The sequence below is a fragment of the uncultured Muriicola sp. genome, from assembly GCF_947258935.1.
In the GTDB taxonomy this organism is placed as follows: Bacteria; Bacteroidota; Bacteroidia; order Flavobacteriales; family Flavobacteriaceae; genus Muriicola.
In genome coordinates this window covers 1-43436 of record NZ_CAMYKH010000024.1, presented here as the reverse complement: position 1 = coordinate 43436, position 43436 = coordinate 1, and the positions used below count along the sequence as shown (strand labels likewise).

37 protein-coding genes and 1 pseudogene are annotated in these 43436 nt (G+C 41.2%); 14 read left to right on the top strand and 24 right to left on the bottom strand.

The genetic code is table 11. From position 1 onward, the window contains the following. The first annotated feature begins 378 nt into the window (after nt 1–378). Nucleotides 379–1413 carry an alkaline phosphatase D family protein gene (locus Q0X72_RS06255; protein WP_297762981.1) on the top strand — a complete coding sequence of 345 codons (1035 nt, stop codon included), beginning with the start codon at nt 379–381 and terminating at the stop codon, nt 1411–1413. A gap of 49 nt (nt 1414–1462) precedes the next feature. Beyond that, complete coding sequence (locus Q0X72_RS06250; protein WP_297762978.1) at nt 1463–1882, top strand: nucleoside-diphosphate kinase; 420 nt, start codon at nt 1463–1465, stop codon at nt 1880–1882. A 77-nt stretch (nt 1883–1959) separates the two neighbouring features. On the opposite strand, the gene Q0X72_RS06245 is transcribed toward Q0X72_RS06250, so the two are convergent. Genes Q0X72_RS06245 through Q0X72_RS06235 form a run of 3 tightly spaced genes read right to left on the bottom strand, consistent with a single transcriptional unit; the run spans nt 1960 to nt 3752 of the window. Beyond that, nucleotides 1960–2253, bottom strand: coding sequence for a DUF721 domain-containing protein (locus Q0X72_RS06245; protein ID WP_297762975.1), 294 nt, complete (start codon nt 2251–2253; stop codon nt 1960–1962). A gap of 1 nt (nt 2254) precedes the next feature. Continuing rightward, nucleotides 2255–2671, bottom strand: a complete 417-nt coding sequence (locus tag Q0X72_RS06240; protein WP_297762972.1) for a hypothetical protein — start codon at nt 2669–2671, stop codon at nt 2255–2257. Between the two features lies 1 nt (nt 2672). Then, the gene (locus Q0X72_RS06235) at nt 2673–3752 is read right to left on the bottom strand and encodes a DNA replication/repair protein RecF (protein WP_297762971.1); all 1080 of its coding nucleotides are present in this window, start codon (nt 3750–3752) and stop codon (nt 2673–2675) included. Between the two features lie 111 nt (nt 3753–3863). Between Q0X72_RS06235 and Q0X72_RS06230 the strand changes: the two genes are divergently transcribed. The 6 genes from Q0X72_RS06230 to Q0X72_RS06205 all read left to right on the top strand — a co-directional run bounded on the left by Q0X72_RS06230 (nt 3864) and on the right by Q0X72_RS06205 (nt 9031). Next, nucleotides 3864–4628 carry a tetratricopeptide repeat protein gene (locus tag Q0X72_RS06230; RefSeq protein WP_297762968.1) on the top strand — a complete coding sequence of 255 codons (765 nt, stop codon included), beginning with the start codon at nt 3864–3866 and terminating at the stop codon, nt 4626–4628. A gap of 2 nt (nt 4629–4630) precedes the next feature. Next, on the top strand, nt 4631–5116 hold the full coding sequence (gene ribH / locus Q0X72_RS06225; protein ID WP_297762966.1) for a 6,7-dimethyl-8-ribityllumazine synthase: 486 nt from the start codon (nt 4631–4633) through the stop codon (nt 5114–5116). 154 nt (nt 5117–5270) lie between these two features. Beyond that, a complete protein-coding gene (locus tag Q0X72_RS06220; protein WP_297762962.1) occupies nt 5271–5561 on the top strand; it encodes a riboflavin synthase subunit beta in 291 nt (96 codons plus the stop codon). Next, the gene (gene mutL / locus Q0X72_RS06215) at nt 5561–7411 is read left to right on the top strand and encodes a DNA mismatch repair endonuclease MutL (RefSeq protein WP_297762959.1); all 1851 of its coding nucleotides are present in this window, start codon (nt 5561–5563) and stop codon (nt 7409–7411) included. The genes Q0X72_RS06220 and mutL overlap by 1 nt, the downstream gene beginning before the upstream one ends. Beyond that, nucleotides 7412–8155, top strand: a complete 744-nt coding sequence (locus Q0X72_RS06210; RefSeq protein WP_297762956.1) for a rhomboid family intramembrane serine protease — start codon at nt 7412–7414, stop codon at nt 8153–8155. It begins immediately after the preceding gene. Next, the gene (locus tag Q0X72_RS06205) at nt 8156–9031 is read left to right on the top strand and encodes a rhomboid family intramembrane serine protease (protein ID WP_297762953.1); all 876 of its coding nucleotides are present in this window, start codon (nt 8156–8158) and stop codon (nt 9029–9031) included. It abuts the gene before it with no gap. A 19-nt stretch (nt 9032–9050) separates the two neighbouring features. Here the strand turns inward: Q0X72_RS06205 and Q0X72_RS06200 are convergent, their stop codons facing one another. The 11 genes from Q0X72_RS06200 to udk all read right to left on the bottom strand — a co-directional run bounded on the left by Q0X72_RS06200 (nt 9051) and on the right by udk (nt 19390). After that, the gene (locus Q0X72_RS06200; RefSeq protein ID WP_297762951.1) at nt 9051–9362 is read right to left on the bottom strand and encodes a DUF6122 family protein; all 312 of its coding nucleotides are present in this window, start codon (nt 9360–9362) and stop codon (nt 9051–9053) included. After that, nucleotides 9355–9993: a WbqC family protein gene (locus Q0X72_RS06195; RefSeq protein WP_297762949.1), complete on the bottom strand. Its 639-nt coding sequence runs from the start codon at nt 9991–9993 to the stop codon at nt 9355–9357. The genes Q0X72_RS06200 and Q0X72_RS06195 overlap by 8 nt, the downstream gene beginning before the upstream one ends. Nucleotides 9994–10029: 36 nt before the next feature. After that, nucleotides 10030–11727: a signal peptidase I gene (gene lepB / locus Q0X72_RS06190; protein ID WP_297762947.1), complete on the bottom strand. Its 1698-nt coding sequence runs from the start codon at nt 11725–11727 to the stop codon at nt 10030–10032. 52 nt (nt 11728–11779) lie between these two features. After that, nucleotides 11780–12481 (bottom strand): 4-hydroxy-tetrahydrodipicolinate reductase, encoded by a 702-nt coding sequence (dapB, locus tag Q0X72_RS06185; RefSeq protein ID WP_297762945.1) that lies wholly within the window; start codon nt 12479–12481, stop codon nt 11780–11782. 3 nt (nt 12482–12484) lie between these two features. Continuing rightward, the gene (locus Q0X72_RS06180; protein WP_297762942.1) at nt 12485–13117 is read right to left on the bottom strand and encodes a DUF5683 domain-containing protein; all 633 of its coding nucleotides are present in this window, start codon (nt 13115–13117) and stop codon (nt 12485–12487) included. Beyond that, nucleotides 13110–14015, bottom strand: a complete 906-nt coding sequence (locus tag Q0X72_RS06175) for a ParB/RepB/Spo0J family partition protein (RefSeq protein WP_297762940.1) — start codon at nt 14013–14015, stop codon at nt 13110–13112. Before Q0X72_RS06175 ends, Q0X72_RS06180 begins: the two co-directional genes overlap by 8 nt. Continuing rightward, nucleotides 14015–14788: an AAA family ATPase gene (locus Q0X72_RS06170; protein ID WP_297762983.1), complete on the bottom strand. Its 774-nt coding sequence runs from the start codon at nt 14786–14788 to the stop codon at nt 14015–14017. Before Q0X72_RS06170 ends, Q0X72_RS06175 begins: the two co-directional genes overlap by 1 nt. 134 nt (nt 14789–14922) lie before the next feature. Further along, complete coding sequence (scpA, locus tag Q0X72_RS06165; RefSeq protein WP_297762938.1) at nt 14923–17082, bottom strand: methylmalonyl-CoA mutase; 2160 nt, start codon at nt 17080–17082, stop codon at nt 14923–14925. Then, nucleotides 17075–18451 carry a methylmalonyl-CoA mutase subunit beta gene (locus tag Q0X72_RS06160; protein WP_297762935.1) on the bottom strand — a complete coding sequence of 459 codons (1377 nt, stop codon included), beginning with the start codon at nt 18449–18451 and terminating at the stop codon, nt 17075–17077. The genes scpA and Q0X72_RS06160 overlap by 8 nt, the downstream gene beginning before the upstream one ends. After that, complete coding sequence (locus Q0X72_RS06155) at nt 18441–18776, bottom strand: septum formation initiator family protein (RefSeq protein ID WP_297762932.1); 336 nt, start codon at nt 18774–18776, stop codon at nt 18441–18443. Before Q0X72_RS06155 ends, Q0X72_RS06160 begins: the two co-directional genes overlap by 11 nt. 5 nt (nt 18777–18781) lie before the next feature. After that, nucleotides 18782–19390, bottom strand: coding sequence for a uridine kinase (udk, locus tag Q0X72_RS06150; RefSeq protein ID WP_297762930.1), 609 nt, complete (start codon nt 19388–19390; stop codon nt 18782–18784). A 270-nt stretch (nt 19391–19660) separates the two neighbouring features. Between udk and Q0X72_RS06145 the strand changes: the two genes are divergently transcribed. From Q0X72_RS06145 to Q0X72_RS06135, 3 genes are read left to right on the top strand one after another with little or no spacing between them, the layout of a single operon-like run. Beyond that, nucleotides 19661–20146, top strand: a complete 486-nt coding sequence (locus tag Q0X72_RS06145) for an acetyl-CoA carboxylase biotin carboxyl carrier protein subunit (RefSeq protein WP_297762928.1) — start codon at nt 19661–19663, stop codon at nt 20144–20146. A gap of 13 nt (nt 20147–20159) precedes the next feature. Continuing rightward, the gene (gene accC, locus Q0X72_RS06140) at nt 20160–21602 is read left to right on the top strand and encodes an acetyl-CoA carboxylase biotin carboxylase subunit (protein ID WP_297762927.1); all 1443 of its coding nucleotides are present in this window, start codon (nt 20160–20162) and stop codon (nt 21600–21602) included. Nucleotides 21603–21604: 2 nt separating this feature from the next. Continuing rightward, on the top strand, nt 21605–23146 hold the full coding sequence (locus Q0X72_RS06135) for an acyl-CoA carboxylase subunit beta (RefSeq protein ID WP_297762926.1): 1542 nt from the start codon (nt 21605–21607) through the stop codon (nt 23144–23146). A 24-nt stretch (nt 23147–23170) separates the two neighbouring features. Here the strand turns inward: Q0X72_RS06135 and Q0X72_RS06130 are convergent, their stop codons facing one another. The 4 genes from Q0X72_RS06130 to nagB all read right to left on the bottom strand — a co-directional run bounded on the left by Q0X72_RS06130 (nt 23171) and on the right by nagB (nt 29165). Continuing rightward, nucleotides 23171–24247 (bottom strand): anhydro-N-acetylmuramic acid kinase, encoded by a 1077-nt coding sequence (locus Q0X72_RS06130; protein ID WP_297762924.1) that lies wholly within the window; start codon nt 24245–24247, stop codon nt 23171–23173. A gap of 9 nt (nt 24248–24256) precedes the next feature. After that, on the bottom strand, nt 24257–25873 hold the full coding sequence (locus Q0X72_RS06125; RefSeq protein WP_297762922.1) for a glycoside hydrolase family 3 N-terminal domain-containing protein: 1617 nt from the start codon (nt 25871–25873) through the stop codon (nt 24257–24259). Continuing rightward, on the bottom strand, nt 25839–27116 hold the full coding sequence (locus tag Q0X72_RS06120) for an MFS transporter (RefSeq protein ID WP_297762919.1): 1278 nt from the start codon (nt 27114–27116) through the stop codon (nt 25839–25841). The genes Q0X72_RS06125 and Q0X72_RS06120 overlap by 35 nt, the downstream gene beginning before the upstream one ends. A gap of 105 nt (nt 27117–27221) precedes the next feature. Then, nucleotides 27222–29165: a glucosamine-6-phosphate deaminase gene (gene nagB / locus Q0X72_RS06115; RefSeq protein ID WP_297762916.1), complete on the bottom strand. Its 1944-nt coding sequence runs from the start codon at nt 29163–29165 to the stop codon at nt 27222–27224. A 174-nt stretch (nt 29166–29339) separates the two neighbouring features. On the opposite strand from nagB, the gene Q0X72_RS06110 reads away from it, so the two are divergent. Together Q0X72_RS06110 and Q0X72_RS06105 are read left to right on the top strand one after the other, a co-directional pair. Further along, a complete protein-coding gene (locus Q0X72_RS06110; RefSeq protein ID WP_297762914.1) occupies nt 29340–30089 on the top strand; it encodes a DeoR/GlpR family DNA-binding transcription regulator in 750 nt (249 codons plus the stop codon). 2 nt (nt 30090–30091) lie between these two features. Further along, nucleotides 30092–30907, top strand: coding sequence for an N-acetylmuramic acid 6-phosphate etherase (locus tag Q0X72_RS06105; RefSeq protein WP_297762911.1), 816 nt, complete (start codon nt 30092–30094; stop codon nt 30905–30907). 2 nt (nt 30908–30909) lie between these two features. Here Q0X72_RS06105 and Q0X72_RS06100 read toward each other — a convergent pair whose 3' ends face one another. Beyond that, entirely contained in the window at nt 30910–31320 is a 411-nt protein-coding gene (locus Q0X72_RS06100; protein WP_297762910.1) for a cytochrome c, read from the bottom strand. A gap of 18 nt (nt 31321–31338) precedes the next feature. Then, nucleotides 31339–32460: a PQQ-dependent sugar dehydrogenase gene (locus Q0X72_RS06095; protein WP_297762909.1), complete on the bottom strand. Its 1122-nt coding sequence runs from the start codon at nt 32458–32460 to the stop codon at nt 31339–31341. Nucleotides 32461–32595: 135 nt separating this feature from the next. Between Q0X72_RS06095 and Q0X72_RS06090 the strand changes: the two genes are divergently transcribed. Next, a complete protein-coding gene (locus tag Q0X72_RS06090) occupies nt 32596–40935 on the top strand; it encodes a T9SS type B sorting domain-containing protein (protein ID WP_297762906.1) in 8340 nt (2779 codons plus the stop codon). 37 nt (nt 40936–40972) lie between these two features. Here Q0X72_RS06090 and Q0X72_RS06085 read toward each other — a convergent pair whose 3' ends face one another. From Q0X72_RS06085 to Q0X72_RS06070, 4 genes and pseudogenes are all read right to left on the bottom strand, one after another. Further along, nucleotides 40973–41731, bottom strand: coding sequence for a hypothetical protein (locus Q0X72_RS06085; RefSeq protein WP_297762904.1), 759 nt, complete (start codon nt 41729–41731; stop codon nt 40973–40975). A gap of 152 nt (nt 41732–41883) precedes the next feature. Beyond that, nucleotides 41884–42294, bottom strand: a complete 411-nt coding sequence (locus Q0X72_RS06080; RefSeq protein ID WP_297762902.1) for a cytochrome c — start codon at nt 42292–42294, stop codon at nt 41884–41886. Between the two features lie 27 nt (nt 42295–42321). Next, a complete protein-coding gene (locus tag Q0X72_RS06075) occupies nt 42322–42906 on the bottom strand; it encodes a hypothetical protein (RefSeq protein WP_297762900.1) in 585 nt (194 codons plus the stop codon). 1 nt (nt 42907) lies between these two features. Next, nucleotides 42908–43436, bottom strand: a pseudogene (locus tag Q0X72_RS06070) (polysulfide reductase); the annotation flags it as partial.

Below are 43436 nucleotides of genomic sequence, written 5' to 3'. Positions count from 1 at the left end.
TTTGGGGTTATGACAGTTGCGCTATGCCCTGTTGATTTTAAGTAGAAATTCAAGGCCAAAGCAGCGCCTATGGCATCGCCGTCTGGATTCTTATGGGGAATGATCACTATTTTTTGGGGACTACTAAGCAGGGTTTTAAGGGCCCCAACATCGGCTGATTTCATGGGTGCAAAGATACAATTTAATACAAAATGCAAATACCAAAGTGGTTTAAAACGACCAAATTAACAAGGGAATTGAGTTATTTGAAGCGAAGTATTGATGAATTTGCTACGCGGCTAACTTCGATTAAAGTTAAATAAAAGATATCTTTAGCTACTACTTATTGGGTTAACAATCAAATATTTTACATTTAAAATATTAAAGTTTCTTTTTATAATGACGCTATCCAAATATTCTTTCTTTTCGGTAATAATAATTTTGTTCTTTGGTTGTAAAATTAGCCAGATTCAGGATCAACCGCTTCCCTCCCAGGATTCTTTCACAATTGCCTTTGGTTCTTGCAATAAGCATACGGTAAAAAACAATCTCTGGGATGATGTTTTGGCCGCCCAACCAGATGTTTGGATATGGGGAGGGGACATCATTTATGCCGATACCGGTGAGGCTTCAGAAATTGCCAGAATGTTCAATGTTCAGAAGGAGATCCAGGGATATAAAGCTTTATGTGATCAAGTTCAGGTAATTGGGACCTGGGATGACCATGATTACGGTTTGAATGATGGGGGTGTGGAGTTTACTTCAAAAGCAGCTAGTCAGCAGGTATTTTTAGATTTTATGGACGTTCCTTCAGATAGCCCACGTAGGCAGAAGGAAGGGGTTTATGCTAGTTATACATATGATCTTCCCGCGGGTTCGGTAAAGATCCTGGTTCTGGATACACGCTATTTTAGATCGGCATTGACCCCGGCAGCAGACAAGAAAAAACGCTACCAGCCTGGAATCTACGGACAGGGTACTGTATTGGGCGAGACCCAATGGGCTTGGTTGGAGGCGGAATTGCGGAATTCAAACGCTGATTTCAACCTTTTAGTAAGCAGTATACAATTCTTGTCTGCCGAACATGGATTTGAGACCTGGGGGAATTTTCCGCATGAGGTGGATAAACTTAATGGACTAATCAAAGAATCGGGTGCCAGTGGGGTCATCATACTTTCAGGAGATCGTCATATCTCAGAATTCTCTGAAATTATAGTTCCGGGCCTATCGTATCCACTGATCGATTTTACTAGTAGCGGCCTAACTCATGTTTATTCTAGTTATTCGGGAGAACCCAATCCGTATAGAATAGGTGAAGTGATTTCTAAGAAAAGTTTTGGGTTACTAACGCTCAATCTTGCATCAAAGGAAGTACAAATGAAGATGGTAGGCGATCAAGGCAAGATCCTGAATGCCTTAACACAACAGTATTAATGTTGTAGGTTGCATCTAGAAAGTGTATTTTTGCCGAAAATTTTTTAGAATGACAGGAAAAAGAACATTTACCATGATCAAGCCCGATGCGGTTGAGAATGGCCATATAGGGGCTATTTTAGGAAAGATCACCTCCGCAGGCTTTAAGATCATAGCTATGAAATACACTCAATTAAGCAAACGCGATGCCCAGGAATTTTATGCGGTTCACAAGGAACGTCCTTTCTTTGGGGAATTAGTATCGTTTATGACAAGAGGGCCCATTGTATCTGCGATCCTGGAGAAGGAGAACGCTGTAGAAGATTTTAGGGCACTTATAGGGGCCACCAACCCTGCTGAGGCAGCGGAAGGAACTATCCGAAAGTTGTTTGCCAAAGATATAGGAGAGAATGCCGTCCATGGATCAGATAGTGATGAAAATGCCGCTATAGAAGGTGGTTTTCATTTTTCAGGAAGAGAGATCTATTAAAAATTATTGATCATAGAATAAAAAGGACCTTCTAACGGAGGTCCTTTTGTTATTTTTGGAAGCGGATTTATTTCTACTTATCGCAAGACGATCTTAGTGACCACTTCCCGCCCTAGTTCTTCATTTAAAAGGGCTATTATTTTAGATTTTCCGTGACTTAATTCTTCCCTGAGTACTGAGGAGGAGAGGGAAACAAAAAGGGTGCTGTTTCGCAGATCAATGGCTGTGGTATAATTATTAACCCCATTTCCCATTAGGGAAACCCAGGCTTCCTTTACGAGCACCTTGTCTATACCCTTTTGCAATTTATTGGTGGAAATAAATTCTTTCAAGGCTTCTCCAAGCGATATATTGTTCTTTTTACGAACCAAGTTACTCTAATGTTATGGGTTGAAAACGTTCATAAATATAGGTAATTTGCTCTTCATTCACGAGCCTGAGCTCAGTTTCCGCAATGCTTTTGATCTCCTCTTCCCAGTCAGCCATGGCGCTCTTATAAACCATAAAAAAAGATCCGTCTCGTTCTGATATGGAGAAGTACTCCGCATCATCAGAAGTTTCAAAACTTCCGTCAATAAGCGGTTGAACCTTTTTGCGATACCCTTTGGTGCCTGTTACCTCAATGTAATCGACGGTTGCATTTATTTCATAGGTCTTGGTATCACCATTTGGGAATTTAACCTGTTTGATCTCCCAATACCCATCTAGAAAGGTGAGGTCCTCTTTGGTGACCGGATCGCCACAGGAATACAGGAGTATACAGGCTAAAATAATGGATAGATGTCTCATTTTACAGGGGAAATATCTTATAGGATTGATGAATTTCTTTGATGATCTTTTCGGTTCGTTCCGCATGGGTGTCGCTTATAAAGATCTGACCAAAATTCTTGTCCTCTACTAAGGTAACAATATGTGCAACTCTATTTTCATCGAGCTTGTCGAAAATATCATCCAATAATAAAATGGGAGTGGTTTTTACCAGGACCTTCAGGAAATGAAATTGTGCAAATTTTAAAGCGATCAAAAATGATTTTTGTTGGCCCTGACTTCCGAATTTCTTAATAGGATACCCACCGATCTCAAAATCGAGGTCATCCTTATGAATTCCTACACTGGTATACTGCAGTGCCCTATCCCTATCAATATTTGAAGTTAAAAGGGAACTTAGATCCGCATCGTGTAAGCGTGAGTTGTAGACCAGATTCACATCTTCACTATCACCCGATATTAGGCTATATTGTTCCCGGAAAATAGGAACAAATTTTTCAATGAACGAAGCTCTTTTTTCATAGATCACCTGACCGTAAGAATGTAATTGTTCATTGTAAATGTCTAAAGTTTCCTGATCGAAAGTGTGATTGGCAGCAAAATACTTTAACAATGCGTTTCGTTGAGCCAATACCTTTTGATAGCTCATCAAGGTTTGCAGATATTCAGTATCTGATTGTGAGATAACCCCATCCATAAACTTCCTGCGGGTATCGCTCCCTTCAATGATAAGATCTCTATCTGCAGGTGAGATGATTACCAGCGGAAGAAGACCAATATGATCTGATAGCCTGTCATAGGTTTTCCCATTTCTTCGAATTACTTTTTTAACATTGCGTTTTAAAGAACAAACGATCTTCTCTTCGCGCTCGTTCAGCATAAAAATCCCCTCGATCACAAAAAAATCGGTACCGTGTTTAATGTTCTGTGAGGCTATGGGATTAAAGTAGCTCTTCCCAAATGCCAGATGATAAATAGCATCGAGCAAATTGGTTTTGCCAATTCCGTTATTTCCTACAAAGCAATTTATTTTAGCATCGAACTCAAAGTTTACATCGCTAAAATTCTTGTAATTAAGAAGAGAAATATTTTGAAGAAACATTCAAAGGGTTGTTGAAATTGATTTTGGGGCCGTAAATATCCAAAAATAACAAATAAATACCCTTCGGTTTTGGAATAAAACTTTATTTTTGCGCGATCAATTGATGGAACTATGGCAACATATAAAAAGAGGGGTTACAAGCCGAAAAATAAGGAAGAGGAAAGAGCACGCACAGAACAAGGCAGCACAACTGCTGAAGTTTTCAGCACATTAGATGAAAGTGCTTCGCGCTCAGAGCAATGGGTAGCCCGTAACCAGAATTACATTCTTGGGGTCATTGGGGTCATTGCCGTGGCCGTTTTAGGATATTTGGGGTACTATCAGTTTGTACAAGAACCAAAGAACGCAAGTGCTGCTAATGAGATGTTATATCCCAACCAATATTTTAACGAAGCCCTACAAAGCACTGCGGAAAAAGATTCACTGTTTTTATTAGCCCTTAATGGTGCCGAAGGGAAATATGGGTATTTGGATATCATAGAAGAGTATTCTGGCACTCCGTCCGCCAATATTGCAACCTACGCTGCCGGAATGGCCTATAAGGAGTTAAAACAATATGACAAGGCAATTGAGTATTTGGAAAAGGTATCTGCAGATGAAGAAATTACAGCTTCTCTGGCCCTTGGAGGCATTGGGGATTCTTTTCTTCAACTTGGACAAACAGAAGATGCACTTGCCTATTATGTAAAAGCATTTTCACATGATGAAAATGAACTTACAACACCCAGGTATTTATACAAAGCCGGGATCGCTGCTTTAGAGCTTGGAACAAAAGAGAAAGCACTCGGTTATTTTCAACGGATCAAGGATGAATTTCCAAATTCGGATGAGGCAAGAACGATCGATGTTTTCATAGGAATGGCTCAAACCCAATAAAGATGGCTACTGCAAACCGAAATTTATCAGAGTATGATAAGGACGGTATACCAAAAGCAGATCATTTCAAGATTGGTCTGGTGGTATCTGAGTGGAATACCGAAATAACAGAAGGACTTTATAAAGGGGCTCACAGTGCTTTGGTTGATTGTGGGGTTAAGGAGACAAATATTCTCCGCTGGGATGTTCCTGGAAGTTTTGAACTTACATTTGGTTGCAAAAAGATGATACAGGTAGAAAAGCCCGATGCGATCATTGCAATTGGAAGTGTGATACGAGGAGAAACTATGCACTTCGATTTTGTGTGCAGTGCCACTGCACAAGGGATCAAAGATCTCAACCTTCAATTTACGACGCCAGTGATCTTTTGTGTTCTAACCGATGATACCTTGCAACAAGCCCAGGACAGAAGCGGTGGCAAACACGGAAATAAAGGAACAGAAGCTGCTATTGCGGCCATTAAAATGGCTGCGCTGGGATCTATCTAACTAGTTGACCCCAGTCCATTAAAATTACTACCTTTCCAGATCAATCTTTTTATGTAATTACTGTTGCAGAATTTTTCCTCCTGGTGTTAACAAATTTTGGGAGCCATGGTTCTACACTTTTTTTATATTTAAGTACCTTTGACGGAGGAGCATTATGGGACGATTTACGAAACTGCGCAAGAACAAAAAATACAATTATACACCACGATATTTCGATGATAAAGGGGAAGGAAATCCCTATAAAATAGAACGAAAATTAGACAAGTTTCGTTCAACGGTTGAAACTCCCAGAGGTATCAAGTCTAAATTGAACCACGCTATGTCTGATCTCCGCAGAGGAGGCGATCAATATTATAAATTGAGAATGCTCATCATCATAGCTGTACTTATCTTTATTTTTCTTTACATTATTGATTTTGATCTATCCATATTCCTAAACAACTAATGGCAGATATCATACAACTCTTGCCAGATCATGTGGCCAATCAAATAGCAGCGGGAGAGGTAGTGCAACGACCTGCTTCTGTGGTTAAGGAGTTGTTGGAAAACGCTGTGGATGCCGGTGCAAGTACCATTCAACTTATTGTGAAGGAGGGTGGAAAAACGCTGATCCAGGTTGTGGATGATGGTATTGGGATGAGTCCAACAGATGCCCGACTTAGCTTTGAACGTCATGCAACCTCAAAGATCCGAAGTGCAGAAGACCTTTTTAAATTACATACCAAAGGATTCAGGGGAGAGGCTCTTGCCTCCATTGCAGCAATTGCCCATGTAGAGATGCATACAAAGCCCGAGGATGAAGAAGTAGGAACGCATCTAAAAATTGAAGGCAGCACCGTAGTCTCTCAGGAGTTTATTGTAACACCAAAGGGCACTTCTATATCAGTAAAAAATCTTTTTTATAATATTCCCGCTCGCCGTAACTTTTTAAAATCGAATCAGGTAGAATTCAGGCATATCACAGATGAGTTTCACCGAGTGGCACTGGCTCATCCGGGGATCAACTTCTATTTCTTTCATAACGGAAGTGAGTTATTTCACCTAACATCTCATTCTCAAAAGAAACGTATAGTTCAGATCTTTGGCCACAAGACCGATGAAAAATTGGTACCTGTTCAGGAAGAAACACAAGTAGTAAGCATTGAAGGGTTTATCTGCAAGCCATCATTTGCCAAAAAGAGCAGGGGAGAACAATTTTTCTTTGTCAATGATCGGTTTATCAAAAGTCCGTACCTCCACCATGCCATACTTTCGGCTTTTGAAGGTCTCATTAAACCTGAGTCGCATCCCGGGTATTTTTTATATCTGAAGGTAGACCCTACCTCTATAGATATTAATATCCACCCAACGAAAACTGAAATAAAGTTCGATGATGAGCAAACGCTTTATGCGATTTTAAGGGCAACTGTGAAACACAGCCTTGGGCAATTTCACTTAGCCCCTATGATAGATTTTGACAAGGATCAAAATTTAGAGACGCCTTATGCCTATCAAAACAAGGAAGCCAATCTACCCGGTGTTACCGTGAATCCCGGATTTAATCCCTTTCAGGAATCTACTGGCAGATCTGCACCTGGCGGATTTCACAAGAAAGCCTCCGCTGAAGGATGGGAGAATCTTTATGTGGGTATGGAATCTAAGGCAAGTAGAAAAGATTCTTTTAGTAGTGTCCACTATGAATCAGAGACCATTTCAGGTTCTATATTCCCCCAGTCTGAACAACCCGAAGGAAATGATTCCACCACTTTTCAACTTCGAAGAAAATATATTGTTACCACCATTAGATCCGGCATGCTTATCATAGATCAAAGCAGGGCACATCAACGCGTGTTATACGAAAAGTTCTTGCGAAGCATGACTTTAAAAGAGACATTAAGTCAACAACTTTTGTTCCCTATCTCTTTATCTTTCTCCAAAGGTGAGATGGCCATACTGCATCAAATGAAAGATCATTTACATGCTTTGGGATTTGTCTTTGGTAATGAACAGGAAGAACAACTCGTTATAAAAGGTTTACCTCCTATGGTGGCAGAAAAGGAAGCCGAACTAGTATTGGATCAGCTTATTTCAGAATGTTCAATGGAAAGCAAGTCGACCGATTTTTCACAATCAGACATGCTGGCCAAGGCACTGAGTAAGTCACTTTCGGTTAAAACAGGCGATTTATTAGACAGTATATCGCAATTAGCCCTTGTAAATGACCTTTTTGCATGTAAGGAAACACTGCTGAGTCCGTTTAATAAACCAATCTTTATTACGTTATCTGAAAACGAAATTGATAAAAAATTCAACTAAATGGGAAGACTCACCGGGGCCATTAAGCACCTTCTGATAATCAACATCCTCTTTTTTGTGGCTACCAGCCTTTACGGAGAGCAAATGTTTCAATGGTTCTCCCTTTGGTTCCCGGAGAATGAAAATTTTGCCTTATGGCAGGTTATTTCCCATATGTTTATGCACGGTGGATTTATGCATATCCTCTTTAATATGTACGCTCTATGGGCCTTTGGATCACCTTTGGAACAAATGTGGGGCAAAAATAAATTCATATTCTTTTATTTTTCTGCCGGGATCGGGGCAGCCATTATTCACACGGCAGTGAACTATTACTACTTTACTGAAGGCATGGATGTCCTTTTAAATTCGGGAATGGCCAAAGCGGAGGTCATAGACATTATTTCACAGGGGAAATTTAGTCCCAGTTGGTATAACCTGGCATCTAAGAGCACTATAGATAATTTCCTAATGGCATACTCTACGCCTGCAGTAGGGGCATCAGGGGCAATCTATGGTATTCTGGTGGCGTTTGGGATGTCTTTTCCTAACAGTGAACTTTTTCTTATTTTTCTACCTGTACCTATCAAAGCAAAGTATTTTATTCCAGTGCTAATTGGACTCGACTTATTTTCTGGTGTTACGGGATACTCTATCTTTGGACAGGGGATAGCCCATTTTGCGCATGTAGGAGGTGCCCTATTTGGATTTATAATGATGTGGTATTGGAAAAAGAAGCAGTTCAATAAAAATAGGTGGAATTAGATGAGCACAGGAGGACTTAGATATCAATATGCCCGACTAAGCATAGCAGAAAAGCTTATTGCTGTTAATGTGGCTGTTTTTATTTTAAACGCACTACTGCCTTTTCTTCTTGGCTTTGGCAAAAATGCCATTTCACAATGGTTTGAACTTCCGGTAAACCTAATGACCTACATTACGCAACCGTGGTCTATTATTACCTACTCCTTTTTCCATGCAGATTTTTTCCATTTGTTCTGGAACATGCTGTTGTTATATTTTTCCGGTAGGATCTTTATGAATTTATTTTCTGCCAGGAAACTGATCAATGTTTACTTCTTAGGCGTCATCCTTGGCGGCTTACTCTTTGTAGTAAGCTACAATATCTTCCCCGTCTTTATGGGATCTAATACCTCCATTATAGGTGCTTCGGCAGGTGTCACAGCCGTTTTGATATTTATTTGTGCCTATATACCGAACCAGGTAGTAAGGGTGTTTTTCTTTAATGTAAAGTTGTGGTATATAGGAGCATTTTTTGTGTTTGTAGATCTTATCCAAATCCCGGCCAGTAATTCAGGAGGGCATCTGGCTCACTTGGGAGGGGCCTTATTGGGATATGTATACGCCAGGCAATTAACGAAAGGGAAGGATATAGGTGAAGGCTTTTCCAAGATGCTAGATGCTCTGGGGGCATTCTTTAAACCCAGCGAGAAAAAAGCACCTATGAAAACTGTCTACCGGAAAGCAAAGAGTGCGGCCAAATCTAAAGTAGATTACGACAAAGAAAGCAGACAACGTAAGATAGACGCTATTCTGGATAAGATCAGCAAATCTGGTTATGAAAGCCTTTCCAAAGCAGAGAAGGATTTCCTCTTCAAAGCAGGCAAGGAGGATTCATAACACCCGCTGCTCCGTCTATTTAAATCATAAGAAGACAATCTATTCCATCTGCCAGCATATGGATCAATAAGCCAATCCCGATGATTCTTAGGGGTTTTACAAAAAGGAAAATAACATACAACACCATAGCCCAATATTGGTGCAGAAAATGGAAGTTGATGCTACATCGATTGGGGTCAAAAATAGGCGTAGCCAGCAGATGATCTACATCTATCAATATGGCAGCCAGCATAATTAAAATGATCCTTGCTCGGTTTTCTTTAAAGAAAAGGAAACCCACCGCAATGGGAAGCATAAAATGAATTCCATAATGGAGCACGAATCTAAGCATTGAGAAAAGATAAGGAAACCTCTTCTAAATAGGTCGGTGCTGCCGTTCCTTCGTTAAAGAGTAGGTCTAGAATACTTAGGTTACCTATAAACCCATGACGTTCAACAAACACCTGTGTATACGGAGGCGGATAAAATGAGACTGATTTTTTAGCATTGACCATACATCGCATATCTATGAAATTGTTAGGATTAGGATCATAGACCGTTGTTTTAGATGAAGGTATATCCAGTTGAAGAAGTTCACATGCCAGCTCAATAGATCTAAGGTTAAAATCGAGTAAGAACTCAAAGCTGTCTTTAAATAACGGAGCAAGTTCATCCTCGTAATATTCAAAAAATGGCGAAGATCTGTATGCAGTTTGTAGCGTGCGCCAGTGTTGTCGTTGCCAGGGATATTGGTTATCTACTTTTACATCTCTGTAAAACTGCTTGCCCTGTTCTCCACCTACATGTTTTATGGGGATTGTCATCATATGTTTCCCCTGGTCCGTGCAGATATACGTTCTATTCCTGTAGGTTTGTTTTTGAAAGTAATCACAAACCTCCCATAGGCATTTCCTTTGTGCAAGTAGTGCCATACTGGCTATGTTGGGAAAATAAGTAGGATGAAGTAAAATCAGAGGATCCATATGCATCATTTACCTAACCCTTATTTTCATTAGGGGTTACTTTATCTTTTTTCTACGTTTCCTGAAGAAATCGAATACAAACCAGGCAACCAAAGCCATTAGGAAATATTTAAAATAGGAAACGGGTTCACCTTTGCCATTAACGGTGGTAAAGATACGATCCCATCTGGGTTTCCAATGGGCAATACCTTCGTTGAAATTATCAAAGCTCAACCAAATAAAAATAGGTGTGCCAACAATATGATTCTCCGGAACGTAACCCCAGGTTCTGCTGTCTTCTGAATGGTCGCGGTTATCACCCATCATCCAGTAATAATCTTGTTTAAAGGTATAATTGTCTGCTACCTTGCCATTGATGAGAACCTGGTTTCCGGATACTGTTACCGTGTTGCTTTCATAGTCCCGAATAATCTTTTTGTAAAGGGGCAACACCTTAAGACTAAGTGCAACTGTGCTTCCTTTTTTTGGCAAATAAATTGGTCCAAAGTTGTCATTGTTCCACTGATATACCTCATTTTGTGGAAAGATGTTATAACCAGGAACTCCTTTTGGTTCAAGTATTTTGACGATTGAATCGATCTGAGGATCGGAGCGTAATTTATCCACCATCTCGTCCGTTAAAGTAGCTTGCCGCTCTCTATCCGTTATCTCTCTTAGGGAAAGGCGCAAGGCACGTATAATGTCGGTTGTAATTCCTTTGCTATCCGTAAGTATCACCGGGGGATTATTTTGATCATAAACCCCGTAACCATATGTGCGCAGGGCATTGCTTTGTTGCGGACTCAACGACTGTGCAACATAAGTTCTATTGAATTCTGACACGCCAGCTTCTATCAACAAGCGGGAAGAGACCCCTTTCTGAGCGTACAGGGTATAATCGTATTGGGGTTTGGCCCTGTCTGAAAGAACAAGCTGATCCCCATTGATATAGACATAACCATTGCGTATCTCTAAAGAATCCCCTGGGAGACCAACACACCGTTTAACATAATTAGATTTCTTATCGATCGGTTTTATGACTCCTTTTTCCCTTTTAAAAAAGGCTCGTACAGTATCGGCGGGCCAACTGAAAACCACAATGTCGTTTCTATCAACTTTGGTGAATCCGGGAAGTCTTAAATAAGGGAGTTGAGGTTTATTCAAATAGGATCGGATACCAACAAAGGGAAGTGTATCATGCACCATAGGTGCCGCTATGGTGGTCATAGGGGTCCTGGCACCGTAATGAAATTTGCTTACAAAGAGCAGATCCCCTATACGCAAAGTGCGTTCTAAGGATCCTGTTGGAATAACATATGGCTGAATAAAATACGTATGTACAAGGGTGGCTGCCACTATGGCAAAAACAATGGAACTTACCCATTCACCTGTGCCACTTTTGGGGTGTAAACTACGGTCCTTTAAGTGTTCTACATCTAAACTGTAGTTTACATAATATATGTAGAATCCCAGGGTTAGGATCACCAGCCAGGTATCAATCAAGCTATTTCGCCCAAAACTACGGATGGTCTCCACCCATATTACAGGAAACATGAGTAAGTTAATGATAGGAATAAACAAGAGGATCACCCACCAGCCGGGCCTGTTGATGATCTTCATAAGAACGATGGCATTGTAAACGGGAATTGCTGCTTCCCATGCCTGCCTACCTGCTTTTATATAAAGTTTCCAGGTTCCTAAAAAATGGATCACCTGAATTAGTAGAATAAATAGAATCCACTGTGTAGCGTTCATTCTTGCTTATTTTTTCTGTTAGACGCGGCAAGGTATCATTTTGTTACCATTTTTAACCCAGGTTTAACACGTCTTTCATACTAAAAACACCTTTCTTTCCCTGAATCCATTCGGCAGCCACCACAGCCCCCAGGGCAAATCCTTCCCGGCCATGTGCAATGTGCTTAATACTTATCTGATCTTCAATACCCGAATAACTAACTTCGTGAGTTCCCGGTATTTCGCCTTCTCGATGAGAATGAATAGGAAGGATATTTTTCCCGCTATGCTCCAGCGCCCATTTGGTAAAGTCAGTTTTACTTATGATCCCTTCAGCAAGTGTAATAGCTGTACCACTGGGAGCATCTATTTTATGAATGTGATGGGTTTCATCGATAGATACTTCATAGGTTTTTAAGTTGGCCATCATCCCGGCCAATACCTTGTTGAGCTCAAAAAATATATTGACCCCCAGGCTAAAATTAGACGCGTACAAAAAAGCTCCTTGCTGTTTTTTGCACAGATCCACTACCTCCTCATACTGGGTTAACCATCCTGTGGTTCCAGAGATGACAGGGACCCCTGCCTTAATGCACCCTTTGATATTGTTAACTGCAGATTCAGGGACACTGAAGTCTATAGCCACATCCATATTGTTGTAATCAATTTCCGTGCTGCCCACATCTATACGAGCCACTATATTATGGCCTCTTTTTTGGCTGATCTGGTCGATCATTTTACCCATTTTACCATACCCGAACAGTGCTATTCTCAAAGACTAAAATTTTATAGTTAAGGCAATGCCGTAATTGGGATCGGAAGTTATTGGATGATATTCCAAGTAGGGTTTTATATCCAAGCTTAGGTCATCGTCTACATTGAATTGCTTTAAATGCGCGTCCACATTGGCATCAATGATATTAAAAGCGTATAAACCAATAGTGATAAGAAGTGCAAGATCCCTATCTCGCTGATACCGTTCCTGTGCATCTTGTAAAGCTTCATCCGAAAGATCCGGACTACCGGGTACAATGCCGCTGCCATTTACATCGTAGAACTCATCATCTATAAACCCCGCTCTACGCCTTTTAAAGGCAGTTCGAAATCTGTCGTACAGATCATCGTTGTACACGTAGGCATATACTCCGGTCCCAATAGCTCCATAGACAATGGGCAGTTTCCAATATCGCCTGTTATAGATTTGTCCCAAACCTGGAAGAATGGCAGAGTAAAAAGCAGCTTTGCTAGGGCCAAGCGGATCTACCTTTTTCTTTTCTATTTTGCCCTCAACGACAATCCCTTTTTCTTTAAAATTTGTGCGAAGTGAATCTGCTGATGTCTTTTTGTCCTGTGCATTTATGAAAGCAACACAACAGAGAAGGACAGCAAAAAAAAAAGATCGCTTATTCACCTGTGATCAATTTTTTGATTCGGTGTAATTCTTCCTTGGACTTGAACGAAATGGTCATTTTGCCTTTTTCATTGTCTGAAGTATTAAGAATTACCGGGGTTTCTAAAAATTGAGATAGGTCTATTTCACTTTGAACGATATACCTCGATTTAGGAATAGATTTGGAGCCAGACTTCTTAGTAATGCTTCCGGAATCATGGTATTTTCTAACTAATTCCTCCGTCTGCCTCACAGAAAGCGAATCGCCTATGATCTGTTCGTAAATCTCCAATTGATCCTCACGACGTTCAACATTCACCAAGGTACGGCCATGGCCCATACTTATGAATCCATCTCGAATGCCTGTCTGAATAATGGGATCTAATCGTAATAATCTTAAGTAATTAGTGATCGTAGATCTTTTTTTACCCACTCTGTCACTTAACTTCTCCTGGGTAAGCTCAATTTCTTCAATTAATCGCTGGTATGAAAGTGCAATTTCAATGGGATCGAGATCTTGTCGTTGAATATTTTCAACCAAGGCCATTTCTAAGGATTCCTGATCGTTGGCAATACGGATGTACGCAGGGATGGTTTCCAGACCAATCAATCTGGAAGCTCTGTACCGACGCTCTCCGGAGACCAGCTGGTATTTATTAAAATCGAGTTTTCGAACAGTTATAGGTTGTATGACCCCTAGTTCTCTAATGGAAGAGGCCAATTCCTGAAGTGCTTCATCGTTAAAGTTGGATCTGGGTTGAAAAGGATTTACATCGATCGCATCTAATTCCAGTTCAACAATATTCCCGACAACTTTGTCTGCATTCTTATCAGCAACGGAGTTAATATCATTCTCCGGATCTTTTAAGAGGGCAGAAAGTCCGCGTCCTAACGCTTGTTTTCGTGTTGCTTTCGCCATTATACTTTCTCCTTATTTTTCTTGAGAAGTTCGTTGGCCATGTTGAGATAATTGATAGCCCCTTTGCTGCTGGCATCATATTTTATAATACTCTCCCCATAGCTGGGCGCTTCTCCGAGGCGAACATTTCGTTGAATGATGGTGTCAAAGACCATGTCCGAAAAATGTTTCTTAACCTCTTCTACTACCTGATTAGACAAGCGTAAACGCGAATCATACATGGTGAGTAACAATCCTTCTATATCCAGATCCGGGTTATGGATCCTCTGAACACTTTTAATCGTATTTAATAATTTCCCAAGACCTTCCAGTGCGAAGTATTCACACTGTATTGGGATGATCACTGAATCTGCAGCTGTCAAAGCGTTAAGCGTTAATAACCCCAGGGATGGTGCACAATCTATCAGAATATAGTCATATTCTTCTTTGAGCTCCCTGATAGCCTGTTTCATCATGTATTCCCGGTCCTCCTTATCTACCAGTTCTATTTCTATAGCAACCAGATCAATATGTGAAGGAATAAGGTCAACATTAGGAGAGGAAGTCTTAATAATAGTTTCCCTGGCCAATTTTGTGTGTTCCAGTACTTGATAGGTTCCTAATTCGACCGTATCAACATCAATACCAAGGCCGGAAGTGGCATTAGCTTGGGGATCTGCATCAATCAAAAGTACTTTTTTCTCCAAAACACCCAGCGAGGCAGCGAGGTTTACGGTAGTGGTAGTTTTACCAACACCACCCTTTTGGTTTGCAATAGCAATTATTTTGCCCATCATCATAGTAAGTTAGGGGTTAAAAATACGATTATTTGGTTAGCCAAAAAATGTATTTTGTTAACACAAAGTGAATAACTTATGAATTGGGAACCTAATGTAAACACCCAACTTACTTTGTGGCAGGTAGCGAATTATTTATCCGTGTCTAAGAGTATTTCCAGGATCTGTATGGCTGCTTCACTGATTTTGGTTCCGGGACCGTAAACTGCTACGGCGCCAGCATCGAACAAGTATTGATAATCCTGTTTTGGAATCACGCCACCTACGATCACCATAATGTCTTCTCTGCCATACTTTTTTAATTCCTCCAGAACCTGTGGTACCAGGGTTTTATGACCTGCTGCCAGCGAGGAAACTCCCAGTATATGCACATCGTTCTCAACAGCTTGTTTAGCGGCTTCGGCCGGAGTTTGGAACAATGGACCAATATCTACATCAAACCCAAGGTCGGCATATCCGGTGGCTACCACCTTGGCCCCTCTGTCGTGCCCGTCCTGTCCCATTTTCGCGATCATGATCCTGGGACGTCTGCCATCCATTTCAGCAAAGGCATCGGCAAGATCACGTGCCTTTTTAAAGCTTTTATCGTCTTTTATTTCTTTGGAATACACTCCTGAAAATGTTTGAATTTTTGCGTTGTACCTCTTGAAGACAACTTCCAGAGCATCACTGATCTCACCCAGGGTAGCTCTTTTCCTTGCAGCATCTATGGCTAAAGCTAACAAATTATTTTCAGCTTTATCCTTCAGGTCTTTTCCTTTGTTCTCAGCAGCAGTAGTAAGAGCATTCAGGGCTTTGGTCACTGCTTTACTATCTCGTTCTTTTTTTACTTTTTCGAGTCGCTCAACTTGCTGCCTGCGAACTTCGGCATTGTCTACTTCCAGGATCTGCATAAGTTCTTCCTCTTCCAGGCGGTATTGGTTTACACCAACAATTATATCCTTTCCGCTGTCTATTCGGGCTTGTTTTTTGGCCGCCGCTTCCTCTATCCGCATTTTTGGGATGCCCTCTTCAATAGCTTTTGTCATACCACCCAATGCCTCTACTTCTTCAATAAGAGTCCAGGCTTTTTTGGCTAAGGCATCCGTTAAGTATTCCACATAATAACTTCCTGCCCAGGGATCTACCGTTTTTGTTATGTTGGTCTCGCTTTGCAGATATATCTGCGTATTCCTGGCGATCCTCGCGGAAAAGTCGGTCGGAAGGGCAATAGCCTCATCCAAAGCATTTGTATGAAGGCTTTGAGTACCCCCAAAAGCTGCCGCCGCCGCTTCAATGGTGGTCCGCGCCACGTTGTTAAAGGGATCTTGTTCTGTGAGACTCCACCCACTGGTTTGGCAATGGGTTCTGAGGGCGAGCGACTTTGGGTTTTTAGGTTCGAATTGTTGGATAATTTTAGCCCAGAGAATACGACCTGCTCTCATTTTGGCGATCTCCATAAAATGATTCATTCCAATGGCCCAAAAAAAGGAAAGTCTGGGGGCAAAGGTATCTATATCCAATCCTGCTTTTAATCCGGTCCTGATGTATTCCAATCCGTCTGCCAGCGTATACGCCAATTCAATATCTGCAGTGGCTCCGGCTTCCTGCATATGGTAGCCTGAGATGCTTATACTATTAAATTTAGGCATGTATTTGCTGGTGTACTCAAAAATATCTGCAATGATCTCCATAGAGGGCCCCGGAGGATAGATGTACGTATTCCTCACCATGAATTCCTTAAGAATATCATTTTGAATGGTCCCCGCTAACAATTGAGGTGAAACTCCTTGTTCTTCTGCAGCGACGATATAGAAAGCCATTATGGGTAAAACGGCGCCGTTCATGGTCATTGAAACCGACATCTTATCTAGGGGGATGCCCTCAAAAAGTATCTTCATGTCCTCTACAGAATCTATAGCTACACCGGCTTTCCCAACATCGCCAACTACACGTTCGTGATCGCTATCATATCCTCTATGGGTGGGAAGATCGAAGGCCACAGATAAGCCTTTTTGCCCAGCTTCAAGATTTCTTCTGTAAAAGGCATTACTTTCTTTAGCAGTAGAAAAACCGGCATATTGCCGTATGGTCCAGGGTCTTTGCACATACATGGTGGCATAAGGACCTCGCAGAAAAGGTGGCGCACCTGCAGCAAAATCGAGATGCTCCATAGCGTCTATTTCTTCCTTGGTATACTGTTTGTGTACATCGATACCTTCAGCAAAATGAAAAGAATCACTTTTAGACGATCGCCCTTTTGGCGATCCATTTGAGTGTAATTGGAGGTCTTGTACGTCTTTCCTATTCATTGTCAAGTCTTTTCTGTTCCATGGTTTCTGCCAACCTTTTTTCCAAAATAGGTTCTAGAAGGGTCTTTCCCGGTTTGGTTTTTAAAAATGGATAGATTTCAATATTCTCTTTCATGGTATCTTTAGGATTCACATATACATTGCTCCCCACTAAGACTCGTTCACCACTATCAAATTGTTGTTGATCTTTTTCCGCTTGTTCTCTGATCTTCTTTTGAATTGTATGTTGCTTGAGGGCTTTTAGAAAGCCACCTGAAGCTTCAAGGTTTTTAAAGAGATGCAGGGCTTTTTCAGCCAACTGATCTGTCAGGGATTCTATATAATATGCCCCATCTGCGGGATTTGAAACTTCTCCAAAATAGCTTTCATTTCGAAGGATCAACAACTGATTGCGGGCAATTCTATCTCCAAATTCGTTATCCTTATGATAGATCGCATCGTACGGAAGATTACAAATAGTATCTGCCCCGCCATTGATGGCCGCCATACATTCTGTGGTGGTTCGTAATAAGTTCACATTGTAATCGTACAGGGTCTTGTTTCGTTTACTCGGCTGTGCAACAATATGACAACCTGCGGGAGCATTGTAAGAGGAGGCCAGGGTTTGCCACAGGAGCCGGAGGGCCCTTAATTTAGCGATCTCGAAAAAATAATCTGAATCTACCGCAACCTTAAAGATGGGCTCAGGAAAGTTTACTGGGTTCTGTTGGTTTCCAAAGAGATGCAAATATTCATTTGCCTGAGATAACATATAGGCCAATTGCTGAACCCGATTGGCTCCCGCATTTTGATATAGTGCGCCATCTATTGTGACAGTATGGAAAACTGGCAAGTCCTTTGCTATTTGTACCATGGAACCCATATCTTTTTCCATGGAATGTTGCCAGTTCCCTGTTCTCGCAAGGCTACCTAAAACATCCATATGGATAAAGAAAGTGGCACTATCAGGTGTTTTGAACTTTGATAATTTTTCGGTGAATTCAGTAGAGATAAATCGCAGTTCAAGATGGATGGGTACCACCGAAAGATCGATTCCCAGTAATAGTTCCTCTAAATTAACTTCTGGAGAAGGAAGTATAAAATACAGACTCTCAGCACCCCTCAATAGAGCATCGGCAGCTTTTTTATTAGCGGGTTTCTCATTTTGAACATAGCATACCTGACCAATCTTCCAGCTAGTAGGAGTAGGTACGGGATGAGGGGGATGCTCTTTAAGATCCTCGGAATTATAAAAAGGTTTTACTTTAATATGATCCGGACCTTCCCACACCAAGCGGTCGTTGTAGTCTTCCCCTTTGAGCCCTGCCTGTATTTGCTGTTTCCAGGCTTTAGAGGAAACACCTGGAAAATTGTAAAACTTACTGCTCATCGTCATCCTGTTTGTTTTTTAGACTATCCTCATATTCTATCAGGTAGATCTCCTCATTTTTCTTTTTTAAATAATAATGTTCCCTGGCAAACTTTTCCAATTCTTTGGGATCTGAAAGTTTTTCCAGTGTTTTTTTATCTTGTTCTATTTCACTTCTGAGGAATTCCTGTTGCTTTTCAAGGGTTTTGATCTGTTTTTTTAAATGTATAATCAGTGAAATCGAATCAAAAAATACCATCCAGATAACAAATGCCGTTAAGACCACAACATAAATATTGGTTACAACACCAAACCATTTTTTTGCTCTCAGATCTTTCATTCCCATAGCGATCAGGTAAGTTTATCAGTTATAATAGTGCGAACAATGTCTACTGCCACTGTGTTGTATTTATTATTGGGAATAATGATATCTGCATATTCCTTGGTAGGTTCTATAAACTGATCGTGCATAGGTTTTAAGGTTGTTTGGTAACGGGAGATTACTTCCTCAATATCCCTTCCGCGTTCATTTATATCGCGTTTAAGTCTACGGATGAGTCGCTCGTCAGAATCTGCATGAACATAAATTTTAATGTCGAACATTTGCCTGATTGTCGGATTGGTGAGGATCAAAATTCCTTCCACGATCATTACCTTTTTTGGATGTGTCCTGATGATGTCTTTGGTGCGATTGTGTTTAGGAAAGGAATATACAGGCTGGTCTATAGGTTCGCCTTTTCGTAGAATGCTGAGGTGTTCACCCAATAATTCAAAATCGATGGCACGTGGATGATCAAAATTGATCTTGCTGCGTTCCTCATATGATAAATGAGATAGGTCATTGTAGTATGAATCCTGAGAAATTACGCCTACTTCCTCTTCTGGAATTTCATTGATGATCTGGTTCACTACCGTAGTTTTCCCGCAGCCAGTTCCGCCAGCAATTCCGATGATCAACATACTTGCTTTGTTTTATTCAAAAATAAGGATTTGGATGCATATCTGTTGGTATAGACCAGTATCATTTTAGTGTACTTAGGTATAATTCACTGCTCTGTTAAAATATGATACAAATCATAGATTTGAGATTTTTATAAAGTTATTTTTGGCATAGTTGCCAGGATTTAATCAAATTAGTAAACTTTCACAGACTGAAGAAAATAAAATTTTACGACCATTCTTTTTTTCTATATATTACCTTCATCTCAACCTTGAAATTTTAAATAGCATATGTCTCAACGCTTTAAAGTCTCTGTTAATGAGACCTATGAGTTTTCCTTTTCTGAGGAAGACCTTGTATCACTCGATGCCCTTCAAACCTCTTCAACCAAATACCATGTGTTAAAGGAAGGCAGGTCCTTCGCTGTGGAGGTGATATCTAATACCTTTCACGACCGCACATATCTGATCAAAGTTAAAAATGAGACCTATGAGGTTACATTAAAGAATGAATTGGATCAACAGATCGCCGAGATGGGATTTTCTCTCGGATCTACTAAAAACATAAGTAATATAATGGCTCCAATGCCTGGCCTTATACTCGATATTAATGTCAAGGAAGGGGAATTGGTTGCCGAGGATTCTCCCCTCCTTATTCTGGAGGCTATGAAAATGGAGAATATTATTACCTCCCCCCGGGAAGGTGTCATCAAAAGTATCGCTGTTAAAAAAGGAGATACGGTAGATAAAAAACAATTACTGATCTCTTATGAGTAAATCTCTTTAAAGAATGAAAAAAATACTTGTTGCCAATCGCGGAGAAATTGCAATCCGGGTAATGAAAACAGCCCGGAAAATGGGTATAAAAACAGTGGCCGTGTACTCTTCTGCAGACCGGAATGCTCCTCATGTGCAATTTGCTGATGAAGCCGTGTGGATTGGGGAAGCCCCATCTAACCAGTCGTATTTGAATAGTGCAAAGATCATTGAAGAGGCAAAACGCCTTAAGGTAGATGCGATTCACCCAGGCTATGGCTTTTTAAGTGAAAATGCAAATTTTGCTGAAGCTGTCACAAAAAGCGGAATTATCTTTATTGGGCCTAAACCCAAGGCTATAAGGATGATGGGTAGTAAATTAGCTGCAAAAGAGGCGGTAAAACACTATGATATTCCAATGGTTCCGGGGATCGATGAGGCAATATCTGAGGTAGAAAAGGCCAAATCTATTGCCAAAGAGATCGGTTTCCCGATCTTAATTAAGGCTTCAGCCGGTGGAGGTGGTAAAGGAATGCGCATCGTAGAAAAGGAAAAAGATCTGGCTTCCCAAATGGAACGGGCTATTTCTGAAGCTACTTCTGCCTTTGGAGATGGTTCGGTCTTTATTGAGAAATACGTAAGCTCACCCAGGCATATAGAAATACAGATCATGGCCGACAGTCATGGCAATATTCTTTATTTTTTCGAACGGGAATGCAGTATTCAGCGAAGGCACCAGAAAGTGGTGGAAGAAGCTCCATCGGCTATTCTTAGTCCTGAACAAAGACAAGAGATGGGGATAGCGGCAACCAAGGTTGCCAGAGCCTGTGATTATCTTGGAGCTGGCACGGTAGAATTCCTAATGGATGCGGAACTTAATTTTTATTTTCTGGAGATGAATACCCGCCTGCAAGTAGAACATCCCGTCACAGAGCTTATTACCGGCGTAGATCTGGTAGAGTTACAGATCCGGGTGGCCAGGGGGGAAGCACTTTCCATGAAACAAGAAGATTTAAAAATAAATGGACATGCCTTAGAGCTCAGAGTCTATGCGGAAGATCCTCTTTCTAATTTTTTACCCAGCGTAGGATCCCTACATACTTATCGGCTGCCAGAAGGGGAAGGTATCCGAGTAGACAATGGATTTGAAGAAGGTATGGAGATCCCCATTTATTATGATCCTATGCTAGCCAAATTGATCACCTATGGAAAGAGTAGGGAAGAGGCCATACAGATCATGATAAAGGCCATTGATGCCTATATTGTAGACGGGGTGCAAACCACACTTCCGTTTGGCCGATTTGTCTTTGAACACGAAGCTTTTAGATCTGGAAATTTTGACACTCATTTTGTAAAGAATTATTACTCCCCTGAAATCCTAAAACAAAAGGCAGATGAGGAAGCTGAAATTGCCGCACTTATTGCCCTGAAACAATACCTGACGGATCAAAAAATACTGAGAATCCCAACTCCATAAAAATGAATACAACGAAAAAAAAATTAGATGACCGTATTGCCCAGGCCTTACAGGGTGGGGGTCAGAAACGTATCGACAAACAGCATAAGAAAAAAAAGCTGACCGCCAGAGAACGTGTAGAATACCTTTTGGATGAAGGATCGTTTGAGGAAATGGGTATATTGGTTACCCATCGCACCACCGATTTTGGGATGGACAAAGAAATTTATTACGGCGATGGAGTTGTAACCGGTTACGGAACCATAGATGGAAGATTGATCTATATCTATGCGCAGGATTTCACGGTATTTGGAGGAGCACTTTCTGAAACACATGCGGAAAAGATCTGCAAGATCATGGATCTGGCGATGAATGTTGGGGCACCGGTAATCGGACTTAATGATTCTGGAGGAGCGCGTATACAGGAAGGTGTTCGATCGCTTGGCGGGTATGCCGATATATTTTATCGAAATGTAAAGGCATCTGGGGTTATTCCGCAGATCTCAGCCATCATGGGACCTTGTGCGGGAGGAGCAGTATATTCACCTGCCATCACAGATTTTACCCTTATGGTAGAAGATACGAGCTATATGTTTGTGACAGGTCCCAACGTTGTAAAAACAGTGACCAATGAAGAAGTGACTTCAGAGGAATTAGGTGGGGCAAGTACACATGCTATTAAATCTGGTGTGGCTCATAAAACATCAATAAATGATATTGTATGTCTCGAAGATGTTAAGAAATTACTGAGCTATATGCCGCAAAGCAATCGCGAAAAGGCTAAAGACCTTCCTTATGAACTAGGGGAAGAAGTACGGGAAGTTTTAGATGGTTTGGTTCCTGAAAACCCGAACAAACCCTACGATATGCACGAGGTAATCCAGGGCCTCATTGATGATGATAGTTTTTACGAGATCCATAAAGACTTTGCTGAGAACATAATTGTAGGTTTTGCAAGGCTTGCTGGCAGAAGTATTGGTATTATAGCTAACCAACCGATGTTCCTTGCAGGAGTTTTGGATGTAAACAGTTCAAGGAAAGCGGCAAGATTTACTAGGTTTTGTGATAGTTTCAATATACCCCTTCTAGTTTTAGTTGATGTGCCAGGGTTTTTGCCCGGGACGGACCAGGAATGGAATGGGATCATCGTAAATGGGGCCAAGTTGCTCTATGCCTTAAGCGAAGCAACAGTTCCAAGGATAACCGTAATTACACGGAAAGCCTATGGAGGGGCTTATGACGTTATGAATTCTAAGCATATTGGAGCCGATTTCAACTACGCCTGGCCCACTGCAGAGATCGCTGTAATGGGTGCAAAGGGCGCCAGTGAGATCATTTTCCGCAAAGAAATAATGGAAGCTAAAGATCCGGTACAAAAACTAGCTGAAAAGGAGGCAGCGTATGCAGAAAAATTTGCGAATCCTTTTAGGGCGGCAAAAAGAGGATTTATCGATGAGGTCATTGAACCAAAAGATACACGGCGAAAACTTATTAAAACCTTTCGCATGCTCGAAAAAAAGGAGGTAACATTACCGATAAGAAAGCATGGAAATATTCCCTTATAATTTAAATTTTATCGTTGGGCCGGCTTAACATGGCAGGTATACCACTCCGGAAGATGAGTCTTTGCTGGCGCCTGTTACCGAATGCAATACGTTGATCTCTTGTTCCAAACGCAAGACACCCATAAGACAAAAAATCAGCGCTTCTTTGAATTCAATTAGCTGGTTTGAAGGAATCTCAAGTTTGATCTTTTTTCCTAGCTTGTCTTGCAAAACTTCGGTCAGGTAGGTATTAAAAGCACCTCCCCCTGTGATCAATAAGGTTTTTTCATTTTTAATCGTAAGCAATTTTAACTGCCGGGCGATCTGTTCGCATATGTGGTGAACCGATGTGTGCAATAAGGATTCAATGGAAGCGTCTTGCTCTTTAATCAATGGGACAATTTCTTTTGAGAACCATTCATATCCCGTAGACTTTGGGTAGGGCAGCGCGTAATAAGCAAGAGAATTTAACTTCTCAAACAACTGCGGAAGCAATGTTCCCTTGCGTGCCAAGGTTCCTCCTTTATCATATTTTAATCCTTCACCTGCCGCAATATAATTGAGTAACATATTGGCTATCCCAATATCATAAGCTATTCTCTTATCATCCAGAACAAAAGATATATTGCTAATTCCTCCAAGATTAAGGCAAAAATCATAGGTTCCAAAGAGCATATGATCGCCTATTGGAACAAGCGGAGCTCCTTGCCCACCCAGGGCTACATCGTTTGTTCTATAATCGCAGATGGTCTTGATGCCACAGGCGTTGGCCAGATGCTGACCCGATCCTATTTGAAATGTAAGGCCTTTCGCAGGTTGATGGTGCACCGTATGCCCATGACTCGAAACAAAATTAACTTCTAACTTTTCTTTCTCAATAAATTGCCCAACTTGTTCTCCCAGCCATGTACCGTATTCATTGTGCAAACAAAGTAACTGATCTGCAGGCAATCTAATAGCCTCCTGTAAGCGAGTCACTCGTTTTTTGCTGTAAGGGATACTTTTCGTCTTTTCAATCTTGAACTCCCACCTGGTCAAAGGTTTCCATATATGGCAATACACAAGATCGAGTCCATCCAGCGAAGTACCAGACATCATTCCAATACCTTTATATATCTTCATACTGTTCTCTTATAATGACACAGGCAATGAACCAACGGCCTTCGTATTGCCCAAAAAATGTGCTGCTGCATTTTCTTCGAAACCCTTTAGATCCTGGTATGCGATTATTATTGCAGAGACCTTTTTCAGGGGTAACAACCTAAGGAAATACGGATTTCCAAACAAATATAAAACTACGTCATATTTGCGAATAAGTTCAATAAGAATCTCAAGTTGAAGAGGGTCCATGCCAAAACTAAGCTGCGGTTTGATGCTGGGTGGATATACCGCGATCAGTAGTTTGGAGTTTGCGCCTAGGGCCGATTTTATGTTCTTAAAAGATCGATCGCGTCCCAACAAACTTTGGCTTCCGGTACGTTCATTAACAATATCGAAAAAGGCGGTTAGTTTGCTTTTGCCAAATTGGATTCCGTAAAAACCAGATCCTAAAAATTCTGAAAGTATTTCCTGAGAGCCTTTGTAAAATGTAAGACATTTTCCAGCTATGAGTGCGTTCAAAGGATCAGGATCGCTCACTGCGGGAAGATTGGTTGAAGCCTGGCTTATCGCTTTTATTTTTAATGCCCAGACCCTATTAAAGCTCTCTTCAATTTGAGAATTAGTCGCTTTTTTTAAGATAGCGTCGATCCCTTCTTTGACGTTTTCTGCAAAACAAAGGATATCATTCCCGGCGTTAAAGGCAGCCCATTCCAGGCCACCCTTTTTTGGGAAGGTCTTGGAAACACTGTGCATGTTCAAAGCGTCTGAAACTACCACTCCATCATATCCCAACTCCCCTCTAAGCAATCCTTTGATGATCTCGTCCGAAACAGAAGCTGAGACCTGTTTTCCTTTGGTAAAGGCGGGTACAGATAGGTGCCCTACCATCACAGCGTCTACATTATTTTTTATCAGTTCCATAAATGGATAGAGTTCTTGCTCAAAAAGGTCTTCTCTATATTTATCGATCACAGGTAGGCCCAAATGCGAATCTGTGGCTGTATCACCATGCCCCGGGAAATGTTTCGAACAACCGAGGATCCCTGCATCCTGTAATCCTTTGGAAAAGGCAATTGCGTTAGTGCTAACGTCTTTTTTGTTACTTCCAAAAGATCTGTATCCTATAACAGGATTATTCGGATTATTATTGACATCTGCTACCGGAGCAAAATTCCAGTGAATGCCGGCAGCTTTGCAATCGCTACCTACTTTTTTTCCCACCTCATAGACCAATTGCGGGTCATGTGCGGCTCCCAAGGTAATGGCATAAGGGTATTGAGGAGTTTCTTCAACTCGCATAGCAAGACCCCATTCTGCATCAATACTGATTAGGAGCGGGTATTTGGCCGCTGCGCTATATCGGACAATCAAATCTTTTAGGACCTGAAAGCTATTCTTATTGTAGGTTATTTTCTTTTTCCCTTCGTAATTGGTAGCTGCACTGGCCCTGCTGTGAAAGAAGCAAATACCTCCAATAGATTCTTTGCGAATCAGAGATTCCAAAGATTTTATGGAAGCCTCGGAATCGTTAATAAAGGCTGCAGGCATAAAAAATTGACCAATTTTCTCCCGATCAGTAAGTATGCATGTTGCCTCTTTAAAAGGCATTATGTTAGTAGGTACTGTTGTCTGCTCCTTTTTTTCCATAATCGGGAGGATATTTGATATATTTTAAGAGAATGAACGAAGGTAGCGCCGCTAAAACAACCCAAATGAAGAAACCATCATAGCCCAACCATTCTTGCATATACCCACTGATAAGACCGGGAAGCATCATTCCCAGTGCCATAAATCCGGTTGCGAGAGCATAGTGAGAAGTTTTAGATACACCTTCGGCAATATAGATGAGATATACCATAAATCCTGCAATTGCAAAGCCATAGCCAAATTGTTCCAATATTACTGTGGTTACAACAGCAGCAATACTATTGGTATTGGTAATAGCCAGGAAGGCATAGAATGCATTTGGAATATTGAGTGAGAGTACCATAAGAAAGAACCATTTCTTTAAACCGTGTCTCGAAATTAATACTCCACCTAATATTCCTCCAATAGTAAGCATAATTACTCCTATGGTGCCGTAAATTGTTCCTACTTCTGCCGTGCTATATCCAAGTCCACCTGCCTCCTTAGGATCGAGTAAAAAAGGAGAGGCCATTTTCACTAATTGGGATTCCCCTAACCTGAAGAACAAAATAAAGGCCAGAGCCATTCCTATTCCGGGTTTCTTAAAAAAGGTAGAGAATACTTCTAAAAAGCTATTTGGTTTTTCGAGGGTGATTGCACTAGAAGATTCAAATTTAGGGGTAGTAAAATAATTGGCGACCGTTAGGGCGAACATTATGATTGCCGCACAGATCATGGTGACGGACCAGGCCTTTGTATTGTCCCCGTAATAATTTTCTAAAAAACCCGCCAGGATCACCAGCAAACCCTGTCCGGTAACATTCGCTAATTTATAGAAGGTACTGCGTACTCCTACAAAAAACGACTGTTTTTCCTGAGTTAGGCCAATCATATAATAGCCATCTGAGGCAATATCGTTTGTGGCAGAGGCAAAGGCCGCCATCCAGAAACAGGCCAGGGTAGTTATAAAAAATATGTTTGTAGGAAGCGCAAAACCGATGGCCAGGAAGGACAAGGAAACGATTAACTGCATCAGCAAGAACCAATTTCGTTTTGTGCTTTTCAGATCAAGGAATGGACTCCACAGCGGTTTTATTACCCAGGGCAGATAGAGCCAACTAGTGTACAAGCCAATATCTGCATTACTAATCCCCAGCTTTTTGTACATGATTACTGAAACGGTGACTACCATAACATAAGGTAGTCCCTGCGTAAAATAAAGAATAGGAACCCAGGCCCAGGCCCATTTATCTTTTTGTATCATGTATTAGTATCAAGGCTAAATTTAAAACTTTCACCGGGCTTAGCGCCCTTCATTTTAAAAAAAGACCATACATTCAATTTCCTTTTTAGCTGGAGATATTATTTATCACATAAAATGATACCTGACAAATCCTTCCATGGCCTCATACTCAGCTAGTCCCAGGGCATTGTATTTGTTGGCTGTTTTCTTATTTCGTTGTTCTGCACGTTGCCAGAATTCTCTGTTATCATTACCGGGAAACATGGCACTGTCCTTTTGAGACTGATGTTTAAATATGGCATTTTTCTTTCGTTGCATATCTTTTGGACCAACAGGTACTGCCATTTCCATATCGGCAATATCCCATTCTTGCCAGGCACCTCTATAAAGCCAAACATAACAATCCTTTATCCAGGCAGCTTTTTCTTTGACTAGTCTATCCAGTGCTCTGTAAATGATATTCAGACACACCCTGTGCGTACCATGCGGGTCGGAAAGATCCCCCGCAGCAAATATTTGATGAGGCTTTATCTTTTGCAGGAGTTGGTACGTTTGTTCTATGTCTGCCTCGGAATAGGGTTTTTTCTTCACCGTTCCGGTTTCGTAAAAAGGCAGGTTTTGAAAGTGAGCATTCTCTTCTTTTACCCCGCAATAACGGCAGGCAGACAGCGCTTCACCCTTGCGTATCAACCCTTTGAATTGTTGTATTTGAGGACTATCTACCTGTCCCGGATGTTTCTGATCTAAAAATGCTCTAACTTCTTTAAATTGTTTTTGTAGTGCCTCATTGTCATTTTGGATATCCTTGGCAAAATCAAGGAAGCGGATCACTTCATCATCGAAGACCGCGATATTTCCTGAGGTCTGGTAGGCTATATGAACATCATGCCCCTGATCTACCAGTCTTAGTAGCGTACCACCCATGGAGATTACATCATCATCTGGGTGCGGACTAAACACAAGCGATGTTTTTGGGTACGGATCTTTGCGCTCCGGCCTATTACTGTCATCTGCATTGGGCTTACCACCCGGCCAACCGGTAATAGTACGCTGCAACTCGTTAAAAACAATAAGGTTTATATGTTCTGCAGATCCTATTTCGGCAACCAGGCTCCCCATTCCGTATTCATTGTAATCCTCGTTGGTCAATTTTAAGATCGCTTTATTGAGTTTCCCCGAAAGCCAGATAGCGGCTTTTTTTGTCAAGGTATCATCCCACTGACATTCGCTTACCAGCCAGGGGGTATTTACCCTTGTTAAATCAGAGGCTGCTGCCTCATCGAGGATAAAGTCACAATTTGGATGATTTTGAAGGAAGGTAGCAGGCACGGATTCCCGAATTGGGCCTTCCACAGCCTGATTAATAATATCGGCTTTGCCTTCACCCCAGGCCATCAGAATAATTCGTTTTGCAGAGAGAATGGTACCAACTCCCATGGTGATAGCACGGGAAGGAACATTTTCCAAACCAAAGAAGTCGCTTGCAGCATCTAGTCTTGTAACCCTGTCTAGTCTTACCATCCTGGTTTTACTGATGATGGAGGATCCTGGTTCGTTGAATCCGATATGCCCTGTTCTGCCGATACCCAGCACCTGTATATCTATTCCTCCTGCCTTTTTAATTTTTTCTTCGAAGGCGGCACAGTAGTCGCGTACATCTTCCTTTTCAAGGCTACCGTCAGGAATGTTTACATTTTCTTTCTTTATATCTATGTGATCAAAAAGATGTTCGCGCATAAAACGAACATAACTGTGAATTGAATCTGCTTTCATGGGGAAGTACTCATCCAGATTAAAAGTGACCACATTCTTAAAGCTCAAACCTTCTTCCTTGTGAAATTTGACCAGGATGTCATAAACCTTGGTAGGTGTAGAACCAGTAGCAAGTCCTAAGACTACCTTTTTTCCACTCTTTTGCCGCTGTCTTATAAGTTCGGCAATTTCGTTGGCAACGTAATAAGAAGCTTCCTCAGAATTAGTGTGAATGTGTGTTTTGATCTTTTCAAACTTTTGTGATTCCTCGTCTGTTGGAAAGGAAATACCTTCAGGTAAAAGAGCAGGTGATATCATAATTAGATTACATATTGTTTTATACGAGGCAAAAATAGAAAATAAAATCTACATCTGCAGTATTTTGCAATAAAAAATGCAATAAAATGCAATAAATAGTTTAAATTTGTATGAAACAAGAACAAAACGGCATAATATTGAATTGAGTATCTTTGCCTAGAAAGCGTTTCCTACATGTTAAAAGAAGAAAGACAACAGCTAATATTAAATGAAGTTGAATTACACAATAGGGTGTTGTTAACAGACATTGCAGAACATCTTGAAGTTTCTGTAGATACAGTTCGCAGGGATGTGAAGGAGCTAGATTCAGAAAGTAAATTGAGGAAAGTACATGGGGGTGCCATATCACTGGGATATACCCATACTGCCTCGCGCAGCACCAATGTGTATGCCCTTAATGAAAAAATGGTGATTGCCACAAAAGCAGTGACGCTACTTAAAAATGGTGCAGTTATTTTTATTGATGGCGGAACAACCTGTCTTGAGATGGCCAGAACAATTCCACCAAAACTAAATCTGACTTGCTTTACTTATAGTCTGCCGGTGGCTCTGCAACTTGCCGGGATGCCCAATGTGGACCTTATTTTTATTGGAGGGCGAATCTCTAAGGATGCAATGATCTCTAACGGATCCTATACAATTCAACGCTTATCTGAAGTTAAATTCGACTATTGCTTTATTGGGACAGGATATGTGGATTCATTGCATGGGCTTACAGAGTTCGACTGGGATGTGGTTCAGCTTAAGAAAGCTGTTATCCAGGCTTCTAAAAAAACAATACTTTTGTGTATATCTGAAAAACTGAATTCCCAACATCGTTTTAAGACCTGCGATATCAATGCCATAAATACGATGATCACAGAACTTCAACCAGAGAATACCCTTTTAAATCTATTTAGAAACCAGGACATCCGTTTATTGTAATTATGACCAACTTTAAGAAAATCACCGAAAATTCCTCGGAACATGAGAGTCTCGAACTGATGTCCACAGCAGATCTTCTGTCTAATATAAATATGGAAGATCAGAAAGTGGCAAGAGCAGTAGCCGCTGTTATACCTCCTATTGAGACCCTGGTAAACGCCCTCACCGAGCGATTTTTACAAGGGGGTAGACTGTTCTACATAGGCGCAGGAACCAGCGGAAGGCTGGGCATTCTTGATGCCTCCGAAATTCCACCAACCTTTGGGCTTCCGCATGATCGCGTAATTGGCCTCATTGCAGGTGGCGATTCTGCTATCAGAAAAGCAGTAGAATTTGCGGAAGATGATACCCAACAAGCCTGGAAAGACCTTCAGGAGTTTGATATAAATGCATTAGATACGGTGGTTGGTATAGCTGCCTCCGGAACTACCCCCTATGTACTGGGAGGAGTAACTGAAGCCAGGAAACAAGGACTTTTAACGGCTGGTATCACCAATAACCCGGGTTCTCCATTGGCACAGGCCGTGGAGATTCCATTAGAGATCAACGTGGGTCCCGAATTTGTTACCGGCAGTACCCGAATGAAAAGTGGTACTTCTCAAAAACTAGTACTCAACATGATCTCGACTGCCCTTATGATCCGCATAGGTAGGATTAAAGGGAATAAAATGGTGAATATGCAGTTGAGTAATAACAAATTAGTAGACAGGGGTACCAGGTATTTAATGGAAGGCCTGCAATTAAATTACAAAGAGGCTGCACAAGTCCTAAAAAAATTCGGGTCGGTAAAAAAGGCCATGGACAACTATAAAAAGTAATTTTATCTGGGGCCTACCTCAGCAACTTCTTCCGGCGTCACCATTTTTTCAGTAGTGTTCCCCCAAGAGGTAAGAATGTAATTCATCACATCGGCAATTTCTTCATCTTCCAGACCCAAAGGCATCATAGTGTTGTCATAGGAAATTCCATTCACTACCATTGGACCTCGTTGTCCAAATTTTATTCCTCGAATACTGGCGGTTTTGTTATTAAGTAAATAATCTGACCTGGCTAATGGAGGATACACATAGGGCACGCCTTCCCCGGCAGGAAGATGACAAGTTACACAGAAGTCCTGATAAATAACAGCTCCTCTTGCCTTACTTTCCTGAAATGAACTATCCTGCTGAAGCCCAAGAAAAATCCCGGTTAAACCTATTGAAAAGACAACCAATACAATTTTTATGAACATAAAAAAAGAACTGATTTTTTACGATTTAGGAACCAATTTGTAAATACCTTTTCCTTCTACTGCCACATAGATATAACCGTCCGGACCTTGTCTTACATTTCTAACCCTTCCGATATCTTCGAGTAATTTTTCACGATAGGTAACTTTCTCGCCTTCTAGTTGCATTCGTTCCAGATATTGAAATGAGAGAGACCCTACCAAAAGATCACCCTTCCAATCAGGATACACATCTGAGGTAATAAAGGTCATGCCACTTGGTGCAATAGAGGGCACCCAGTAATAAATGGGTTGTTCCATTCCTTCCATTTCAGTTTTATCCGTGATAGGTGTCCCGCTATAATTGATGCCGTAAGTGATCACCGGCCAGCCATAATTGGCGCCCTTTTTTACAATGTTGATCTCATCACCGCCTCTGGGACCGTGTTCATGGATCCAGATAGCACCCGTCCCAGGATGCTTAAGCATCCCTTGTGGATTTCGGTTGCCGTATGTATAAATAGCACCTTTTGCACCAGTTTCATTGACAAACGGGTTATCCTGTGGAATGGACCCATCATCATTGATCCTATAGACCTTACCACCATCACGAGTAATATCTTGCGGATTTACATCCCTTTCGCCTCTTTCTCCAATAGTAAAATATAAATAGCCATTATCATCAAATTCCAATCGGGATCCAAAATGCTGACCTCTTGTAGTATTGGGGCCTGCCTTGTAAAGAACTTCAATGTTGGTAAGTGAATTGCCTTCCAATTTGGCCCTGGAAATAGCCGTATGCCCACCTTTATCAGTTCCTTCTTCCGAAGAGTAGGACAAATAGATCCACCCGTTTTCTTCGTAATTGGGGTGTAGTTCAATATCCATTAAGCCTCCCTGACCTCTGTAATATACCGCCGGGACATTAGAAATATTGGTCTTTTCACCATCCTTATAATGGATCAATTCCCCCGATTTCTCAGTGATCAACATACTGCCATCTGGCAAGAAAACCATACCCCATGGGATTTGCAGGTCATTTACGATTAATTCGGCCGAAATGATTGTTTGCTCGGGTGTTTTTATCGAATTATCAGATTTTTGGGCACAGGAGGTGAAGGTCATTACAACGAAAAAACAGCTAATTAGGATACTTTTTTTCATATTCAAACGTTAAATTATTTAATAATAGAAGGTCTTTAAAGACCAAAGATAAATAGAAAACTATAAGTTCAATAACTACGCTCTGAATATACTGACCCCAAATCAACATATTCTTGCCATAATATGGATTAACCTATGCTCCCTAAAAAATCTAGGCATTTTGTGTATGCCGTGCTTTGGTTGGCTTTTTGTATCGTAGGTACTTCAGCCGTCGCAAACCCGAACATATACAGGTTTATTTCAAAGCTCGATAATACAGCTAAGTCGGAGATAGTATCCAATGATGCTATTACAGAGGCTGATCTTTTAGTGACTAATACCCCGTTCAGTTCCGAAATAATGATCTCGGAGGCATCTCCCATGTTTGTTACTATAATACTTGGAGCCAACGAGGAGGTTACCTGTCCCAACGACGGTAGCACATTGGCTAAATTCTTTCTTTGTGGTACAAGTGATGTTAGGACCATAGGTTTAAGTCAATCCGGTTCTTCCTACGAATGGCAAAAATTAGATCCCAACCGTTGTGCTGCCTCCGTTATTGAGGATTGCGCAAATACAACAAATACATGTTATGACACTGTAGGTACCGGAGCAACCTATGATTTGTCTAGCAGTGGGGAGTTCAGAGTACGCGTAGACGGTGGACAGTACTATTATTTTAAATCTACTCTCAATCCACTGAATCCGCAACTTATTAAGGAAGATATTATCTGTGGTAACCCGGGAAGAGTAGAGATCACTAATGTACCTGCTGGTTATGAATATAGTCTTAACAGTCCTGCAGGTCCTTACCAGGACACTCCATATTTTGATATTACAGCACCAGGAAACTATATGGTGTGGGTTCGACTTAAGAATGTATCTGCAAGTTCTTGTTTATTTCCTTCTAATACGGTTACAGTTGCAGACCTTAATATCAATGTAGATGTCACGGCTAATGATATATTATGTAGCGGTCAACTAGGTAGTATTGATGTACAAGTTACGGGGGTTCCCGGCTTTTTTACATATAGACTTATCAAGAATGCAGTAACTGTAGATACTTTTGGACCCGATGCTGCAAACAATTATACCTTTGCCAATGTAAGTCCTGGCACCTATAGTGTGCGAGTGGAAACAAATAAGTGTAATGAGCTTATTACCCTGGATGTAAATTCAAACCCTATCGTAATAGGTAATGGTATAAGTCCGATCGCCGTTTCTGCTACCGCAAATGATAGCTTTGGTTGCGGGGCCGCCACAGTAGACGTAACCCTTGATACTTCAGGAGGTACTTCACCCTACAGATATAGTCTGGACGGTGGTGTTAGTTTTAGCGCACCGTATGCACCTTCAACCGTTTTTACTGTAAGTGCTGCCGGCACCTATAATATTTTAATTGAAGATGCCAATGGCTGTACAAAAACGGCAAGTGTGGATGTACAGGATCTTCCACCGCCGGTATTTACAGTCACTACCCTCGATGCAAATTGCGGAGGGATCAATGATGGGAGTATAACGGTTAATATTACCAATGGATTTGGGTATAATTTAGAGTACAGTAATAATAATGGAGTAAGCTACCAGAGTAGTAATGTATTTACCGGCCTAGCTCCTGGCAGCTATGACGTAATGATCCGCTACCAACAAGGTAGTTTTATCTGTACAACTCCGGCAACAATTGAAACTGTTGGAACACCTTCAAATATCACCGCTACTGCTACGGCCGATTCTGTGCCCAGTTGTTTGAATGAGAATGGCGGACAAATTACTATTTCCGGAGTATCCGGAGGTACAGGGCCATATGACTATAGCCTTGGAGCCGGATTTAGCGGAACAACAGTATTTACTAACCTTGGTGTGGGAACTTATACCCCGCAGATCAGAGATGCAAATGGTTGTGTACAAAGCTTGGCGCCCATAATTTTCAATGCTTTGAATAAGCCTACGGATATGGATTTTACCATTTCCAGTATCGATTGTCTTACCAGTACAGCCTCGGTTACCGTAGCTGTTACAAATGGTACAGCACCTTTTACTTATGAAATTATTGCCCCGGCAGCTAGCGCCATCAATAACGGGAATAATCCTGTTTTTACAGGTTTGGGATTAGGTACATATACATTTAGAGTAACCGATAATGAAGGTTGTTCATACGATGAAGTATTTGCAATAACGGATATCAGTTCAATTTCAGTGCAAGCTCAGGCAACCAAAGTGGTCACCTGCGTTGGAGATAGCGATGGTGAAGGACGATTCCTGGTCGATGGTTTTGCAACTACCTATAGTTACAGCATTGATGCCGGACCTTTAAATACGGGTGAATCTAACGGCATTATATCCCTGACCGGTTTAAGTGCCGGCAGTTATGTAATTAACGTTACTGATGAGGATACGAATTGTTCTGATACAGCTACACTTGTTATTCAGGAACCTGCAGTTGCTTTCGCGATCGGTAGTCTGAATGTCACTCCAATGAGTTGCCAGAATGGAAATATTGGTAGTGTTACCATCAATACCGTCGGTGGATGGGGCGGAAATCGCTATACGCTAACTCAACCAGACCTTTCAATAAGAGGGCCAAAGAATGGTAATACTTTTTCCAATTTAACTCTAGATGGCCTGTACCAGGTAAGTGTTACAGATGCAAACGGTTGTACCATTACAGACAGCTTTACCCTTACCGTATTAGCAGCCCCGGTTTTGACCATTGATACTGCGTCTAGTGATTATTGCTATGACAATGTAGACCAGGCTACCATTGCTGTAAATGCTGCAGGGGGATTACCACCTTATCAATATAGAATTAATGGCGGACCTTGGGTAGGAGGGAGTTCCTTTAATGGACTTACTCCAGGTGCCTATTCAATAGAAGTGGCAGATGCCAATGATTGTAGAGATACCGTTTCTGTTACTATTGAGCCCGAAATTTCGGCCATTGCGACAACCATTACTGAACTAAATTGTGGTGGTCCACCAGCTGAAATACAGGTTGTTATCAGCGATGGGTACCCTTCAGGAGGTGACTACGATATTTACGAAGTGAGTATAGATGGGGCACCTTATACTTCTAGTGCAACTAATATTACAGGTAACTCCTTTGTCTATAGTATTCCTAATGATGGTTCTCTAATTGCCGATACAACCTTTCAGTTCTTAGTGACAGATAGCAGAGGATGTACTACAGAAACTAATGTGGTTACTATTTCGCCACCGGAATCTATAGTTGGAACGGCTACTCCAACCGATACAACTTGTGGGGAAGATAACGGGATTATCACATTAACCGCGGATACGACTTTTGGGGTGCCTCCCTATGAATACAGTGACGATAGTGGAGCAACTTTTGGACCTCAGAATGTGTTTTCTGGCTTTGCCCCCGGAGTATACAATACTTTTATGATCCGGGATAGCCGTGGATGTACCACACCGTTACTTTCAGCAACCATCAATGCCAGTGCAGCGATCGATGCTACGGTTGTAGCAAATGATGCCGTTTGTGCTGCCCCTACGGTAGAAGGATCTATTGATGTAACAAATGTTGTGAACGGTACTTCCCTTTATACCTATATAGTACAAGACATAAATGGAACAACAATTACGACCGTTGGGCCAACGGCACTAACTGCTGTTAATTTTCCAAATTTAGTTCCGGGAACCTATACTGTCATTACCCAGGATGCATCGGGTTGTGAAGACAGGGATACCGTTACCATAATACAAAATCAGATTATCCTTACACCGCTTGATGTGCCACCACTTAACTGTACGGACCCCTGGATTACGTACAGATTTCAGGCTAGTGGCGGTACAGCACCGTACTTGTTTGGTTTAGTGGGTAATCCGCTGGTTCCGGCCAATGTCAACGGGATTGATATCCATGATTTTGCAGGGCAAGTGACTTTCGGCGTTACTTATTTTGTCCAGGTTCAGGATGCATTGGGATGTATCTATATAGAACAAATTGATCCAATAGTAGGTCCTTCACCACTTTCGGTGATCGCAACTGCCACATCGGCCGCATGTGCCCCTAATTCGAATGGAACTATCGATTTCGAGGTTACCGGGATAGGCTCTCCGGCAGACATAACAATACAATTGCAGGATACCAATACCGGAGCAATTATAAGTGGACCAACATCACTTACGAACGAACCTATTCCCTACAATGGCTCATTCACCGGATTGCCGGCAGGGAACTATCAGATCATCGTTCAGGATGATAACACAAGTTGTAATGCAAGTACACTGGTAGATATTGTTCCCAATGTCCCCGCCATTGTCATAGATGATAACCAACCTGCTAACTGTAATGTTGGAGCACTGGTCACAGTACGCGGAAATGGAGGAACACCAGCTTACGGTTTTGCCTATGTGCCCAACGGGAACCCAGCACCGGGAGTGTTTACAGCACAGACCACCTATGAAATTGCCGGACCATATCCTGCCGATTATGATTTTTATGTGCAGGATAGTTTTGGATGTACAAGCTTTACAACGGTTACGGTTACCACAGATCCCGGAGTTCCTGTACCTACAGTAGATGTTAGTAATCAGTGTACTGCTGTGGCAAATTATACCATAGACGTAACCAGTCCTTTAACAACAGGTCCGGCCCCAGAAGACACCTTTCAGTACGATATAGGTGGAGGTTTCCAGAGTAGTCCCAATTTTACAGTGCCTAATCCCGGAGATTACACCATAACCGTTAGAGATGGGAATGGATGTACAAATACTGTTATAGCGAGGGTATTCGACTTTTTTGCGATATCTGCAAGTGCTACTACCGAACCAACATGTAATGCCGGGGACGGTGTCATCACGGTAAATACAAGCGGAGGTAGTGGTAATTTTGAATATGAATTGGATGATGGAATAAATCCACCTATAGTTCAGCTAAATGACCCAGTCTTTATTAATCTTCTTCCAGGTAATTATACCATCCTGGTGACAGATCTGGATTCTAATACCATTCCTTTATGTAACGATACTGTTACGGTAGACGTAACGGTGGTTATAAATCCGGTGATCTCTGCTACACCTAAAGGAGATATTACCTGTAACGGAGCCAATGATGGATATATAGCAGTAGAATTACAACCCGGAACTGATACAGACTCACCCTTCTCTTTTATCTTATACGATGGAGGTACGGCTACCATTGTTCAGGGTCCTCAGGGGGTAGCTCTTTTTGATAATTTAGCACCCGGAACCTATCAGGTAGAAGTGATCTCGGATAGGGGATGTACAGACAGATCTGGCGATGTGATCATCACAGAACCTTCGCCTTTACAGATCAACGCAGTGAATACAGATTTTACCTGTGATCCCAGCAGTAACCGATTTAACACTGCCACAATTACCATTTATACCGATACCAATGGTGATGGTAGTGGCATTGATACCGGTACCGCACCGTATACCTACAGTATGAATGACGGTACTCCTGCTTTTGACGGTACCAATTTCCAGACCAGTAATACTTTTGAGGTGATCGATAATGGTACAAATCAAACTATTATTCTCACGGCCAGGGATCAGAACGGATGTGAAATCACAGATACTATTACGATCAACGCTCCCACGGATCTGACCTTTACTTATTTGGTAAATCCGCTTAGCTGTGATGCTACCGGTGTTGGTGTAAATCCGGGATCAATAGAGATCATTATGGATCAAGGACCGGGTAATTATGATGTAGAAATACTTCCATTAGGATCTGCCCCGATCCAGAATTCTGGAGGAACGGACAGGGTTGTATGGAGTATCAGTACACCCGGAGATTATATCTTTAGTGTTACAGATATTGGCAACGCAGGATGTTCATACCTAACAGCTGTAGTTAATGTGCCGGAGTACAACACCATTGATGCAGTTATTGCTGAGGTAAAGCCTGTAACCTGTTTCAACGGCTCCGATGGAGAAATTAGCATACAGATAAATGGGTATACAGGAATTTATAATTACGAGGTGTTTTCAAGAGATAATACCGGTGTGGAAACTACTACCGGTGTAACCGGAACATTCGACACCAATATAGTTGGCCAAAATCCTGGTGTAATTACTGGCTTACCCGCTGGAAATCTTGTGGTACATGTAGAGGCTTTAGATACGCCTTTCTGTGATGCGGTAAGTAATGTCACAACAGTTAGGCAACCCGATAGGGCCTTAACTGTGGTAGCTCAGCAAACCGCTGAAGTAACTTGTGCTATTCCTGGAATTGGAGAGATCTTTCTAACCGGCGATGGTGGATGGGGAACCTATGAATATCAGGTTATTGCTCCAGACGGATTTACCGTTATTCAAGACTACCCAAGTACCAATATGAGTATTACTAATCTTTCGGAGGGCACATATACCATCAATATCCGGGATATTGAAGGATGTATAGCTACCAATACCATTACTTTATTATTACCTACGCCTATTTATGCGGATATTCAGATCACGACGCCCTTACAATGTAACAATGATAATAATGGTGTCATAGAGGCATTCAATTTAAGTGGAGGTCAGGGGGCAGGAAATTATCTGTATCAATTAAATAGAATTTCAGAAGGAACAAGCAGTGGATTACAAACCACTCCTTCCTTTGCAAATCTATCGGCTGGGGATTATACCATAACCGTTTTTGATGGATGGGCATGTAGTTATACAACCATCCCTATCACCATCTTAGATCCTGAAGTTGTGATCACTGAATTAGTAGAATTACAACCACCCGGATGTGGTGATATAGGTATTATGGAATTAACAGTCACTAATCCGGAACCGGGAATAAGTTATTTCTACAGAAGATCTGGCACTGCGGATCCTTTTATCCCGTTTAATACCTTAGATCCTTTAGCAACTGTTGTTCAGATTTCGGAAGACATTACGCTCGATCCGGGACCGTTCCAGTATGATGTGCAAAATTCTAATGGCTGTCCGTTTGAGATCTCCAACCAGATCTCTTTGGATCCGGCTGCACCGCTTGTAATCTCATTAGATCTTACCAATGCCACTATTAATTGTGCAGGGGAAGCCACCGGGATCATTCGTTCTGAAGCCTTTGGGGGAATAGGAAACTATGTCTATACCTTGTTGAATTCGGATGTGCCGCCTTTCCCAAATGCCTTAAATACTGAAAGATCTGCGCAAGCATCAGGAATTTTCAGAGATCTTGGTCCTGGTACGTACTGGGTGTATGCCGAAAGTGGAGGCTGTACGGCGATTTCCACCCCCATCACCATAGTAGATCCGCCGCCATTAGTCTTGGACTATTTGGAAGCAGTTCCTGTTAGTTGTTACGGTGATATTGATGGACAGATCATTATTGAGGCCAGTGGAGGAACAGGGATCATACGTTATTCCATTTCCGATCAGTTGAGTGAATTTTTCGAAGGAGACGATCCTTTATTTCCAAATAGAAAGACCTTCACCGATCTGGAACCAAGAAGTTATGAGATCATCATTCAGGACGAACTGGGGTGTACTATTACACAAACGGTCACCATCATGGAGCCCACTGAATTGGTTGCCGGTATAGGTAATTCTATTCCTGAAACTTGTTTGGGTGATGAAGATGGTTCGGTCACTGTAACTGTAAATGGAGGTACAGCACCTTATGAATTTTCCCTCAATTCTTCCGATCCGGCCGATTTTGCGCCTAACCCAACCATGACATTTAATAACCTCCGTGGAGGAGATACCTATGTGGTATTTATCAGAGATGCGAGGGGATGTGAGACCAATGTAATTGTCCCGGTAGGAATTGGCATAGAATTAATACCTGAAGCCCTTGTTAGTTATGGCTGCACTGGAATCTTCCCTAATAGCACTGCTACCGTATCTGTACAGGATATTACCCAATATCCGGAATTGATGTTCGCTCTGGATCCTGCAGATCCAACTGATGCTATTACCGCTCTGGCAGATATAGAACGTACATGGGGCGATCTTCCACCGGGTGACCATACCGTATATATTTACCATTCTAATGGATGTAGCACTTTTGTCGATTTTACGATTGATAGTTATGATCCGCTAACACTCGATCTGATCAAATCCGGGCCTAATGAGCTCACAGCAACTGCTACGGGTGGTTTTGGTGGGTATGAATATTTCTTCCAGGATGTTTCCTATGGCAGTGTAAATATCTATGAGGTGAATGCAGACGCTACTGTAACTGTGCGGGTAGTAGATCAGCAGGGGTGTGTAGCTGTAATGGCCATCCCGTTCGATTTTACCGGGATGCTCGATATTCCTAATTTCTTCACGCCAGACGGGGATAACAACAATGATGTCTGGTATCCTAGAAACAGAGATTTCTTCCCTAACATAGATGTGAAGATCTACGATAGATATGGTCGTGTTGTAGCTGTGCTAGACCAGGTAACTTCCTGGGATGGAACCTATGAGGGAAGTGAACTACCCACCGGTGATTACTGGTATGTAGTGAATGCCAATGACAAAGAAAAGCAACAGTATGTTGGGCATTTTACCCTTTATCGATAAGTGAATCTACTTAAAATAAATTCCTTAGAAGGAGACCTTAATCTACTAGTCGACCGTTTTCTATCAGAATAGGGTAGGAATAGCCGCTGCCAAAATCTGCATTCAGTCGCACAATACCGCGGATAGTTATCTTATTTCCTTTTTGTACCTGTTCATCGGAAGTAACAATAAGATCAAAATCGTCCTTGCTTCCATCTTTTAAATGTAACCAATTTCTATCCAGAATATTTGCATTCACTTTAACGCATTCCCCGCTTATGACTACTTCATTGCCCTCGTATTTCCCTGGATTATTAACGAGATCCGCAATTCGAACGGCACCCATAAAGATGGCAGCACTGTCTTGCTTGGCGATCACTTCTTTTATCACAGCGATCTTTTCATTACTTTTTTGGCTGCCATGGAAGGTACCTTCTATAATACCATGATCCTTTGGGACAAGAGTAGTCACCAGGAAAAGTGTGTCGAAAATTCGATCAAATTCTTTGCTCTCAAATTGAGTTTTCAGAAGTGATTCATTGTATAAATAGGGTTTTCCGATTTCCAGATCTTGTTTTTGAGTTGCGATCCAATAAAATTGTTCGCCTTCCTGTACCCTGGCGTAGATATATTTGGGAGTAGGTTGCAATTCCTTAATGACTACCTCACGCATTTCGTAATTCACCTCACTGCTTTTAGCATTTTTATCAATAGCCCTGGTGATGGTGTAGGGTTCAGCAGTTTTTGGGCCTTGTCTACAGCCAGAGAGTATTAGAATAATAAATACGGGTATTAGAAAGTTTTTATAGGTTGTCATTGTAAGTATTTCAATATCAGATTAGTGAATTTGTTTGGTGATTAGACCGTTTATTTAATCAAAAGTAAATGAATATATGACTATTCCATAAATAAGATAAAGAGTTTAGTTAATCCGTTTTTCAGCTAAGAGATGTAGTATAAGCTCAACTTTTACTTTAAGTTTTTTATATAATTGACTAACATCCATTGTTCCTCATCATCCGGAATCTTCTTTATAAAACTAGGCATGTCATCTCGTCCTATGAATGACTTATAGTACATGCTGCCGTCTGTTTGCTGTTTAAATGAAGCCTCTGTAAAATCACCAATGGGTGTATCAATCGATTTTGCTTTCGTTCCATCGCCCTTTCCTTTGGAGCCATGACATGATTTACAATGTTTAGCATATAAGATGCGTCCTATTCTTTCGTCATCTGCAGCGTCGGCATAAGGATTTACCATTTTTTGATATTTAGCAGGTACTTCCCACGAGTCTTGCAGGTTAGATTTTATAATAGTCATTGACAACAGAACGAAACTTCCTATAACTACTGTACTTAAAAGTATAAACTGTTTTTTCATGGTTAAAGGGTTTAAATGAATATCAACTTAAGATTTTACTGGTTTTATTCTACTGATTTTAAAGAGCTTAAAAATAATATAACCTATTATGAACCATATTACAAGAATCATACCACTAGTGGCCAAAACAAGGGTAATCGGAGCATTTGCTGCAGCTGCCCACAAAGATCTTTTTTCCTCAGATTGATCTAATGGAGTTGTTGGAACACCCCATTTTTTTAACACATTAAGGGTAAGATCATTATATAAATCAGATTCAATAATTTTGACCACGATTTCAACATTACCTTCAGTATCGCCCGGTAAATCATATGGAAATTCTATTTCGACAACTCCATTTTCGTCCGTAGTATTAAAAACATCTCCAATAGGCAATAAACTAAACGTTCTTGTCACAAAAAAATATAAATCGAGTTCTTCAATAGGTAAACCCGAGGCATCTACAGCTGTAGCTATGATAGTTTTGACATCATTTGCATCCGAGAAGGAAAGAGAGACTTCAGCAACAGCTAATGAATCCTGTGCATAAATATTAGAGTTACCTATGAAAAACAAATGCGTTATGAGAATGATTTTCAGAAAACAGCCATATAGATTTTTATTAGATTTCATTTTAGAAAATATTTTGTTCAAAGACGGTTTCAGAACCATGTTTATATTTTTTAACAGGGATTACCGGAAACAATTTAATAAGCACTGTAATAATTAGTAATAACCAGGCAAAAGATGATATGGTAATTGCCCATTCTTCCCAGGTTGGATTATAGTGTAAGTAGGACTCATCAACTCCCTGAATAGGTAAATATGGATGTTGAAGTGAAGGGATTACAATTAAAAAGCGTTTAAACCAAGCTCCTAGAACTACAAACACTGATATAATTAATATTGGCAGTGGTTTACGAAACCTGTTGAACATTAAGAAAATAATAGGTAAAACAAGTCCACCTAATTGAACAAACCAATACATGGGGGCATAATTACCAACAAAAAGTTCTGTGATATGTTCCCCTTCAACCCCTACCATTTTAAAAGCGGGGCCCAGATACTCATTAATATTAAAATATAGGTAAACGAGTGATAGGAGCACCAGAAGCTTACCCATCTTGTCAAAATGGATATTTGTGATGTACTTACTCAGTTTT

What these genes read in the sequence shown, in the direction of transcription:
- Q0X72_RS06250 (WP_297762978.1), top strand. Translation starts at nt 1,463, where the DNA reads ATGACAGGAAAAAGAACATTTACCATGATCAAGCCCGATGCGGTTGAG.
- Q0X72_RS06130 (WP_297762924.1), bottom strand. Translation starts at nt 24,247, where the DNA reads ATGAAGATATATAAAGGTATTGGAATGATGTCTGGTACTTCGCTGGAT.
- Q0X72_RS06145 (WP_297762928.1), top strand. Translation starts at nt 19,661, where the DNA reads ATGTCTCAACGCTTTAAAGTCTCTGTTAATGAGACCTATGAGTTTTCC.
- Q0X72_RS06105 (WP_297762911.1), top strand. Translation starts at nt 30,092, where the DNA reads ATGACCAACTTTAAGAAAATCACCGAAAATTCCTCGGAACATGAGAGT.
- Q0X72_RS06255 (WP_297762981.1), top strand. Translation starts at nt 379, where the DNA reads ATGACGCTATCCAAATATTCTTTCTTTTCGGTAATAATAATTTTGTTC.
- Q0X72_RS06085 (WP_297762904.1), bottom strand. Translation starts at nt 41,731, where the DNA reads ATGACAACCTATAAAAACTTTCTAATACCCGTATTTATTATTCTAATA.
- Q0X72_RS06235 (WP_297762971.1), bottom strand. Translation starts at nt 3,752, where the DNA reads ATGTTTCTTCAAAATATTTCTCTTCTTAATTACAAGAATTTTAGCGAT.
- Q0X72_RS06210 (WP_297762956.1), top strand. Translation starts at nt 7,412, where the DNA reads ATGGGAAGACTCACCGGGGCCATTAAGCACCTTCTGATAATCAACATC.
- Q0X72_RS06155 (WP_297762932.1), bottom strand. Translation starts at nt 18,776, where the DNA reads ATGGGAATGAAAGATCTGAGAGCAAAAAAATGGTTTGGTGTTGTAACC.
- Q0X72_RS06095 (WP_297762909.1), bottom strand. Translation starts at nt 32,460, where the DNA reads ATGAAAAAAAGTATCCTAATTAGCTGTTTTTTCGTTGTAATGACCTTC.
- Q0X72_RS06135 (WP_297762926.1), top strand. Translation starts at nt 21,605, where the DNA reads ATGAATACAACGAAAAAAAAATTAGATGACCGTATTGCCCAGGCCTTA.
- Q0X72_RS06160 (WP_297762935.1), bottom strand. Translation starts at nt 18,451, where the DNA reads ATGAGCAGTAAGTTTTACAATTTTCCAGGTGTTTCCTCTAAAGCCTGG.
- Q0X72_RS06100 (WP_297762910.1), bottom strand. Translation starts at nt 31,320, where the DNA reads ATGTTCATAAAAATTGTATTGGTTGTCTTTTCAATAGGTTTAACCGGG.
- Q0X72_RS06200 (WP_297762951.1), bottom strand. Translation starts at nt 9,362, where the DNA reads ATGCTTAGATTCGTGCTCCATTATGGAATTCATTTTATGCTTCCCATT.
- accC (WP_297762927.1), top strand. Translation starts at nt 20,160, where the DNA reads ATGAAAAAAATACTTGTTGCCAATCGCGGAGAAATTGCAATCCGGGTA.
- mutL (WP_297762959.1), top strand. Translation starts at nt 5,561, where the DNA reads ATGGCAGATATCATACAACTCTTGCCAGATCATGTGGCCAATCAAATA.
- Q0X72_RS06175 (WP_297762940.1), bottom strand. Translation starts at nt 14,015, where the DNA reads ATGGCGAAAGCAACACGAAAACAAGCGTTAGGACGCGGACTTTCTGCC.
- Q0X72_RS06205 (WP_297762953.1), top strand. Translation starts at nt 8,156, where the DNA reads ATGAGCACAGGAGGACTTAGATATCAATATGCCCGACTAAGCATAGCA.
- Q0X72_RS06230 (WP_297762968.1), top strand. Translation starts at nt 3,864, where the DNA reads ATGGCAACATATAAAAAGAGGGGTTACAAGCCGAAAAATAAGGAAGAG.
- nagB (WP_297762916.1), bottom strand. Translation starts at nt 29,165, where the DNA reads ATGATATCACCTGCTCTTTTACCTGAAGGTATTTCCTTTCCAACAGAC.
- Q0X72_RS06125 (WP_297762922.1), bottom strand. Translation starts at nt 25,873, where the DNA reads ATGGAAAAAAAGGAGCAGACAACAGTACCTACTAACATAATGCCTTTT.
- udk (WP_297762930.1), bottom strand. Translation starts at nt 19,390, where the DNA reads ATGTTGATCATCGGAATTGCTGGCGGAACTGGCTGCGGGAAAACTACG.
- Q0X72_RS06120 (WP_297762919.1), bottom strand. Translation starts at nt 27,116, where the DNA reads ATGATACAAAAAGATAAATGGGCCTGGGCCTGGGTTCCTATTCTTTAT.
- Q0X72_RS06075 (WP_297762900.1), bottom strand. Translation starts at nt 42,906, where the DNA reads ATGAAATCTAATAAAAATCTATATGGCTGTTTTCTGAAAATCATTCTC.
- Q0X72_RS06195 (WP_297762949.1), bottom strand. Translation starts at nt 9,993, where the DNA reads ATGGATCCTCTGATTTTACTTCATCCTACTTATTTTCCCAACATAGCC.
- lepB (WP_297762947.1), bottom strand. Translation starts at nt 11,727, where the DNA reads ATGAACGCTACACAGTGGATTCTATTTATTCTACTAATTCAGGTGATC.
- Q0X72_RS06080 (WP_297762902.1), bottom strand. Translation starts at nt 42,294, where the DNA reads ATGAAAAAACAGTTTATACTTTTAAGTACAGTAGTTATAGGAAGTTTC.
- Q0X72_RS06110 (WP_297762914.1), top strand. Translation starts at nt 29,340, where the DNA reads ATGTTAAAAGAAGAAAGACAACAGCTAATATTAAATGAAGTTGAATTA.
- Q0X72_RS06240 (WP_297762972.1), bottom strand. Translation starts at nt 2,671, where the DNA reads ATGAGACATCTATCCATTATTTTAGCCTGTATACTCCTGTATTCCTGT.
- Q0X72_RS06170 (WP_297762983.1), bottom strand. Translation starts at nt 14,788, where the DNA reads ATGGGCAAAATAATTGCTATTGCAAACCAAAAGGGTGGTGTTGGTAAA.
- ribH (WP_297762966.1), top strand. Translation starts at nt 4,631, where the DNA reads ATGGCTACTGCAAACCGAAATTTATCAGAGTATGATAAGGACGGTATA.
- scpA (WP_297762938.1), bottom strand. Translation starts at nt 17,082, where the DNA reads ATGAATAGGAAAGACGTACAAGACCTCCAATTACACTCAAATGGATCG.
- Q0X72_RS06220 (WP_297762962.1), top strand. Translation starts at nt 5,271, where the DNA reads ATGGGACGATTTACGAAACTGCGCAAGAACAAAAAATACAATTATACA.
- Q0X72_RS06090 (WP_297762906.1), top strand. Translation starts at nt 32,596, where the DNA reads ATGCTCCCTAAAAAATCTAGGCATTTTGTGTATGCCGTGCTTTGGTTG.